Genomic DNA, 49490 nt, shown 5'->3' with positions numbered 1-49490 from the left:
GGGCAGGGCGGTCACTCCTCCCCCGAGGGGGGAGGAGTGACCGCCCTGCCCTCAGCCCCGAAAAGGACCCCGCCCATGCCGCATCCCCGACCGGCCCGTCCGGCCCCTGACCCGGAGGACGAAGGCTCCCCCGAGGAGCTGGAAGCCCTGCGCGCCGAACTGCGTAACCGGATGGCGCATCATCAGGCCGCAGTCGCGCGCCTGCTGGCCCACCGCGCGGCCGGCACCGATCCCTGGCGTTGCACGCCCCCGGCCGACACCTGAGCTGTGCGGGTCAGACAGGGGGCGGGATCAGAGGCCGCCCGTGCCCCGGTCGCCGGGACAGACCACAGCGGGATTGAGGCGTTCCAGATCGGCCGGAGGTCGACCGGTCTCTGTGTCGACGATCGCCAGGCTGCATCGCCGGCCGCCGTACCGCGAGGTCTGTTTCACGCTGTAGACGCGGCCCAGCTCGGGCGTGAACCGGGACACGTTCTGACACACATCGGTGACCGTCCCCAGGTTTCCGCGGCCCGTCGTGAATGTCGTCGACGCGGTGACGACGACCGCTTCGCCGGCCGGGACCCTCAGGGTCCGCATATCGGATGTGATCGCCCCGAGAACCGCAGCAACGCGCAGGGAGTCACAATAGTCGACGCCGGAGAACAGGTAGGTCTGCGACGCCCCCGTGAAAATGCTGTTGCCGGAGTAGCCCTTTTCCAGCCGGATCGCGGCGCCCGGCACGGCCGGGGCGAGGCTTTCATAGGGGGGAACACCCCCCGCACACCCCGTGAGCGACAGCGCCGCCCCCGCAACCAGGGCTATTCCGGCAAGACGGATCATGAGATTTCCTTTCGTCCGGGCCGACATGGCCATCGGGCTCCTTCAGTCGCGACAGGTGTCATAGGGCTGGAACTCGACGTCGGGGGGCGGGGCACCCGTGTCGAGATCGATGAGCGTCAGGGTGCATTCCGTGCTGCCCCGGCGGCCGGACTGGCGGACGCATAGGTGTGGCCGGCGCGGGGGGTGAAGGTCAGATTGTTGCTGCACCCGTTTCGCCCGAAATTGCCGATCGGGTGGCCGTGAGGCACCGCGACGTCGGTGCTCTGGGCATAGACCGTCGCCGCCCAGATGATCAGGGGGCGGTCGGCGGGCACCCGGACCGGGGACTGATCGCCCGTCGTCCAGGTGAAGGCCGCCGCCACCTCGGTCTTCGCGCACCGCGGATCGTGGCCAAAGGCATAGTACTGGTTGACCGCCGACGTATCGCCGGTGCCGGCATAGCTCTTGTTGAGCTGCACCGTCGCGCCCGGCTCGGCCGGATCGAGGCCCTGGTACCCCACGCCGCAGGCTGTCAGCCCCCCGGCCAGGACGGCCAGGACAAGGCATCCGATCTGTCGCATAGCCCCTCCCCGGCCGTCGCACTTACGGCAACGCTAATGAAGCCGGGCCATGGGGGCAATATGCAATGGGCTGTCAGGGCGTTCCCCTCCCCGACGCGACGCTTGACCTGAGGCCGTAACGGTTGCACCCCGGTCGCCCGATCTGACGGAGGCGACCCCATGCGCGCGACCATCCTTTCCGCCGCCCTTTCGGCCCTGTTGCTGGCGGTGCCCGGCGGGGCGCTGGCCCAGGACATGCTGATCCGGGGCGGGCCGGTCTACACGGGCGTGGAGGCAGCGCCCGAGGCCGAGGTGGTGCTGGTGCGGGACGGGCGGATCGCCTTTGTCGGGGCGGCGGCGGACCTGCCCGATCACGCGGGGGTGCCGGTCGTGGACCTTCAGGGCGCGGCGCTGTTTCCCGGCTTTACCGACGGCCATGCGCACCTGGACGGGATCGGCGCGCGCGAGATGACGCTGAACCTCGAGGGCGCAGCCTCGGTGGCCGAGGCCATGGCGCGGCTGGAGGCCTGGGCGGTGGCACACCCCGAGGGGCCGATCATCGGCCGGGGCTGGATCGAGACCCACTGGCCCGAGGGGCGGTTCCTGACGGCCGCCGATCTGGATGCGGCGGCGCCGGGCCGGTTTGTGATGCTGAGGCGCGCCGACGGCCATGCGGCCGTGGTCTCGACCCCGGTGCTGGCGCTGTCGGGCATCGACGCCGGGACGGTGGCCCCGGAGGGCGGCGAGATCCTGAAGGGGCCGGACGGGCAGCCGACCGGCCTGCTGGTCGATGCGGCCATGGGGCTGCTGCGCGCGCCCGAGGGCTATCGGGACTCGCCCGCCGCCCCGCGCGAGGTCTATCGCGCCGGCTTTGCGGTCTATGCCCGCTATGGCTGGACCGGCCTCCATTTCATGAGCGCGCCCTGGGGGGATGTGCCGCTGCTGGAGGAGATGGCCGAGGCGGGCGAGGCGCCGATCCGCGTCTATAACAGCGTGACCCCAGACGGGGCCGCCGCCCTGTTCGCCTCGGGCCCCCGCTCGGTCGCCGACGGGCGGGTAATCACCCGGGCGGTCAAGATGTACGCCGACGGGGCGCTGGGCTCGCGCGGGGCGGCCCTGTTCGCGCCCTATGCCGACCGGCCCGACACCACCGGCCTGATGCAGATGACGCGCGAGGAGGCCGTGCCGGTCTATGAGGCCGCGCTGCGCTCGGGCATCCAGGTGGCGACCCACGCCATCGGCGATCGCGGCAATGCCTCGGTGGCCGAATGGTATGCCGAGGCGCTGGAGGCCGTGCCGGCGTCGGAGCGTCCGAATGGCGCGGATGTGCGCTGGCGGATCGAGCATGCGCAGATCCTGCGGCCCTCGGATTACCGCTGGTTCGTGGACCTGTCGATCATCGCCTCCATGCAGCCCAGCCACGCGATCGGCGACCTGCATTTCGCCCCGGCCCGGCTGGGCGATGCCCGCCTCGACGGCGCCTATGCCTGGCACAGTCTGGTGGACCTGGGCGTCGTGGTGGTCGGGGGCTCGGACGCCCCGGTCGAGCGCGGCGATCCGGCCATCGAATTCTATGCCGCCGTGGCGCGCCGCGACCTGTCGGGCTTTCAGGGCCCTGACTGGCGTCCGGACGAGGCCGTAGACCGGATGACGGCCCTGCACATGTTCACCCTGTGGCCGGCCTATGCGTCCTTCCGTGAGGACGAGCTGGGCACCATCGAGGTCGGCAAGCGCGCCGACTTCACCGCCTTTGACCTCAATCTGATGACCGCGCCCGAGGCCGAGCTGCCGAACGCGAAGGCCGTGCTGACCATCGTCGACGGCGAGGTGGTCTACCGGGCGGGAGAGGACACCAGCAGGCCCTGAGCCTGAAGCGTCGCATCGGCGTTCTCGGTGACGCTGATGGCGACGGCCTCGATGCCGTGCTGGCTTTCCAGCGCGGCCAGCCAGCCGAACAGGGCCGCCGTGGGCGCCTGTTGCGCGCTGAACGCCAGACCGCCGTCCTCGCCGGGGGACAGCTCGACGGCCAGCCCCTGGGCCTCGGCCAGCGGACCGGCCACCTCGGCCAGACGGGCGGGGTCGGAGGTGGCACCGGGCCGCAGGCGCGCCTGCGCCGCCGCGATCAGCCGGGTGGCCTCGGTGGCCTCGGCCCGCCGCTCCGCCGCCGCCGCGCGCCAGTCGTTCAGCGGCTGAACAACGCCGTAGAAAACCAAGATGCCACCCGCCACTACGGCGAGTCCGATCAGCATCCAGCGCTCGCGCGGCGTCCGCCCCGCCAGCCAGTCCGTCAGCGCCTTCATGCCTTCGCTCCCACAAGGATGTCGCTGGCGATGCGGTTGCCCTCCTCCAGCGTGGCCTCCTCGACCATCAACAGGCCCCGCGCCTCGACCGCCTCGCGGATCGCCTGCAGGTCCTGAAACGCTGTGTAGCTGACCGTGGCCCGCACCCCGGCGACGGGATCGGCGGTCAGGCTGTCCAGCTCGGCCCCCGGCACGCCCTCCAGCGCCTGGAACAGGACCGAGGCCACCACCGCCACCCCGCCCGGCGGCGGGGTCAGGGCCAGACGCCGCTGTGCCTCGTCCAGCGGATCGGCATCGGCGGCCATGTCGGGGAACAGGACGCGGGCCCGCTCTGCCGCCGCGGCGTTCAGGCGGCTGGCGGCCAGGTCGTCGCGGAAGGCGGCCGCCGCGGTCAGCACCAGCGGCGAGAGCAACAGGGCCAGCGCCAGACCGGCGGCCAGCCGCCAGGCCTTCCAGCCCTCGCCGGACGCCGCACGGGTCTGGCCTCCGCCAAGGTCGACCGGCGGGGCAAGGGCCGTCGCGACCAGCCGGGCCTCGACCGCGGCCTCATTGTCGATCGGCTCGACGGTGCGACCGGCGGCGATCACCGGCACCAGATCGGGCTGGACCGAAACCGCCAGCCCCTGCCCCCGGACGGCGACCGCCGGACCGAAGGCGAGACTGCTCAGACGGTCGGCCTCATCCGGTGCGTCGGGCACCAGACAGTCGGGCACAAGGGTCGCGCCCTCGACACCGAGCGTCGCCAGACGGCCGGTCCACTCGCCGAGACGGGCGTCGTCGACTGCCGCCACCAGACGCGGCGAGCCTACGGCGTCAGCCCCGAGCGCGACCCGCATCGAGGCGGGATCGACCGCCAGATCCTCGCGCAGGGCCCAGAGGGCGGCGGCCCTCTGCTGGACCGGTCGTCCGGCGGGCAGGGTCAGCCATCGCACCAGCACCTCGGTGCCCGGGACGATGGCCACTGTCCGCACGCGGGCACCGGAGAGGACCGGGCCGTCCACGGACAGGTGGCCGCGCTCCAGCACCCGCCCGTCGGCGTCGAGCATCAGGAAGGGGGCGGCAGCACCGGGGTCGGCAGGCAGCAGCACAAGGCGGGTTCGGCTCATCGGTCGGCAGTCCAGCGATGGACGACCGTTTCGACACGGCCGTCGGGAAGGGTTCGGAACAGGGCGGTGCGCGTGACCCGCGCCCCCGCGAATTCGACGTCACTGCGAAAGGCGAAATAGCGGGTCGTCAGGGTCAGCTGGTCATAGACTTCGGAGGCTGGCGTCGCCTCGGCCATGGCGGGCTGGCTCCAGAAGGCGCCGATGTCGCGCCAGCCGCCGCGCGGGCGGGCGGCGATGGCGGCACGGGCCCGGGCGGGGTTCAGCCGCCCTTCGCTCAACATCACCAGCAGGGGGGCGTCATCGACCGAAAGCGTGTTCGGATTGATCGGCGACAGGTCGGGAGTCGGCAGGGCGCAGACGAAGGGCCGCAGCCGGCCATAGACATCGGCATCCACGCCCCGGATCAGACGCAGCTCGCCGGCCTCGAGCAACAGGGTGCCGGGGGTCCGCAGCGGCTGTTGGCGCCCGGCATAGGCGGCGGTCTCGGCCCCGCGCGGCAAGGGGGTCTGGTCGCTGTCGATCCAGTCGGTCAGGGCATCGGCCACGGCCCGCATCCGGCCTTCATCGACGCCGAGCGCCCGGCCCAGCGCCACCAGCTGTTCGGCCCCGCGCGGACGGGCGATGTACGCCCCCTCGATCCCGGAGACGACACTGTTCAGATTGAAGCAGGCCTGGCCATCGCGGACCACGGCGGTGATCTGACCGGCCTCGACCGGAAAGGCGAAGGGCGTCCCGTTCCAGGCGGGCTGGACCGGGGTGACCGGCCCGGCCTGGCGCAGCAGGCGCTGAATCCGGGTGCGGGCCAGGGCCTCGGCCCCGAGGGCGTACCACTGGGCCTGACCGACCGAGGACAGGTTCGAGGCTCGTCGTGTGCCGAACCGCACATCGTCCAGAAGGGCCACGGCGATGGCGGCCATCACCGTCACCATCAGCAGCACGGTCAGCAGGGCCATACCCCGCCTGTCCGCAGATCGGCGCTCGGTCCGGCGCCTCATCGACCGCTCCCGATCAGCAGCCACTGGTCGAGCGCGCCATAGTCCTCGAGCGCCAGCTCCAGATGCACGGCGTCGGGCATGGGCAGACGCAGGCGCGGCTCGAACACCGGCACCTCGGCGCCATAGACGACAAAGCGCGCCTCGGCCCGGCTGACCCCCGTCGCCAGCACCTGGACCACGCCCGGCCCGGGCGCGTCCGGATGCGGGCGCACCCGCCGCTCAAGCCGGTCACCGACCAGATGGTATTCGATGCCGATCAGGCCCGAACCGTCCTCGTCCAGACCGACACCGGCGCCAGTGCGGGTCAGGGCCAGAACGAGGGTGGGATCGGCCCCCGGCACCGCCCGGGTACGCAGGGGGGCCACGCCATCGCCGCCGGGTAGCGGACGGGCCACGGCCTGGCTGACATCGGCCTTCATCAGGGCACGCATCCGCTGGACCGCAGCCAGCCGGTCGGAGGCCGCCTTGACCGTAAAGCGGCTGTCGATCGACACGCCCATGACCGCCGTCCCTGCGGCCGCGATCAGGGCGAAGATGGTCAGGGCGATCAGCACCTCGGTGAGGGTGAAGCCCGCGCGGGTCCGTCTGCGCATCACGACACCGCCCGGAACAGGACCGCCTCGGCTGCCGTCCAGACCCCATCGTCCGAGACCCGCACCTCGATCCGGGTCAGCGACGGATCGCCTGTGCCGCTGACGATGCGGCGCCACATCCAGCGGCGACCGCCCAGCTCGGTTTCGCCCGCCGTTTCGCCGGGTGCCGGAGGGTCGACCGCCACCAGCGCCTGAACCGCCAGATTGTCGGCGACGATTCCGGCAAGGGTGCGGGTTTCCAGCTCGGCCGCCGTGCGGGTGTTCTCGGTCGTCATGCGCAGCAGGGCGAGCGCCGCCAGGCTGAAGACCGCCAGCGCCACCATCATCTCGATCAGGGTGAAGCCCCCGCGCCCGGCCCGACGTCGCGTCATTCGACCCGCACCTCTCCGGCGAGGTCGACGTGGACCGTGACGCGCGCGCCGTCCCGGCTGAGCGTCAGGGTGGCCGGTTCGGCCAGTCCCACAGGGTCGAACAGCACGGTCGTGTCCGGCGCAGCGCGCGTGCCGTCCTCCCACGCGACACGGTCGAACGGGCCGTCGGTCAGCGGCGTCCAGCCGTCCTCGGCGCGCACCCGAAAGCCATAGCCGGCCGGGCCGATGTCGACGGCCACCGGGCGATTGGTCAGCAGGGATTCCTCGCGGGCCCGCACCAGATGGGCAGCCAGTCGCTCGGCCTCGACCGGCAAGCGCGGCACCGGATCGGGCGCGGCCAGCACCACGGCACTGGCGGCCAGTCCGAGGATGGCCACCGTCACCATCATCTCGACCAAGGTGAAGCCCATCCTCCCCCGTCCTTTACGAGGGAGGGGGATCGCCCGAAGGGGGGTGGTGGGGGCGACCGTCAAGCGTCGGTGTCCGGGTTTTGCCCCCTCCACCACTCCGTGGTCCCCCTCCCCCGCTTCGCAGGGGAGGATATCAGCCCTGCCAGTTGCCGATGTCGGCGTCATTGCCCTCGCCTCCCGGCTTGCCGTCGGCGCCGTATGAGAAGACGTCGAAGGTCTGACCGTGCTCGCTTTCGCGGCGGTACTGATAGGCATTGCCCCACGGGTCTTCCGGCAGGCGCCGAATGTAGCCACCCGGACGATAGCGGTCGGCGCGGGTCGAACCGGACGGCACCGTCGTCAGGGCCGACAGCCCCTCGCCCGTCGTCGGGAAGGCCAGCATGTCCAGCCGGTATTGCTCCAACGCATTCTCGAGCGTGGCCAGATCGGCGCGCGCCTTGCCGATCATCGCCTTGTCCTGGCTGGGCAGCACATTGATGATCACCACCGTGGCCAGCAGGCCGATGATGACGATGGTCACCATCATCTCGACGAGGGTGAAGCCGGCCCTTTTTTCTTTTGCCCTACCGCTCGCGACGCGGTCGCTCGCTGCTTGAGGGCGGGGACGGGTGCGGGTCTTGGTCATGTGAGCCTCATACGGCGGCGAGGGTGTTGATCTGGAGGATGGGCAGCAGGATCGACAGGACGATCAGGGCCACCACACCGCCCATGACGATGATGATGCCGGGCTCGAGCAGGCTGAGCATGACGGCGGTGAAGGTGGCGAACTCGCGGTCCATGTAGTCGGCGGCGCGGTCCAGCAGGGGTTCCAGCCGGCCCGAGCCTTCGCCCGAGGCGGTCATGTGCACCAGCAGGGGCGGAAACACATCGGCGCGGCGCATGGCCCCGGACAGGGAGCCGCCCTCGCGCACCACCTCGGCCATGGTGCGGGTGGCGGCGGCCAGGCGGGTGTTCGAGACCGTCCGGGCCGTCAGGTTCAGCCCCTCCAGCACCGGCAGGCCCGAGGCGATCATGGTCGACAGGGTGCGGGCCATGCGCGCGGCGTGCAGGTCGCGGATCAGCCGTCCGACGACCGGCAGGCGCAGCAGGGCGGTGTCGGCCTTCAACCTGAGGGCCGGGCGGCGCAGGGCAAGGCCGGCCAGCGCCCCCGCACAGACCAGCACAAGGGCCGCCACCCAGCCCCAGTCGCGCATGGCGTGGGAGATGCCGATGATGATTCGCGTCAGCAGGGGCAGCTGCTGGTTCATGCTGGTGAACTGGTCGACCACCCTGGGCACGACAAAGGTCATCAGGGCGGTGATGACGGCCAGCGCCACGACCGCCAGGGCGGCGGGGTAGACCAGGGCGGTGATGACCTTGCCGCGCACTTCCTGCTCGCGCTCCAGCCCGTCGGCCAGCCGTTCGAGGATCGGCTGCAGCGCACCCGAGGACTCGCCCGCCGCGATCATGGCGCGGTAGAGCGGCGGAAAGGCCCGGCCCTGTTCACCCATGGCCTCGGACAGGCGGCGGCCCTCGACCACCCCCTTGTGCACGGCCTCCAGACAGCGCCGGACCTTCGGCTTTTCGGCCTGGAGCGCGAGGGTGCGAACCGCCTCCTCGACCGGCACGACCGCGATCAGGGTGGCCAGCTGGCGGGTGGCGAGCGCCAGCGCCCGGGCATCCAGCCGGCTGCCGCGCGCGGGGCCGGCGGTCCCGGTGCGCGAAACGCCCCGGCCGGGCTGGACCTCCAGCGGCATCAGCTGTTTGCGGCCCAGCTGATCGCGGGCCAGGGCGAGGTCGCGGGCCTCGACACTGCCGGTCACCGTGCGCCCGGCGCCGTCCACGGCCACATAGTCGAAACGGGGCATCAGGCCACCGCCTCGATCGGCGGCAGGTCCTCGGACCGGGTGCGGGTGACGCGCAGCGCCTCCTCGACCGAGGTGGTGCCGTCCAGCACCAGCGCCCGCGCCTGTCCGGCCAGCGTCCGCCCGTCCCCGAGCGCCTCGGCATTGATGGCGGCTTCGTCGGCCCCGGTGGTGATCAGCCGGCGCAGGGTGTCGGTGACGCGGATCGTCTCGTAGAGGCCAACCCGTCCGACATAGCCGGTCTGGCCGCAGGCGTCGCAGCCCGTGGGGCGCCAGACCGTCTCGCCCGCCGCAATGCCGACCAGCCGCGCGGTCGCCGCATCGGCGACCTCGGGCGTATGACAATGGGGGCACAGGCGGCGGACCAGCCGCTGGGCCATGATCAGGCGCAGGGTCGAGGCCAGCAGGAAGGGCTCGACCCCCATGTCGCGCAGGCGGGTGACGGCGCCGGCCGCATCATTGGTGTGCACCGTCGACAGCACCAGGTGACCGGTCAGGGCGGCCTGGACGGCGATCGAGGCGGTCTCGACGTCGCGGATCTCGCCGACCATGACCACGTCGGGGTCCTGACGCAGGATGGCGCGCAGCCCGGCGGCAAAGGTCATGCCGACCTTGGCATTCACCTGGGTCTGGCCGACACCCTCGACCGCATATTCGACCGGGTCCTCGACCGTCAGGATGTTGCGGGTGCCGGTGTTGAGCAGCGACAGGCCCGCATAGAGGGTGGTGGTCTTGCCCGAGCCGGTCGGGCCGGTGACCAGCAGGATGCCGTTCGGTTCGGCCAGGGCGGCGTGATAGGCGTCGAGCGTGGCCTCATCCATGCCGAGATCGCGCAGGCCGAGGCCCGCCTGATCCTTGTCGAGAATGCGCAGCACGACCCGCTCGCCCGCCCGCGACGGCAGGGTCGAGACGCGCACATCGAGGGTCTTGCCGCCCAGCGCCAGCGGAATGCGGCCGTCCTGGGGGATGCGCTTTTCGGCGATGTCGAGGCGGGCCATGACCTTGATGCGCGACACCACGACGGGCGTCAGGCGCGGGTTGAGGGTCAGGGCCTCCTTCAGCACCCCGTCGACGCGCATGCGCACGATCAGCGCCTGCTCATAGGGCTCAAGGTGGATGTCCGAGGCGCCCGCGCGCACGGCCTCGGCGATCAGGCCGTTGATCAGCCGGATGACCGGGGCGTCGTCGGTGGTGTCCAGCAGGTCGGCGGCGGCCGGCATCTCGTCGACCAGACTGTCGAGGCCGCCGGGCAGGGCCAGGTCGTCGCCCGCGTCCGGGCCGGCCAGCGGATCGCCCGCATAGGCCTCGGACAGCAGGCGATCGAAGGCGCTGCGGCTGACCGGTTCGACCTTCAGCGGGCACCCCAGCACGCGCCGGGCCTCGACCAGCGACAGGGGGTCTGCCCCCTCGCGCAGCGCCACCTCGGCCACATCGCCGAGCGCGATCACCGCCACGCCGTGGCGCTTGGCAAAGGCATAGCTGAGGGAGGGAACGGCCGGCGCGGTCATGGGATCAGGGCTGCACCGGCGGCAGGGTGTCGCCGTCGACCGGCGCGACCGGGGCGACCTCAAGGTACTGCGGCGGCACGGGCGGCTGGGTGCGGATGTAGTCGCGCAGCAGTTCGTCGAGGCTGGGCTCCTGATCCGGGGCCACACGCAGCTGCTCCTGACGCATATAGCCCCAGCGGTCGGCGGTCAGGCGCTGGGCGTCGGCCGGGCTGCGGATGATGGTCGGGCGGATGAAGATCATCAGATTGGTGCGGCCCCGCTGGCGGCTCTCCGAGCGGAACAGGCCACCGATCAGCGGCACGTCGGACAGCACCGGGACGCGGTCGACCGACAGCCGGTCGTTCTGGTCCAGCAGGCCACCCGCCACGGCGATGTCACCGTCGTCGACCACGAGGGTGGTCTCCAGCTCGCGCTTGTCGAGGATCAGGTCGTTGGCGTTGCTGCTGAGGATGCCGTTGATGCTCGACACCTCCTGGCGGATGAACAGGGTCACCGAGCCGCCGGCGTTGATCTGGGGCCGGACGATCAGCTTGACGCCGATGTCCTGGCGCTGGGTCGTGCGGAAGGGATTGTCATTGCCGTTCAGCAGGGTCTCGCCGGTCGTGATCGGCACTTCCTGACCGACCAGGATGGTGGCCTCCTCATTGTCGAGGGTCATCAGCGAGGGGGTCTGCAGCAGGTTCGAGCCCGAGTCGGTCTTGGCCGCATTGATGATGAAGCCGAACAGGGCATCGCCGATCCGGCCACCGCCGCCACCGATGAAGCCGTTGGCCCCCAGCAGGCCGTTGACCGCCGCGGTGGCCAGCTGGTCGCGCAGGGGATCGTCCGCATCCAGATCGCGACCGGCCAGCGCCCCACCGACCGACAGCAGGGGCGCAGCCCGGTCGGTGTAGTTGGTGGCCAGGACCGGATTGCCATCCTCGCCGGCCAGCAGCCACTGGACGCCCAGTTCGCGCACGGCATTGTCCGACAGCTCGACCACGATGGCCTCGATCAGGACCTGCTGGCGGCGGCGGTCCAGCTGGGCGATCACATCGCCCAGCATGCGCTGGGTCTCGGGCGGGGCCGAGATGACGAGGGCGTTGGCGCCGGGATAGCGGGCGATGGTGGCGCGCTGGCCGGGCGCGGGCGGCGCTGCCGCGCTGTCGGCCCCCTCGCCGCCCGCCGAAGGCGCCTCGGTCGAGACCGCCTGTCCGACGATCTGTTGCAGCACGGGCAGCAGTTGCTCCGCATCGATATGCTCAAGGAAGACCACGCGGACGTCGTCCGAGGTCAGGGCCCGCTGGTCGAGGTCGAAGATCAGCGACTGGACACGGGTCAGGGCCGCGGGCTCGCCGCGCAGGACGATGGAGTTGGAGCTCTCGACCGCCGTCACCTTGACCAGTCCCTGCCCTGCCTGACCGCCGACGGGGGCCAGAACCTCGTCCAGCACGGCGGCGATCTCGCGCGCTGAGGAGTTTTCGAGGGTGATGACGACGATGTCGGTGCGGTCCACGTCGATGCGCGCGATCAGGGCGCGGACGCGCGCCAGATTGTCGACGAAGTCGGCCACCACCACCGTATTGCTGTTGGGGTTGGCCAGCACCTGACCCTGCGGCCCGACCAGCGGGCGGATGGTTTCGGCCGCCGAGGCCGCGTCGATGTGGTGCAGTTGGAAGACTTCGGTCGAGAAGCGCTCGGTCCCCACGGTCGCCGGGCCCTGGGCCGCGCCCTGGGCGGGGGCGATGCGATAGGCGCCCGAGCCGGTCGGGATGACCACCAGACCGTTGGCGCGCAGGGTCGAGAGGAACACCTCATAGGTCTCGGCCGGCGTCAGGGGCCGGTCGCTGGTGACCGTCACCGTGCCGGTCACTGCCGGATCGACGATGAAGGTCCGGCCGGTCGAGCGGGCGATGTCCTGGATGAAGGCGCGGATGTCGGCACCCTGCACATTCAGGATCTGGCGCTCCTGGGCCCGGGCGGCGGTCGCGGGCAGCCCCGCCTGCACGACCAGGGCCGCGAGCATCAGGGCGGCCAGACGGCCGAAAAGTCGGGAAGACGACCGGATCACGGGCGGGTCCTTACGGTGGTGGTCTGGGGGGTGCCGTCCCGCTCGAAGCGGATCACGGCTTCCGGGGCCTGGGCCAGGTCGGTGCGCAGGCGATTGAGGGCGGAGGGGCCGTCCAGCGCGATGCCGTTGACCGACAGGATGACATCGCCGGCCCGCAGTCCCGCGGCGGCCAGCTGGGGACTGTCGCCCCGGGCGGTGACGGTCAGGCCGTTGACCGACAGGCCCTGCATGCGGGGGCGCAGGCCGGCCTCGGCCATCAGACGCTCTGGGTCGACAACCGCGGCCCCGGTCGCAGCCGGAGCGGTCGGCGTCGGGCGCGGCGGAGCCACAACCTGCGGCGTGGTCGGCGGTGGGGGCACGGACGCCGCCCCGACCGGCACCTCGCCGAAATCGATCCGGCTGACCGAGGTGCCGCGCGCGACCGTCACATGGTCTTCGGCCACGGCGCGCAGGATCAGGCCCGGCTGGATCTCCTCGCCCACCCCGACCGACAGCTGGGTGCCGTCGGGCAGGCCGAGGATGGCCGAGCCGCCCCCGCCGGCACCGGCCCGCACACCGAACAGGCGCAGCTGCTCGCTGCCCGCCTGGGTGATGCCCGCAAGACTGCTGGGCTCGCCCGTGTGGAAGAAGGCATCGAAGCGCGACAGGACGCCGGTGTCGGCGGCCGGCGCCTCGGCGGATGGAGCGGTCGGAGCGGGCGCCACCAGAAGGGCCCCCAGCCGCACCAGCTGAATGAGGATCAGGAGGGCGAGCGCGATCTCGGCCCAGCGACGTGGCGCGGGCAGACGCAGGCCCGTCCCGGCCGCCGTCTCACGACGGGCGGGCCAGGCGATCGGCCAGACCTGGGAGATGGATACGCTGCGGATCACCGACACTCGCCCCGCCGACCCGAACCGGGCCCCTGAAATCTTCAGGAGACGGACAAGTGACGTCCGCTCCGATTGCGGACGGTCTTACCCCGGACCCGATCACCCGAGCCCGCGTGGCTTGATGACATTGCGGCGTCTGAATCGCGAAGATTGCTCCGGATGCGGAGCCAGTTTCGTGGCGGCGTCACCGTCGGGCTGATTGCGGCACAGGAGAGTGGGTCCGTCCGAGGTCTGCCCCAAACCTCCCCTTCGCATCGACAGCCACCCTCTGGCAGTGCTCCACTATGGCCTGGAATCCAGCGCCACCATCCCTCTCGCTCGCTACATCCTCGGCAACCCGGATCAAGCCCGTCGTGTGGGCCCGCACGAGGATGATCCAGTTGATGGTCTGCGGGTTTCGAAAGCGGGCAAGGTCAAATTGTTCGAGTGCCTTGATCGACGACTGGTGGACCGACGTCCTCATGAGCGTGACGGCCACAGTGCGAACGTCCGCCCCCTCGCGCAGCCTGTCCAGCGCCATCTGGCAGGCGTCGTTGATGGATTCCATGATGGCCGCCAGGGCTCGCAACGTGGCCCGATGCCGCTGCCGCTCATCCCTCGCTGCCCGCCGCCAAGACCCGAAGGCCAATCCCAGTGCGACGACAGTGGCTGCGCACGTGCCAATAGCTTCCAGAGCCGGCCAGTGTACCGTGTCCACCCAACTGCTGAACATCGCGATCTCCCCCTGCGGCCCAGACTGGCACGAGGACGCCCCCATGACCAAGTGCAGCCGCGCGACCGTCACGCTGGGCGTACCCCGCTCGGCCGCGTTCCTGCACCTGACACAGCGGACATCCTGATCTTGCCGGAGTGAGGCGCGACCGCCGCAGTCAGTCTCGAGTCCGCCTGAGCGCCGAATCTGGAGCGGGTGAAGGGAATCGAACCCTCGTCGTCAGCTTGGGAAGCTGCTGCTCTACCATTGAGCTACACCCGCGGGACCGTGCGGTCGGGGGGAGCATAGTGTGGCGGCGGGCGGCGCGCTAGACTGTCGGGATGATCCGTATCGGCGAGGACGAGCTTGAATTCCGGTTCTTTCGGGCCGGGGGGCCGGGGGGCCAGAACGTCAACAAGGTGGCGACGGCGGTCGAGCTGCGCTTTGACGCCCGGGGCTCGCCCAGCCTGCCCGAGGGCGTGCGCGCGCGGCTGCTGAAGGCGGCCGGGCGGCGGCTGACCCTGGAGGGGATTCTGGTGCTGACGGCGACGCGCTTTCGCACACAGGAGCGCAATCGTCAGGACGCCATCGACCGGCTGCATACCCTGATCGATTCGGTGGCCGCGCCGCCGCGGCCGCGGATTGCGACCCGGCCCACGCGGGCGTCAAAGGAACGGCGGCTCAAGGCCAAGACCCGCCGGTCGCAGATCAAAAGCGGCCGGGGACGGCCGGACGCGGACTAGTTGGCGGTCGGGGCAGCCGCGGGAGTGGCTTCGGCCGGCGCCTCGCGGAACAGCAGCACGGCGATGTGGTCGTCGGCATCGAAGCCGATCACCCACTGGGTCAGCAGTTCCGAGAAGCGCACCTCGAACATGTCGGCCCCGTCCTGGCGCCCCACATAGGTGATGTCCTCGAGGTCGCCGAAGCTCTGGATGGCGCCGGTCAGCTCGGCCTCGACCGGGCGCAGGCGACCGGCCACATCCTCGCTGAAGGCGGTGAAGTCGAGCGCACCGTCCTGGGCGTCCTCGATGACGGCCATCAGGGTCTCGCGGCTACGGGCGACGTCGGGAGCCTCGTCCGTCGGAGCGGCCTGGACCGGCACGGGGGCCGCCGCGCGAGGCGGGGTCTCGAAGGCGTTCGGCAGGCTGGCCGCAGCCGTGTCCTGGGCCAAGGCGGTGCCGGACGTCAGGCCGAGGACGAGGCCGCAGGCCAGTGCGGCGCCCGCGACGGTGAGCGGCTTTCCAGTGATACGCATGCCTTGCCTCCGGGTGTGGCGGTACGGAACTGCCCCTACATTTGCGCTGTCAAAGCGACAGAACAAGGGCAGCCGTTGCGGCGCCCAGCGCCACAATTGACAGAACCGTGGGCCACCAGGAGGGGCGCGGCACCATGACCACCGGGGCGACCGGGGCGCCGTCGGTCTCGCGATGCAGGCGCTGGGACAGGGCGCGGAGGCCGGTGACGACCTCCTCGAGCGCATCGCGCACCTGGGCCTGGGGGCCGAGTTCACGCCGGATCCAGCGCTCGACCACCGGGCGGGCGGCCGCCCACAGGTCGTGGTCGGGATTGAGACGGCGGGCCACGCCCTCGACCGAGACCATGGTCTTTTGCAACAGGATCAGCTCGGGCCGCAGCCGCATGTCGAACAGGGCGGTGATCTCGAACAGCTGGCCCAGCAGACGGCCCATGGAGACCTGACTGGCCTGTTTGCCGATCACCGGCTCGCCCACCGCGCGCAGGGCCTGGGCGAAGGCCTGGACCGAATGGCTGGGGGGGACATAGCCGGCCTCGAAATGGACCCGGGCGATGCGGTCATAGTCGCGGCTGAGGAAGCCCCACAGGATCTCGGCGAGGTAGCGGCGCTCTTCCTTGCCCAGCCGGCCGACGATGCCGAAGTCGACCGCCACCAGCCGCGCGGGCGGGTAGGCGAACAGGTTGCCCTCGTGCAGGTCGGCGTGGAAGGTGCCGTGGTCCAGCGCCTGGATCAGGAAAGCGCGCACCACATTGTCGGCCAGGGCGTCGGTATCCAGCCCCGGCTGTTCGCGACAGGCGGGATCGGTCATGGGCAGGCCCTCGGCCCATTCCAGTGTCAGCACCCGCTTGCCGACCCCGTCCCAGACCACGCCCGGCGCGGTCATCAGGGCGCCGTCCCCGGCCTCGCCCTTCTGCATGACCTCGCCCATTTCGGAGGCGGCGGCGGCCTCGAGCCGCATGTCCAGCTCCAGCTCCATCGAGCGGGCGATGGTCTCGACGAAGGCGCGGGGCTCCAGACGGCGGGCGGGGGCGACGAAACGCTCGGCCCATCCGGCCGCGAGGCGCAGGGCGTCCAGCCCCTCGGCCACGCGCCCCTCCACGCCCGGGCGCAGCACCTTGACCGCCACCTTGCGGCCGTCCTGCAGATGGGCCGCGTGGGCCTGGGCCAGGGAGGCGGCGGCGATCGCGGGCTGCAGGTCGATGAACAGGCTTTCGACCGGGCGGCCGAGGGCCCGCTCGATCTCGATGCGGGCCTGCTCCAGCGGGAAGGGCGGCAGGCGATCCTTGAGACGGCCGAGATCGAGGGCGAACCGGGTGCCAAAGATGTCGGCGCGGGTGGCCAGCACCTGACCCAGTTTGATGGCGGCGGGACCCAGCTTTTCAAGCGCCCGCCCGACCCGCTCGCCGGGGCGGCCGGTCCGGGCCTCACGCCCCGAGAACAGGTGCAGGAGGGCCGCCACGGGGCGCAGCCAGGCGGGCAGCAGCGGGGTGATCTCGCGCGGCAACAGGGCGTCGTGGCGCACCAGGATCCAGCCCCAGCCGATCAGGCGCAGGGCCGCGGCCACCGGGTGGCGCACCGGCAGGGTCCGGGGCGGAGGCGGAGGCTGTCGGAACAGACGGGCCAGGGTCAGATCGCCCAGGCGTGGTGCAGCGCGGCGATGCCGCCGGACAGATTGGTCACGCTGACATTCGAGAAGCCGGCCTGTTCGATCATGGCCTTGAAGGTCTGCTGGTTGGGGAAGCGGCGAATGCTCTCGACAAGATACTGGTAGCTGTCGCGGTCGCCGGCGACCCAGCCGCCGATGCGCGGGATCATCCGGAACGACCAGGCGTCATAGGCCCTGGCCAGCGCCTCGCTGGTGGGATGGGAGAATTCGAGACAGAGGAAGCGACCGCCCGGCTTGAGGACCCGTCGCGCCTCGGCCAGGGCTTCCTCGATCCGGGCCACATTGCGGATGCCGAAGCCGATGGAATAGGCGTCGACCGAAGCATCGGGCAGCGGCAGGGACAGGGCGTCGCCGACCATCCAGGTCACTTCGGGCGAGGCTTCGCGGGCGCCGGCCTCGCGGGCCCGGCCTGCGGCGATCATCTCGGCATTGTAGTCGAGCACCAGCACGGTGGCCGGCTCGCCTCCACTGCGGGCGGCGGCCTTGCGGGCCAGCTTGGCATAGCGCAGGGCCAGATCGCCGGTACCGCCGGCCACGTCCAGAATGACCTCGCCCGGACGGGGGTTGAGACGGGCGGCCGCGGCGTCCTTCCACAGTCGGTGTACGCCGCCGCTCATCAGGTCGTTCATCCGGTCATAGGACGGGGCGACGCTGTCGAACACGCCGCGCACCCGGCGCACCTTCTCGTCGCGCGGCATGTCGCGGTAGCCGAAGGGCGAGAGGGACGGATCGGGGGAGGAAGCGCTCATGGCGGGCGGTTTAGCCTGTCGGTGCGGCGGCGTCACCGGTCCGTGTGGTCGCGGGCGTCAGGCACATACTCCGGATCAGGCGGCGACACGTCGCGGCTGGCCCAGATCGGCCATCACCCCGCGCACCAGGCCATAGCAGCCGCAGGCCGCCCCCTCGAGCGCGTCGCGGTCCAGAACCTCGACCCAGCCGCGGCCCCGCCGGATCAGGCCGCGGCCCTCCAGCTCGGCGCCGACCTCGCTGACGGTCGCGCGACGCACGCCGAGCATGCCGGCCACATCGGCCTGGGTCAGCTCGAGGCGGGCACTGTCGGTGCGGTCCTGGGTCGCCAGCAGCCAGCGGGCGAGGCGCTGGTCCAGCCGGTGCTGGGCGTTGCAGGCGGCCGATTGCTGGACCTGGGCCATCAGGCCCTCGGTAAAGCGGGACAGGGCGGCACGCATGGGCGCACTCTCGGACAGCAGTTCGGCGAAGGTATCGGCGTCGCAGCAGGCGGCCACGCCCTCGATCTGGCCGATGGCGCGCGTCGCGGCGCGCCCGTTCAGCGGGCCACAGGTGACGCCGACCAGGCCCTCGCGCCCGATGGCGGCGGTTTCCACGGCATGGCCCTCGTCCAGCACGGTCATCAGGGAGACTACCCCGTGCAGGGGGAACCAGATGCAGTCGACCGCCTCGCCGATGTCGTACAGCATGAGGCCCGTGTCGAACGGGCGCTCGGTCAAATGCGGGGCCAGCCGCTTGCGATCGACGGGTCGGAGCGTCGCCAGCCACAGATTGTCGGTGAACGCATCCATCAGAACCTCCCTCGAACTGACGGAGCAACGACAAGCTTGACCATTCGGTTCCCGCCTTTCGGAAGCGGCGAAGGGCGGTCTATAGAGGGCGGAACAGCAAGGGAGTGACGCCATGGGCGAGACGATCGGGGCCGAAAAGGCCGTCCAGACGCTGACGGACTGGTCGGTCGATCCGGGCGAGGGTGACGCCATCCAGCGGACCTTCCGCTTTGCCGACTTCAATGCGGCGTTCGGCTTCATGACCCGCGTGGCCCTGATGGCGGACAAGCGCGACCACCATCCCGAATGGTTCAATGTGTACGACCGGGTCGAGGTGCGGCTGACCACCCACGATGCCGGGGGCGTGACCGACAAGGATGTCGAGCTGGCCCGCTTCATGGACACGGTCGCCGCCGCCATGGGAGCCCGCGCATGACCGATCGCGTCAAGGACAAGACCATCCTGATCACCGGGGCCGCCGGGGGACTGGGGCAGGCCATGGCCCTGCGCCTGCTGGAGGAAGGGGCCAGGGTCGCCCTGACCGATCTGGAGCTCGGTGCGGTCGAGGCCCTGCGGGACCGGCTGGCGGCGGATCACCCGGGCCGGGTGTTCGCCTTCGCCCAGGACGTCACCCGCGAGGAGGACTGGGTGCGGGTGGTGGCCGATGCGGTCGCGGCCATGGGCGGCCTGTCGGTGCTGATCAACAATGCCGGGATCGGCGGCGAGCTGCGCTATGCCGAGGCCGACAGCCTTGAGAACTGGCGCAAGGTCCAGGCCGTCAACATCGAAAGCATCATGCTGGGCTGCAAGCACGCCATGCCGCATCTGCGGGCCTCGGCGCCGGCCTCGATCATCAATCTGTCGTCGGTGGCGGGACTGGCCGCCGCCCCGGGCATGGGCGCCTATAACGCCACCAAGGCCGCCGTCTGGATGTACACCAAGACCATCGCGCTGGAGGCCGCCAAGCAGGACTGGAACGTGCGCTGCAACTCGGTGCACCCGGTCTTCATCAAGACGCCGATCCTCGATCCCTTCATCGCCATGGCCGGCGGCGACGAGGCCAAGGCCCACGAGCGGCTGACGCGCGGCATTCCGATGAAGCGCATCGGCGAGCCCGACGATGTGGCCTGGTGCGTGGTCTATCTGGCCTCGGACGAGTCCAAATTCGTGACCGGCAGCGAGTTCAAGATCGACGGCGGCATGCTGGCGCAGTGACGCTTTCACGGTTCTCCTGACGAGCCTGAGCGCCTCTCGCCGCGCGCGGCAGAGGGTGGAGGGCAGGCGGAGCGCCGGGCCTTCGCCCGGAGAAGATGTGTTTTACCGTTTCGACGAAGTCTGACGCTCCGCGCGGTGGTTTTCCGGAAGCTTGCGTCGGGTGGCGGTGTTATCGCCTTACCGCAGCGCCTCCGGCGGGCGGGCTGAACCTGCGTTCAGTCCCGGAACGGCCGAGTTTCCCCCTCGACCCTTGCCCCCACCACACACCCGGAGGCGGTGATGAGGGTGCTCGGGCCATGCGGCCCGACCCCGCTCCATCGCTCCCGCCGCTCACAAGGTCGCAGGCCTTACGAGCCCTCCGTGCGACGGGACGGGGGGAGGTTCGCACAGGCCCGGGGTGAGGCGGGAAGAACGGTGCGGGAAACGGCAGGGGTGTTGGAAAGGCGGGGGAATTCGGGCGCTGTCTTTATAGCTGCGTCCTTCAATCCACCCTTACGAGGAGGCCATCGCGGGTGGCACCGATCCTCGGGTCAAGCCCGAGGATGACGGCTTTCTTTGTCTCCTCCCTAACGAAGTTGGGGAGGTGGATCGGGGGCGATAGCCACCGAGACGGAGGGGCTCTGGAGGGGTGTGCATCCGGTGAGGAGCCCCTCCACCGCTACGCGGTCCCCCTCCCCATCAGGATGGGGAGGAGACGCGGCGTCAGAGCAGGTCGGTCGGCAGGATCTGGCTGCCCAGCAGGCGTTCCATGGTCGACCAGTGGTCGGGGCCCTGGGACTCGACCCAGTCCTGCACCATGTCCCGGCCGAGGCCGTAGTTGATGATGTAGCTGCGGTAGGTATCGATGAAGCGGATGCGGCGTTCGGCCGAGCCGCGGCTATGCAGGCCGTATTTGATCAGGTGCTGGATGGTGGTCTCGCGGTCGGCGCGGCCGGAAAGATAGTCGTCGGCGATGGTGTATTCGGCGCGGGCCAGTTCGCGGGTGATGTCGAGGATGGCGGTCTGAAGCTCGACCTTCTGGGGGTTGAGGCCGGCCAGCGGATACAGGACCGCGCGCTCCCAGTCGCCGCGCGTTTCGCCCGGGAAGGCCAGGTCGATGCCGTAGTTGGCGCTGCCCTCGGCGATCAGGCTCATCGGGCTGTAGAGCGGATAGACGCTCATCTCGACCCAGCCCTTTTCGCGGACAAAGGTCTTTTCCAGCAGCATGTTGTAGACGTGGTGGCCGGGGTAGCCCTCGTGGCAGCCCAGATCGATGGCGCGCTCGATCGAGATCGGCTGGTCGACATTGATCTGGATCAGGCTCTGCGACTGGCCCTGGTACCAGTTGTAGCCCGACCAGGGCTTGTCGGTGACGAATTCGAGGGTGAAGTTCTCGCCTGCGGGCAGGTCGATATGGGCCTCGGTGCGGGCCTTGCACTCGGCAATGGCGGCCGCGATCACCACTTCCTGACGGTCGCGCGGAATGGCGGTGCCGCCCCGGAAGGCGCCGAGGCGGGCGTTGATCGACCCTTCGCCCGGCAGCAGGGCATCCAGCCGCGCCAGCACCGGATCGAAGCTTTCCAGCGGGCGCAATTCCGGACGGATGCCGAACAGGGCCTCGGCCTCGTCGGCAAAGCCCATTGTCTCGCCGGCGATCATGCGGAGGCGGGCGTGGGCGGCCGAGACGTGGGCGCGCAGATAGGCGCGACGCTGGCGCAGCTCGGGGGTCAGCCCCGCCTCGGGCACCGCCTCGATCCCGGCCAGCAGGGTGGTGGCCGCCGCGGTCAGCTCAGGCACGGAGCGCAGTTCGGCCCTGGCCTCTGCCGGCCATTCCTCGGGACCGTAATAGGCGTCGACATAGCCGGGCTCATGCTCGCCGATCTCGAGGATCAGGTGGACGTAGTCCTCGGCTATGACGTTCAGCGCGGCCTCGCGATCCGCAGCGGGCGGCGCGACACTGGCACAGGCCGCGACCAGCAGGACGACCACGGCGGCCACAAGACCGGGGACCACAAGACCGGGGAACGGTGAACGCATGAGACTGAACCTCCCGTAGCAGAGACCCAAGGCTTAAGGCCGGGACGGCGTGGCGCCAAGGCCGGACTTTCGGCCCGCACGATCGGGCCGCACCTTTTGCGCTTTGGGATTGAGGCCCGCCCCGCGATACGATAAGCACCGCCTCCTTGACCCGCACCCGTAGCTCAGCTGGATAGAGTGTTGCCCTCCGAAGGCAAAGGTCACAGGTTCGAATCCTGTCGGGTGCGCCAATCGTCTCCTTAAACTGTTGATTTACAATCACTTTATCTGGACCGCTTCATACCACCCCAACACCCGCCCCAGCACAGAGCACCGCTGCCCGGCCGCGTCCTTGGTGTTCACGCCGCGCGGTCGTGCTCAGCGAGCGCGATAGCGTCGCCCCCATCCCTGCGAATCAGAAGCCCTCGGAACGATTCTTAGTTCGGTGACCCAGCGGAGGTGCACGGGCTCCGGCTCACAGAAGACCATCCATGTGTCGGGCTGCCTTTCGGGCACCGTTAGAGCCGCTATCTTATGCTCTAAATTGCCTCAGGTTGATCGGAGCGTGGGGCCATCTCTCAACTGGCTTGCGGTTTCAAATGTGCCATCTGAACGAACCTTGACGGAAAACTCCATATCGCGGCCCGCCCCGGAGTCAGTCATGTCCACCGCCCCCCAGTCTGTCGTGATGTCAGTCCAGCAATTCTGCGAATGGTCCTCGATCGGGAGGACCAAGGTCTATGAAGAGATCGCCACCCACAGGCTCAAAACGCTGAAGGTTGGCCGGCGCAGGCTGATCAAGCGAGACGAGGCTCAGCGTTGGCTGGACTCCCACGCAAGCAAGGCCGAAGCGTGAAGGAACACCGCCCTTGGTAGTCGGACCCGGCTCTCAGGGCTTTGGCCTTGCGCCGCCCCCCTGCCCGGCGGCTAGGTCGCGTCCTCATAAGTGACGCGCGATGGCCCCCCAAAAGCGGACTCTCGAAATGTCTGCTAAGGGTGGGAAGCGGACATTGGCTGAGAATGGGACGTCGCTACCGGAGCGGCGGTCGCCCGGGCTTCAAACTGCGCGGTCATGGACCGGGGCGCAGCAGCTCGCGAACCGACTGCCACATCATGCTCATCTCGGAGTCTATGGTTAAGATGGACTCAGAGAACCGCTCTTCTGCGCTGGCAGTCCAGATGCGCTCAATGGTGATCTGCTGAGCATGCTCACCATCCTGGAGGCGGATGGTGGCTGGGGGCACTGTCAGCCCAAACTGATTGCGAGGTCAAACACGGGACCGTAGCGTCTCATGATGGCCAAATCGACGAACCCGTTCCGGTACTTTGACAGCTCGCCCGAGGTCATCCGCCTCGTGGTGATGATGTACGTGAAGTACCCGCTGTCGCTGCGCAACGTGGAGGACCTACTAGCCGAGCGCGGCATCGACATCTGCCACGAGACGGTGCGGCTGTGGTGGAACCGGTTCGGTCCAATGTTCGCCGCTGAGATCCGCAGGAAGCGGGTTCAGAAGATGCGCGCCTACACCCACTGGCGGTGGCACCTGGATGAGGTCTACGTGAAGATCAATGGCGAGATGCACTACCTCTGGCGCGCCGTCGACCACGAAGGCGAGGTGCTGGAATCCTTTGCCACCAAGACCAGGGACAAGCCCGCCGCACTGAAGTTCATGAAGAAACTCATGAAGCGGCACGGTCGCGCGCGGGCCATCACGACCGACGGTCTACGCTCCTACAAGGCTGCGATGAAGGAGCTCGGAAACGCCGATAAGCAGGAGGTTGGACGGTGGGCCAACAACAGGGTTGAGAACTCGCACCTGCCGTTTCGACGACGAGAACGGGCCATGCTCCGCTTCCGGCAGATGAAGACGTTGCAGAAATTCAGCTCCGTCCACGCCGCCTTCCACAACCACTTCAACCAGGACCGCCACCTCATCAGCAGAGAGACATACAAGGCCCAACGCTCAGCCGCCCTGGCTGAGTGGCAGACGCTCGCCGGGTAGGCTCTGCGTCCCCTGCCCTACCTGTGCTCAGTGGAGACGAGTTGTCGTTGGACTGACAGCACCCGCCAGAGCCCTCAGGGGCGACGCAGCCACCAGCGCAGCTGCGCCGACCAGAAGCGTGCGGCGGGAAAAAGTGTCTTGGTTCATCTCATCTTCCTTTCGAGATTGCATGGGTGGACTTGCCGGTCAGAGATCGACCCGCCTGAGCCGCAGGGCGTTGGTGATCACCGAGACCGACGACAGGCTCATCGCCGCCGCCGCGATCATCGGCGAGAGCAGAAGTCCGGTGACAGGGTAAAGCAGCCCGGCGGCGATGGGGACGCCAAGCGCGTTGTAGGCGAAGGCGAAGAACAGGTTCTGCTTGATGTTGCGCAAGGTGGCGCGGGCGAGCTTGCGCGCCCGCACGATGCCCATCAGGTCGCCGCCCAACAGGGTGATGCCTGCGCTTTCCATCGCCACATCGGCCCCGGTGCCCATGGCGATGCCGACATCGGCGGCGGCCAGTGCGGGCGCGTCGTTCACCCCGTCGCCCGCCATCGCGATCTTGTGGCCGTCGCGGCGCAACTGGTCGATCAGGTCTTTCTTTGCCTCGGGCAGGATGCCCGCACGCACTTCGTCGATCCCGAGCTTGCCTGCCACGGCTTGCGCCGTGCGCTCGTTGTCGCCCGTCGCCATGATCACCCGCAGTCCCTGGGCATGAAGTTCTCTGATGGCCTGTGCGGTGCTGTCCTTTATCGGGTCGGCGACTGCCACGATGCCGACGAGCGCGCCGTCGAGAGCGACGAACACTGCCGTCTTGCCCTCGGCGCGCAGGGTGTCGGCCTTTGACTCGGCCTGCGCGGTGTCGAGCCCCATCTCCCGCATCATCGCCGCGTTGCCGAGCGCCACCGCGCGCCCACCGACGCGGCCCTGCACGCCCTTGCCTGTGACGGCGTCAAAGTCCGTGGCCTCCTGACGCGGCGCACCCCGTGCCTCGGCTCCCTCGACGATGGCCTCGGCCAGAGGATGCTCGGAACCGCGCTCCAGCGCTGCGGCCAGCGACAGCAGGTCGGTTTCGGCAATGTCGCCAAGCGCCACAACGTCCGTCAGCTTCGGCTTGCCCATGGTCAGCGTGCCGGTCTTGTCCACGATGAGCGTATCGACACCCGCCATACGCTCCAGCGCCTCGGCGTCCTTGATCAGCACGCCCGCCTGTGCGCCGCGCCCGGCCGCCGTGGTGATGGAGATCGGTGTCGCCAGCCCCAGCGCACAGGGGCAGGCGATGATGAGGACCGACACTGCCGAGGCGATGGCGAAGATCAGCGCGGGCTCGGGCCCGAAGATCGTCCAGACGATGAAAGCTGCGATTGCGATGACCACGACCGTCGGCACGAATACCGCCGACACCCGGTCGGCCAGCCCCTGGATCGGCGCGCGGGACCGCCGCGCGTTCGACACCATCGCCACGATCTGCGCCAGCACGGTGTCGGACCCGACCTTGCCCGCCTCCATCACCAAGGAACCGTTCTTGTTAATCGTTGCACCGGTCACCGCATCGCCCGGGCCCTTTTCGACAGGCATCGACTCGCCGGTCAGCATGCTTTCGTCCAGGGATGATCGGCCCTCGATCACGACACCATCGACCGGAACCGCGTCGCCGGGGCGCACGCGCAGCCGGTCGCCCTCCATGATGTTCTCCAGCGGCGCATCGTATTCGGTGCCGTCCGGCAGGATGCGCCGTGCGGTCTTTGGCGCCAGATCCAGAAGTGCGCGGATCGCATCCCCGGTGCGTTCGCGCGCCCGCAGCTCGAGCACCTGGCCCACGAAGACCAGCGCGACGATCACCACCGCCGCCTCGAAGTAGGTACCGACGCCGTGGCCCATCCGGTACTGTTCCGGAAACACACCCGGCAGGAACGTCGCGACGAGCGAGTAAAGGTAGGCCGCCGCCACGCCGATGCTGATCAGCGTCCACATGTTGGGGCTGCGGTTCACGATGGAGTCCCAGCCGCGCCGGAAGAAGGGCAAGGCGGCCCAGAGGATGATCGGCGTGGCCAGCAAAAACTCCAGATAGCTGGCCGTCTGGTGCCCGATCCAGTCGCGCACCGGCAGCGCCACCAGTTCGCCCATGGTCAGGATGATGAGCGGCACCGCCGCCGCGGCGGAGATCCACATCCGGCGGGTGAAGTCGGTAAGCTCCTCGCTCGGCTCGTCAGAGGGGACCATCGGCTCCAGCGCCATGCCGCAGATCGGGCAGGAACCTGGCGCATCGCGAACGATTTCGGGGTGCATCGGACAGGTGTAGTGGACGTTGGCCGGCGCCGCCTTCTTCTGCCCGGCCGCCCGGCCCGAGGCGTAGAACCAGGGATCGGCATTGAATTTCGTCTGGCACTTCTCCGAGCAGAAATGGAAGGTCTCGCCCTGGAACTCCGCGTGTCGGCCATCCGGCTTCACCGCGACCGTCATCCCGCAGACCGGGTCCTTCGTCGTCTCTGTCCCCGCCGGAATGTCGGGCGCCGCGTGTTGGTGATCATGCTCCATGTTTTGCCAGCCTTTCAGTATTTCATTTCAGCTTGCAGCCTCCAGCCGTTGGAAGCTCAAGCTCTTTCATTGGGGGTCGTGAGCACCTTCCGGGGCGGGATTGCGTGCGAGGAAGATCCCGACAAACAGGAACACCAGCGCCATGCCGATCGCGCCCAGCACGACGATGAGAGGGTCGGACTGCCATTTCATCGCGGCGAATGCGGCCAGCACCACGGCATCAAGTGCGATGGCCGTCAGCAACACCCAGCCCCGCGCGCCGATGTCCTCACGCAGATGCCGGAACACGCCGAAATGGATGATCATGTCCATCACTAGATAGAAGAAGGCCCCGAGCGAGGCGATGCGGCTGAGGTCGAAGAAGACCGTTAGGAAGCCCGCGATCACGACCGTGTAGACGAGCGTGTGGTCCTTGATCGTGCCCGGCATCCCGAAATGGCTGTGCGGGATCATTTTCATGTCGGTCAGCATCGCCAGCATCCGCGAGACCGCGAACACGCTGGCGATCAGACCTGACGCCGTGGCCACCAGCGCCAGCGCCACCGTCAGGTAGAAGCCGGTCTGACCGAGGGAGGGCTGGGCCGCTTCGGCCAACGCGTAGTCCTTCGCCGCCACGATACGGTCGAGCGGCAGGCTGGAGCCGACCGCGAAGGCCACCAGCAGATAGACGACGACGCAGATGGCAATCGACCAGATGATGGCCCGGCCCACATTGCGGTGCGGGTCGGTCACCTCTGCGCCGCTGTTGGTGATGGTCGTGAAGCCCTTGAAGGCCAGGATCGACAGTGCAACCGACGCCACGAAGCCTGTGGCGCCCATGTCTCCCCCCGTCGCCTCGAACGAGATGCCGCTCGCCCAGAGGCCTGCTGCCCCGAAAAGCGCGATGCCGCCCACCTTGAGAACGGCCATGACGATGGAGAACAGCCCGACCGACCGGTTGCCCGATACATTCACGAGCCAGGCGAAGACGATCAGCCCGACGCCGAGGATTGGCACCAGCACGCTGTCCGGATCGCCGCCAAACGCCCGCAGCGTGTAGGTGCCGAAAGTGCGCGCGACGAGGCTTTCGTTGATCACCATCGACAGCGCCATCAGGAGTGCAGCACCCGCCGCGACCGTCGTCGGGCCGTAGGCCTTCTTCAGGATCATCCCGATGCCGCCCGCTGACGGATACGCGTTCGACATCTTGATGTAGGTGTAGGCGCTGAACGCGGTTACGATGGCACCCACGATGAACGAGAGCGGGAAGAGCGGTCCGGCGAGTTCGGCGATCTGTCCGGTCAGCGCGAAGATGCCCGCGCCGATCATCACGCCGGTTCCCATGGCCACAGCACCTGGGAGGGTAATACTGTTCTTCTCGTAATCGCTTTTCGTCATGGATTTTCCTTTTCAGGCTTTTGCCGCAGCGCCAACCAGAGCAGCGGCAGCCCCGTCACAAGCCCGAGTCCCAGCACCGCCCATGTCGCGCGGCCGAGGTCTCCGCTAACCGCCTCACCGCCGAAATGGGCCAGCAGGAAGCTTGCCGGTATGATCCCCGCCAGAGTTGCCAAGGCGAAACGCCAGGCGTGTAATCGGCTCAGTCCGGCCGCGTAGCTGATCATGTCGAAGGACACGAAGGGCATCAGGCGGCTGGCAAAAACCGTCGCCGTCAACGCGGTCTGCGAGCCGAGAAGCCCGGCATCGACGCGATCACCGAACACCCGCCGCAAGACATCATGCCCCAGAACCCGTGCTAGACCGAAGGCGATCAGCGCCCCGAGCTCGGCGCCGATGACGACCTGCACGGTCCCCCAGACATGCCCGTAAGCAGCCCCGGCCGCGAGTGCGATGGGGGCGCTCGGGATCGGGCTGGCGACGACGGCGATCGTCATCAGCGCGACGATCAGCGCCGGCCCCCAGAGACCCGCGCGCGCCACCAGCATTTCCAGACTCTCGACGTTCAACAGTTCGCGCCCCTCGGAGAATACCAAAGGCGCGAACTGCCAGACAGCGAGCAGTCCGATCCCGAGGATCGCAAGGCCCGTGAGGATGGCGGCGCGCAGGCTCATCTCAGATCGCCTCGACGGCTTTCGCCAGGAGGTCGCGCACCTCGCCCGCCACGGACGTCAGTTCGGCGTTCTGGATGGCTTGCATCGACGCCACCGGGTCGATGGCGCTGACCTCCACGCCGCCCCCGACCTCGCGCAGGATGACGTTGCAGGGCAGCATCGCACCCACGCGCGGTTCGATCCCCATGGCCTGATGCGCCATCTTCGGGTTGCAGGCGCCGAGGATGCGATAGGCCGGCATCTCGACATCGAGCTTCTTCTTCATCGTCGCCTTGACGTCGATCTCGGTCAGGACACCAAAGCCATGATCCGCCAGCGCCTTTCGCGCGCGAACGTCGACGTCGTCGATTCCCGCGTCCGAGATCATGCGATTGATCGTGTAGGTCATTGCGAAGTCCTTTCTCCTATTTCCGAAGATACTTGATCAACGCTGCTATGGCCAAAACCAGCAGCACAAGGATCAGCAGGCCGAACAGCCAGCCAAATCCCATTCCGTGACCCATTTCGTTCCAGTTCATCATGCCATCCTCCTGCTTTCTTGCTTGTGGCGTACGCATCTCGATCGGCTCTTGCGAGAAGATCGGGTAGCGCACCAGCGCAGCGGTCGGGGCGGCACTGTCAGCCCAAACTGATTGCGAGGTCAAACACGGGACCGTAGCGTCTCATGATGGCCAAATCGACGAACCCGTTCCGGTACTTTGACAGCTCGCCCGAGGTCATCCGCCTCGTGGTGATGATGTACGTGAAGTACCCGCTGTCGCTGCGCAACGTGGAGGACCTACTAGCCGAGCGCGGCATCGACATCTGCCACGAGACGGTGCGGCTGTGGTGGAACCGGTTCGGTCCAATGTTCGCCGCTGAGATCCGCAGGAAGCGGGTTCAGAAGATGCGCGCCTACACCCACTGGCGGTGGCACCTGGATGAGGTCTACGTGAAGATCAATGGCGAGATGCACTACCTCTGGCGCGCCGTCGACCACGAAGGCGAGGTGCTGGAATCCTTTGCCACCAAGACCAGGGACAAGCCCGCCGCACTGAAGTTCATGAAGAAACTCATGAAGCGGCACGGTCGCGCGCGGGCCATCACGACCGACGGTCTACGCTCCTACAAGGCTGCGATGAAGGAGCTCGGAAACGCCGATAAGCAGGAGGTTGGACGGTGGGCCAACAACAGGGTTGAGAACTCGCACCTGCCGTTTCGACGACGAGAACGGGCCATGCTCCGCTTCCGGCAGATGAAGACGTTGCAGAAATTCAGCTCCGTCCACGCCGCCTTCCACAACCACTTCAACCAGGACCGCCACCTCATCAGCAGAGAGACATACAAGGCCCAACGCTCAGCCGCCCTGGCTGAGTGGCAGACGCTCGCCGGGTAGGCTCTGCGTCCCCTGCCCTACCTGTGCTCAGTGGAGACGAGTTGTCGTTGGACTGACAGCACCCTTCAGCAGGTTCCGACTAGCCTAGGTTCGAATGTCTGCTTCGCAGCAATGAACCAACTTCCTTCACTGGCGCGAAGCGGCAGTCCCCTGCCCCGCCCCGGTTGCGAAATGCGCATAAGGTGGGTTGCCGGAAAGCGGACCATCCGGACGTCCGCTATGGGGGGCTTGCGGACGTTGAAGGGGCCGACCGGCTTCTGTAGCCTAGGCTGAGAGGAACTGTGCTCAAATGTACGACCAAATCTTTATTTCAAGCCAGGCTGAGGACCCCGTTTCAACGCTGGTCGTCGAAGGGCTCGCCCAGTTCAACCATGCTGAAGTCGGGGACGCAGGGAAAACAGCTCTAATCGCAAAGCCGGTTGGGGGTGATGGGCAGCCACTTGCTGCAGGCCTTGTGGGATACACCGTTTGGGGGTGGCTCTTTGTTGAGAAGCTTTGGGTGGGAGAACCTCTTCGGGGTAGAGGCCTTGCCGCAAAGCTCTTAGCTGCGGCTGAAGGCGAGGCTGTTAGCCGGGGCTGCAATCGGGCATGGCTCGACACGTTCAACCCAAATGCAAAGCGACTCTACGAGCGGCTAGGCTATGAGGTCTTTGGGGAGTTGCCTGAGTTTGTGGGATCGAACACCCGGTTCTTCATGAAGAAGCAGCTCGTCACCTGAGGTCCGCGCACCGACCGAGGCAGGGGAATGTCCGCTATGGGTCGAAAGCGGACATGGACATGCCGCTTGTAAGCGGACACGTGGCACCGCCGATTTTATGGGTACACACCCTAGGCGCCCCACCACCCCTTCCACCGCCTCGGCCGGGCCCGGGGGTCAACCGGCCATGACATTTGCATAGCGCGGCCAACGTTGTGGGCATGGGCAACCTCGAGCGCGGTCCCACCCTCAGCACCGACGCGCACGACCTCCAGAGCCTCCCTGCGACGGGCCCGCTCTTCCTGTCGATGGGAGTATTCCTCGGCCTCCCAGCCCTGATCGAGGGCTTCCCATGCGCCGTCGGCGAATGCGGAGAGCATGCCCAGTCCATGATCTTCACGGGCGGCCTTTTGAGCCGCAGGTCCAAGCGAGGTCGACGTGCTCCATGCCCGGCCGGTCTGCATAAGGGACGTCGAGCCTTCTTCAGCGCGCAGCAGATCTTTCAGTCGGTGCGTTCGCCGGTTTGCATCCTTCATTGCAACTTGCGGATCCACAGCAGCCCACATTCGCCGGATCCACCGCCACTGTCTCCCGGCCCGCGCCCGGGCCGTTCGTGCGGGTCGGGCACCTTCGCCGAACTCCGGGGCCTCGATGCAGACCGGCTCACCGAAGACCTGCTTGGTTTTCAACCAGGCCATCAACTCTGGGCCTAACTGGTCCGGGGCACATAGCACTGCATCGCAGGTCAGCTTGCCGTCACGCACCAGCCAAACGGCCAAGCGCGGAGCCTGTTCCTGCTGCCGTCGCTTCGTGAACTGGTCGACTTGGTGGAGGAACGCCGAGGTTTGGCGAACGAAGATCTCAACGCCCGTCACCGGGTCCGCGCTTATCGACACCCGCATGTTGAAGAAAACGCCATACTGCTGCGGAAGAAATGACGCCGCATCATAGATCGCCTCGGCCTGGCTGGCCGTCATCCATTGCTTTGGCCCCTCGCTTGGGCGAGCGCTGGCCCTCAGACGACGGGATCGAGACCGTGCCGGCGTCACCAGCACATCCCCGGCCGGCTTAAATTGTTCGGCCGGAGTCTGGCATAGAAGCAAACGAAACCGTGTGAGCTGGGACCTCAATGAGAGTTCAGTGGCCGCGCGGTGGTCGGATGCCTCCCAGAATTGGAGCAGGCTTGACCAAAAGGTCTGCTCGTCTAGCGCAGACGCGGAAACCTTGGCCCGGATGAGGTCGGCGAGACGCGCGCGCTCGCTTGGCGAAACGAAGTGGAAGGCGGCGTCCTCTACCGTCTGAACCCGCGGCACCGAGACTTCCCGATTAAACATGTGCAGAAGAAACGCATGCACAGCCGCCGCCTTGGCGGCAGGTTCCGCGCTCCATGCGGCCAGAGCCTCCTCAACCGCCTGAGGGTCATTGGTGAGCGTCGCCTCGACCACCGACACCAGATGGTCCGTCCACCGCATACCCAAACGCTGGCGAAGAGAGGTGAGCTCCAGGCGCCCATTCTCCTGCGCCTGTTCGAGTGTCTTGATGGCGTCTCGCACTGAACCTCGGGCGCGGTCGGCCACGACTTCGAGAGCGCGGGGATCCGCCTTGATCCCTTCCCTGCCGCAGATATCCCTCAACACCCCAATGATGGCCGGGCGAGGCACAGGGTTCAGCTGCACAATCGTGCACCGAGACCGAACAGCAGCGCGCAGCTTTTCAGGGTCTGTCGTTGCCAGAACGACGGCAGCTCCCGAAAAGGGTTCCTCGAGCGCGCCGAGAATGGCGTCCTGTGCCCCAGGCTCCAACGCGTGCGCCTCGTCGATGAAAATCGTATAACGGCCAAACGGAGGGTGTGACGTGTAATCCTGCACTCGGTCCATGACTTGGCGAGAGCCGTGCACGCCAGCATTCTGATCGAGATAATGGAAATCGGAACGACCGGCCTGAAACTCTTCGCAGACACTGCATTCGCCACAAGGCCCAGCGGCGTCGCCTTCGCATTTTCGAGCGTTCGCGTAGATGCGCGCAAGTGTCGTTTTTCCCGTTCCGGGAGGTCCGACGAGCAAGATTGTGGCGTTGTGGTCGGCCGCCACCCGCTCCCTGACGAGCTTAACAGCCTCATCCTGGCCAACTAACTCATCGAAGCGCCAGGGGCGGTATTTCCGGTCAAAACCAACGGGCATCGGTGGGACTCAGCTTGCGCTACCGTCCCGGGACTCTCCGGCTTCGCCATCGTCAACGTCGCCCTCCTCCTCTCCGACGATCGCACGGTTCAGCGAGGCTTGCGGCCCGCTACCGGACGTGAACATCTGGTCGTCAAGGTCGATTCCAAACTCACGCGCCATACGAGCCCGCGTTTCGGGACATTCGATCTCGCGGAGTTGCTCGCGCACATCGACTTCGGGGAGTTCCATTGGCGCTTCTCCATAGGCGTCAGTCGCAATTTGGCCTTTTGGGCGCAGCCTTCAAGCTTAACCTTGAGGCGGCCGCCGTGATTATGGCGGGGAATAGCGGCAAAGTAAGCAATTTGCCCTCGCGCCTTTTGCAGACGCGAGGTCCGAGCCGCCGATGAAGCTCCCGCTCTGGCAGGGCACGAGGGTGCAGCTCAGATGATGTCACTTACCGCAGAGAACCACTTGAGGACCTGCGATGGCGGAGCCGATCTTTGAGCTCGAGTTCGTACGAGAAATCCGGATCGAGGAGCTTGCCTGGATCGAAGGCGAGGACGCCGCGGATGATTCCGGCCTCGGTTGCAATCGCCACTACAGAGACCTTCGCGCCACTACATGGTCGGAGGTGGACGAGGTAATTGCGGTCGAACGGCAGAGATTTGAGCAGTCCCAGACGCGAGGCTTCATGGACTCTCACGAGATTCAGGAACTCGATGTGGGCGTAGCCGGCGCGACTTTCGCATTGGCGGCGGCCGGTTGCGTTCCGTTCGCGAGCTGCAACGGAGGGGGGCTGCGAGCGCGACTGCGAGCGCATCAGGCAGTGCTACACGGCGGCGGACACGCCCCGGAAAGCCGCCTTGGATGACATATTCATTAGCCTCACCGGCTACGCCCTCGGCACGCTGATCGACAAAGCGGGCTGGTGAGCGCCACCGCGGGCATAGGCAGATGTGGGTCACAACCGACGTGCATCCAACCCGGAGGTTGCGCATGTCAGCAAAGCGCTTGGATCAGACATCCGGCTATGGGTAGCAAACACACCTAAGCTCGAATAAGTCCTTGGCTCGTCATTCTGAGGGGCTCGCGTGGCGCTGGGGCGAAAGAACAGCGGAAAGCAACTGACCAGCCATCTGAAGCGCCTCTATGGCCGGCTGGGTGGCGAACTGCGTTGGATAGAGAACCCGCCCAAACTGAGGCAGAAGAAGTGGCGCGGCGGAGAGGCGTTCGCAGCCGAAGCCGCCGAGCGTGAAACGAGGGCTGAAGAAATCAGGGAGGCGCTTCCGCACATCGTCTACGTTATCCAGATGTTCGATCCGGAATGGGCTCCCGAACAAGAAAAGCTGATCAGGCCGCTCCGCCGGGGGCCTAACCGTCCGCCGCACGGATGGGCGGACGCGGCCTTCGACGTGTTGCGAGAGGACGGAGACTGGTTGACGGTTCGAGAGATGCTGGATCGCGTCGTCGAGCGCCACGATCTGAGCGTCGATGACGGTCCCGCCTACGTTCAGGCATACGGAGCCATCAACGCGGCGTTGAAGCGCGCTCAGCGGGGTTTGGTAAAAGATGGGGGACAGCCGCCTCGATGGGCGCTTAAGTCGCGACAGCGCGGGAACGGGACGACTAGCGCCGCTGGCGAGGACGGCTGGTAGGCGGCGGCGGCTCCCACGCGGCGACCACCGCCTCGCGGAAGCGTTGGCGCAGGCTGGAAAGCAGGCGACCGAACGGCGATGGATCGCGATCTCGGATGTTCAACGGCGCGGCGGTGCGCTTCAGCATCTCCTTCTCCACCGTCTTGTGATAGCCGCAGACCTTGTATCCGATCACGACTTCGCGGCGCAGCCATTCGCTCAAGGCCGCTTCGCTTGCGGAACGGCTCTTGAGGTCGCCGAGTTCGCCGGTCCCCGCGACCCAGTGGATGGCGAAGACCGATTGACGGAACGGCGAGCCCCCAATGCTTCCGAGGAGATGCGCGGTCACCCTCTCGCGCAGAGAGTAGCCTTCGCCAACGTATCCGTTACGCCACACCCCGTAGTCCCACGCCGGAAGTTCCGGATCAGGGAAATAACCAGCGAGGTTGAAGAGCCGTTCGCCGTTCCGAAGGAACAAGCCGTAAACGCCTGGGCTCAGGGGCATTCGCTTGGGATCGTCCATGAACTCGCCCGCCGATACGAACTCGAATCCGTCGCGCCAACGCTTCGCGGATCGGGCATCAGCGACGCGGGGGGTTTCGATTTCTCCGCTGGCGCGCTTGGCCTCCTTGCGCTCCCGCCGCCGCTCCTCGGCGCTCGGTGAACTCCACTCGATCGGCGCGCCGTCCTCGTTGATGATCTTGCAACGGCGCTTGGAACCGCCCGCCTTCTTCTTGAGGAAATAGCCAGCCATTGGCGAGCGGCCTGGTGTCATCATCGTTCCCAGGAGCGCGGCGAAGGCGTCGTCCGGACCGACGCCCGTGTGGCTTAAGCGCCACGTAAGCTGAGCCGTGTAGAGGTCGAGGCAATTGCCGAGGATGCGACGATAGATCAGCCGCATGCCCTCAAGGACGCGGAAGCCGCTTTCGGCCCAGTTAGTGCAGGCCTCCGGCGTATAGAAGTGGTGGTCGTGGATCACCCGCTTCAGCGCGCAATGATCACGAATCTGACCCCAGGGGCCGCCGTCGGCGAACACGACGGCGTTTGGGTCCACCACGTCGATGAACGGCGGGATGGGGTGATGCTCCTGCTTCGCGATCCATGCGCGGGCAGGACCACCCCGCTGGCGAGCCAGCGTCACATGAAACGTTCTGTCGGGCGCGCCATATGGAAAACGGTAGTGATCCTTCTCGTTGCGCACGTTCTTGGGGCGGATGTATCCTTTCAACTCCTTGCCGTCGATCTCGATCTCTTCGCGCAGGATCGTGCGCCGCTCGAAGGCCTGCATTGCGCATCTGATCTTGTGCAGCCAGACGAAGATCGTCTTGTAGTTTTTCACCTTGGCCCGCAGGTCGCGTTTGATCTCAAGGGCGCTGCGGCCCTGATAGGCCACGTTGAACTGCGCCAGGATCAGCAGGATCGTCTTGAACGGCAGCTTGCGGTAGGCGAACGGCGTGTTGGTGGTCAGGGTGAACTGCCTCAGGCACTGCTTACACTTGTAGAGCTTCCCATCTTGATAGGTCCAGGCCGCCGGGCATCCACAGCGATTGCAGGACGGCTCCCCGCCATTCTCGGCGAATCGATACCGACGAAACAGCGCACGCGCGTCATCCTCCGAGAGTTCGGCAATCTCGGTCGGCGTCACGGCGTCAAGAAGTGTGTCGCATATGTGCGCGTTTTATCGCGTTGACGAGCGATAAGTCGCATTGGTTGATCGGTCCGAGGAGTGATGGCATGAACGGTCATGGCTAAGCGCGCTGGAAACCCCGCCGACGTTGATGATCCCGAGGACGCTTGGCGGGAAAAGGCGCGAACGCTATTGCGGGTTGAGCAGCGGCGCCAGAATCTCACCTATGGCGACATTGCGGAGCGCATGCGGGCGATAGGGATCGAAGAGACCGAGGTCAGCGTTCGCAACAAGATCAGCCGGGGGACTTTCCCGGCGACCTTCATGCTGCAATTCATGCACGTGCTTGGGATCGACCTGATCCCCTTCAAGCCTCAGTTCACAGGGGAATTCACATTGCCACCAGAGCTGGTTGGCAATGTTCCGCAGGTTCGGCTGACGCCAGAGCTGATCGCAGCCTTGGTGGAAGCTCCGAAGAAGGATTGATCCATGTTCCGGTGGTTTCCGCCGGAGATTTGGGCAGCTCGGCCAACGCACCGACCGATGGGCACTCGCCAGACCCGGTGACCGGCTTCGACTCAATTGGCTGCGGGCTCGGTGGCCTAGCCCCCCTTCATGTCGGGCGGTGCGATAGCAGGATAATTCCTGAACCGATCAGGCACACGACCGCACCCAGCAGGTCCCAGCGATCGGGCGGTTGACGTTCGACCAGCCATAGCCAAAGCAGCGACGCCGCGATGTAGACGCCGCCGTATATGGCGTAGGTGCGGCCGGCGGCATCAACTTCCACCCGAGTGAGGAAGAAGGCGAAAGCCACGAGGCAGAGAATTCCCGGCACGATCCACCAGACCGAGCGATCCTGCCGCAGCCACATCCAGAAAGTGAAGCAACCAGCGATCTCGGCAATGGCCGCGAGACTGTAGTAGAGCCCGACCTTGATCGTCACTGCGAGGGGCCCTTGTCCTTGTCCGACGCGCTGCGCAGAATTCCGATGCCGCCTTTCACGGCGATCGCCGCGACCAGCATGCCGACGACCAGATCGGGCCAGGCCTGATCCAGCCACATGACCAGACCACCGGCGACGAGGATGCCGCCGTTCGAGGCGAAGTCGTTCAGGCTGAAGGTCTCGGCCGCTTCCATGTTGACGTCGCCGGACTGGTCCCGTCGCAGGAGCACCAGGCAGATCAAGTTCACGATCGCAGCGACGAGTGCCAGACCCATCATCGTCCAGCCGACCGGCTCTGTGCCGAACCACCAGCGCCGGCCGACGTCGATCAGCACGCCGGCGGCGAAGACCAGCAACAGGATACCGGACAGGCGTGCCGCGCCCTGTTTCCAGGACGCGGCGCGTCCGATCGCCACAAAGCTGATCAGGTAAACGATCGAGTCCGAGGCGTTGTCGACGGCGTTGGCCAGCAGCGCGCTGGAGTCGGCCATGATGCCGCCGATGCCGAGACCCAGGAACAGCAGGGCGTTGAGGATCAGGACGATCAGCAACGTGCGCCGCTGTTGATGGTCCGCCGAGGTCAGTTTGCTCAATCTTCCAGTCCTTCCGAAGCACGATGCCGAACCGCCTTGGCGGCGAACGTCGGCAGCACGAGCAGGGTCAACGCCGTCGCCGTCAAAAGGCCCCCGATCACGACCGTTGCGAGCGGCTTCTGCACCTCGGCTCCGGCTCCGTGCGCCAGAGCCATCGGGATGAAGCCGACGATCGCAACCAAAGCGGTCGTCAGCACCGCGCGCAGTCGGCTGGCGGCTCCTTCGATCGCCGCCACCTTGGCAGGCAGGCCCTCGTTCAGGCGTTGGCGGATGGCCTGCATAAGCACCAGTCCGTTCAGGGTGGCGACCCCTGACACGGCGATGAAGCCGACCGCCGCCGAGACCGAGAACGGCATTCCGCGCAGCAGCAGCGCGAGGGCGCCGCCCACCAAAGCCAGGGGGACGCAGGCGAAGACCAGACCGGCCTCCGCGAACGATCCCAAGGCGAGGAACAGCAGCACCCCGATCAGGACGAACACGATCGGAATGACGAGGCCGAAGCGTTGCTCGGCTCGCTTTAGGTTCTCGAACTGCCCGCCCCAATCCAGATAGACCCCGGCCGGAAGGTCGATCTCCGCGACCTGGCTCTGGGCGTCGGTGACGAAGCCCCCCAGGTCGCGACCGCGCACGTTGGCCTGGACCACCATACGGCGGCTGCCGTTCTCGCGGCTGATCTGGTTCGGACCCTCCGCCGTCTGAATCCGCGCGACCGAAGACAGGGGCACGATCACGCCGGTGTCGGATACGATGGGAAGCGCCGCCAGGGCCGCCGGGTCGTTGCGGGCGTCGTCGGGCAGGCGGACGACGACGTCGAACCGCCGGTCGCCCTCGAAGATGCGTCCGGCCTCGGCGCCGCCGATGCCGGCCGAGACCGCTTCGCTGACGTCTGCGGCCGACAGGCCGTAGCTGGCGGCGGCGGTTCGATCTACGCTGACGGTCAGGGTGGGCAGGCCGGACGCCTGCTCGACACGAACGTCGGCTGACCCGGTCGTCTCCCGCAGCGCGGTCGCGACCTGGTCCGCCACCCGCTGAAGGGTGTCGAAGTCGTCGCCATAGACCATGACGGCGAGGTCGGTGCGGACGCCGGAGATCAGTTCATTGAAGCGCAGTTCGATCGGCTGGCTGAACTCGAAATTGTTGCCGATCTGCTGGGCGGCCACGCCTTCGATCCGCTCGATCAGTTCGTCCTTCTCCAGGCCCGGATCGGGCCAATCCTTGCGGTCCTTCAGCACGATGACGCTGTCGGAGATGTTGGGCGGCATAGGGTCCACGGCGGCCTCGGCCGTGCCGGTGCGCGAAAACATGGTCTCCACCTCGGGCTGGGCCTTGATGGCGCGCTCCAACGCCATCTGCATCGCCAAGGATTGCTCCAAGGACGCGGACGGCACGCGCAACGCCTGCATGGCGATGTCGCCCTCGTCGAGCGTCGGGATGAATTCCCGGCCCAGCGCCATGAAGGAGGTGAGCCCGACGGCGAGGGCCGCCACGGCGGAGATCAGCACGATCTTCGGCCGTGACACAGCCGCCTGGATCGCTGGTTGGAGGAACCGCCGGGCGAAGCGGAGAAGCCAGGTCTCGTGCTCCTCGACCTGACCGTCGCCGCCGAGGTGAACGGACTTCGGATCGCGCACCAGCAAGGCAGTCATGGCGGGCACGAAGGTAAAGGAGAAGATGAAGGCTCCGACGAGGGCGAGCATGACGGTGGCGCCCATCGGTTGGAACGTCTTGCCTTCGACCCCCTCCAGAAGCAGCAGCGGCGCGAACACCAGCAGGATGATCAATTGACCGAAGGCGGCCGGCTTCACCATCTGGCGCGCGGACTGAACCGCCACGTCCAGCCGCTCGTGTCGGGTCAGCATCCGGCCGAGTTGAGCCCGTCGCTGCGTCAGCATCAGCAGGGTGTTCTCGATCACCACGACGGCGCCATCGACCATCAGGCCGAAGTCCAGCGCGCCCAGGCTCATCAAGTTGCCGCTGATGCCGAACCTATTCATGCCGATGACGGCGAACAGGAACGACAGCGGGATCATCAGGGCCGTGATGGTGGCCGCCCGGATGTTGCCCAGCAGCAGGAACAGGACGACGATGACCAGCAGCGCGCCCTCGGTCAGGTTCCGAGCGACGGTCGAGATGGTCGAGTTCACCAGTTCACTGCGGTTCAGGACCGGCAGGGCGACGATGCCAGGAGGCAGGCTGTCGTCCACCACCGCCAGCCGCTCGGCCGCCGCCTGGGCCACCGTGCGGCTGTTGCCGCCGGCGATCATCAAGGCGGTGCCAAGGACCGCTTCATGTCCGTCGCGGCTGGCGCCGCCCAAACGTGGAGCCTGCCCGATCTCGACCGTCGCGACGTCGGCGACCCGGACGACCAGACCGCCGCGATTGACCACGGGGGCCTGGGCCAGATCGTCGATGGTCAGCGCCAAGGCGTCCGTGCGGACGACCAAAGCCTCGCCCGCACGCTGGATATAGCCTGCGCCTGCTTGGGTGTTGGCGCGTTCGACCGCCTCGACCAGATCGCCGAGGCCAAGACCATAGGCGGACAACCGAGCGGCATCGGGCCTGACGGCATACTCCTTGACGTAGCCGCCGATGGTATCGACGCCGGCCAGGCCGGCGGTCGTGCGCATCTGCGGCGCGATGATCCAATCCTGGACGGTGCGGAGATAGGTCGCGCGCTCCTCGGGCGTCGTCAGTCGCTCGCCCTCGGGTGTCAGATAGACGCCGCCCGCCTGCCAGCCCGGCTGGCCGGGGCTGGCAAGATTCTCGGTGTTGAAGGGGATGTAATCGACCGTCCACATCAACACTTCGCCGAGGCCGGTGGTGATCGGCGACAACCCCGGCTCCACGCCTTCAGGAAGTCCCTCGGACGCGGCGGCGAGCCGTTCGGCCACCTGCTGACGCGCGAAATAGATGTCGGTCTGGTCGGTGAAGATCGCGGTAATCTGGCTAAAGCCGTTGCGCGACAGCGATCGCGTGCTGGTCAGGCCGGGGATGCCGGCGAGAGCAGTTTCCAACGGATAGGTGACCTGCCGCTCGATCTGCTCGGGCGCCAGGGCGGGAGCGACCGTGGTGATCTGGACCTGTCTATTGGTGATGTCGGGAACGGCGTCGATGGGCAGTTTGGTCAGTTCGAACAGACCCAGGGCCGCCACGAGGCTGACCGCCAGGATGACGAACCAACGGAAGCGGACGGATGCCGCGATGATTGCGCTGAACATGCTCTCGCTCCCTAGTGGCCGTGCTCGGCCTCGCCCTTGGCGAGTTCGGCTTTCAGGAGGAAGGCGTTGGTTCCGGCGATGCGCTCGGTGCCGGTGAGGCCGCTCAGGATTTCGGTCCGGCCGCCGGCCTGCCTGCCGACCAGGACGGGAGCGGCGCGAAAGCCCGTCGCGGTGCGCACGAACACCACGTTCGCGCCCTCCACCGTCTGAACGGCGTCGGACGGGACCGTGAGGCCGCCTACGGACTGGCCCGTGACCACAATGCCGGAGACGGCCGATCCTGCCGGCGGCAGACCCCCGCCCGCCGGTCGGGCGCGGATGATCGTGGCTCCGCTTTCCTCGCCTGCGTCGGCGGCGACGCCGGTGACGACGGCGTCGAACTCGCCCGCCGGTCCCTGCACGCGCATGGTCGAACCCGCGCGAACCTGCGCGGCGAGTGCGGGAGGCGCCGTGAAGACGATCTCGACCCGCGCAGGATTGGTGACCTCCGCGATGACGCCACCTTGGGCGGCGAAGCCACCCGGCCCGACCTGAACGCTGGTCACGATCCCGCTGATGGGGCTGACGACGCTGAGTCGACCCGAGGAATTGGGAGAGCCGGCGGCCGAGGCGCGCGCGCGGGCGGCGCGGGCCGCCGCCTGGGCGCTGAGCGCCTGGGCATGAGCGACCTCGGCGTCCCGGCGGGCCACGACACCCTGATCGGCCAGGCTCTCTTCGCGACTATGCGCTTGTTCGGCGGCTATCGCATTGGCCTCCGCAGCGTCGGCGTCGGCCCGAAGGCTGGCGGCATCGCCACTGACCAGAATGGCCAAGGGCTGTCCCGCGCGCACGGATTGACCCGGTGCCACCAGCACGCGCTCGACCCGGCCGCCGACGGACGCCGCCACGACGGCCCTCGCGTCGATCATCGGTTCCACCCGGCCCGACAGTCGGGTTTCGCCGCCCCCGCCGCCGGTCACGGCGACGATAGCGATGTTGGCGGCGGTGATCTGGGCCGCCGTCAGGACGACGACGCCTTCTTCGCCGCCCGCTTCCTCGGCGTGCTCGCCTTCCGCTTCGGAATGTTCGGCTTCCCCCTCCGCTGCTGGAGCCTCGGCGGGTGAGCGGACCATGGCATAGAGCCCCGCGCCACTCAGGACGACGACGGCGGCGACCCCGGCCATCAGCCAGGTCTTGTTGATCTTGGGCGTGCTTTTCATAGCGATGTTCCAAACGGGGCGCGTCCTTGCAGGAGCGCTAGATCGACTTCCGCCCGAACGCGCGCGAGGCGAGCGTCCACGGCGGCGTTGCGGGCGGCGATGAGCGCCGCGCGAGATGAACTGAGTTCGAGTTGCGAGATGCGACCGGCGTCAAATCCGATCCGTGAGAGGCGATACGCCTCCTCAGCGGCGGTCACCCCTGCGTCGGTGGCCCACACGCGACTGCTGGCCGACCGAAGCCTGGCTTCGGCGCCGGCTAGGTCCGCCTGAGTCGTCTGCCGCGCGGCCATCACGCGGGCGTCGGCGGCGCGGAACTCGGCCTGTGCGGCATCGTAGTTGCCCCGGTTCCGGTCGAAGAGGGGCAAGGGCATGCTGAGGCCAAACGTGAGAGCGGTCGCGTCTTCAGCCTCGTAGCGGCGGACGCCGACCGAGACCCGAACGTCCGGTCGTGCTCGCACCCGCTCCACCTCGATCCGGCTTTCAGCGGCGTCGCGTTCGGCCTCCGCCACCCTCACCTCCGGTGACGCCGAGGATGTCGGGACGACGGCAGGGGGCTCGCGGTCCAGCAGGCTATATTCGATCGAAGTCGCCGGGTTCGGCAGCATCGCCACGGCGGTCAGTCTTGCGAAGGCGGCGTCCCGTTCAGCCTCGGCTTCGTCAAGCGCTGCCCTCGCCGCCGCTGCCTCGCTCTGGGCCTGAATGCCGCGAAACAAGGGCTCGCGCCCCTCTTCCACCAGGATCATCAATGCGCGAGCGTCCGCGATCGTCAGGTCGAGGGCTTCCTGAGCGAGGACGAAACGCCGGTCGGCGGCTTCGGCCTCGGCATAGGCCAGCGCGAGCCTGCCAGCGGCATCCAGGGTGGCGAGATCGCGCCGGAGAAGGGACGTTCTGCCTTCAGCTTGGGCCACCCCGACCCTTGCGCCCCGCCGTCCCCAGAGTTCCAAGTCCTGGCTGACGGACAAGGTCGTCTCGGCGTTCCCGTAACCCGAGAAGGGGCCGGTTCCGAGAGCGTTTTCAGCTTCGAGACTGAGTTCCGGGTTCGGCCTCACGCCGGCCTGACGAGCGCGGGCTTCGGCCGCATCCACCAAGGCCTCCGCCTCTAGCGCGCCCGGTGTGAGCCCGATGCGCTCAAGCAATTTTTCATATGAGGGCACAGGATCGGCCCAGGCGGGGCCGATCGCGGCGGTCGCCATCGCGACCACGGCGCAGCCGATCGCGAGACGCGATCGGCCAGATTTCAGGGGTGACATGTTCCATATCCCAGAAGTTCCAGACGATTGACGCGCGCCGAAAGGCGCAGGACATCGTCAGGCTCTGGGAGGGCGTTCCAGGCCGCCGGGCTCGCGAGACGCCAAGGGCTCGTCAGTCGGGCGCAGCAGGTTCGGAGCGACTATCGCCGTCACCGCGACGGATTGGGTCGATGACGGCATCGCGGTGCCGCTGTGATGACAGTGGCCGTGTGAGCAGATGGCATGGTCGTCGGAATCAGACGGCAGATCACCACCGTCGTCGGCGACCGACGCCGCCGCATGAGCGGGTTCCAGTTCCACGGCGCAGGCCGCAGCATCGACGGTCGGGATCAGAACGAACACGGCGACGAACAGCGCAAAGAGCGCCGCGATGATGCTGTGCCTGTTCTCCGACCGGACCATGCCGTCGTTTAGCACGGTTGGCGGCGACAGCAACGAATAATCGGTTGCGCCGCGAGCGCGGACTTCAGCGGATGGCGTTCAAGATGTGGTCGTTCCGCGTTTGGCGATTCAGGTGCCTGGCGCGCCCGCCGCCTCATCTCTCAGGCCCTTTCGCCAGCACGTCGCCTTGATCAACGCCCGAGCCACGCTGGCTCGGTCAGCCGCGGTCGCGACGACTCGTCCGTTCCGGAGTCCGATGAACCCCCGACCATCGCGCTCTGGCGCGATCTGGCAGAGCTGGTTTCCGTGGAAGAAGGAGATGCTGTTCATCGAGTCAGCTCCAGCGGGACGGTAACCGGCTGCTCGAACTGCTTGGTCGCCAAAACCCAGCCCTGCGGTCCCGACGCCATAGGCACGGCGCGAACTCGTCCGGCTAGCCGCAAGGGCCTCAGACAGGCTCGAACACGTCTGGCCATCGTGACTTCCAGAGTCCTGTCTTCGGGGTCGAGTTCCCGCACTTCAACGACGGCGCGAGCCAACTCTCTCGACGTCACCGGTCCGTCAGCTTCTCGCAGACAATCGACGACTATGCCGGTGATCTCTCCCGGCGCAGCAGCGTGAACTGGCCGGGCTCGCTTCGGGGCGATTTCACCGATGTCGATGTCCGGCTTGAGCAGGACAAGGACCGCGTCCAGGTTCTGGATCGTCTTCTGAAGGTCGCGGACGAGTCCCTGATGTTGCTCCAACTCCCCGTCCAGCTCGGCGCGTTTACGGACGAGGGTGTGAAGGGCGACAGAGTGCTCGGTGCCGAAAGGGATGATCGAACTTGCCATGCCCTCAACATAAAGACACGGCTTCTCACGGTCTCGTCCGTCAAGGTGTGTTTGCTACCCATAGCCGCAGACATCGACGCACCTCCCGGGAACCCTTGCTCAACAGCGGCGGTCGCCGTGCAGCGTCGATGGCGTAGCGGGGCGGGTGCATTTGGATGGCGCACAACACACTGAAACCTGCTGGTGGACGGGGCATGGCTGGAACAGCGGCGCTCCCGCATTAGCCGGCGCGCCGGACTGCTGATCGTGGGTCTCCGCCGCACCGGACCGGTCAGGGATGACCGGCGCCGTTGCAGCGGGGCCTCTGACGGCTGCGGCGGCTTGGCGATCGTGTGAAAGGCTCTTATCGGGGACCGGGTCGCCACCGCGATGGGAGGTCTTTAACCTGCGCAACATCACCAGCCCGTGCAGCTTCGAGGACGGCGTCCTCGTGCCGTTCGTCTTCGGTCCATTCTTGCCCGTATCCGAGCAGGACGCGGATGCATTCAACGACGCCTTCTCGGACGAACTAGACTCGGCCTTCACGTCCAGCATCGGCTGCTGTGACTTCTGTTACGCCGATTTCCAAGAAAAATGGCCAGACGTGAGCTTCCGGCGCGACGGCGGCGACATGCTGTCAATTGACGCCCTGTGGGCCGTAGACGAAGCCCGTCTGGCCGGGGCCTGGTGGCCGCTGGAGTATTCGACGCTCCGGCGCCTGGTCCGATGTCCGAGGTGTCAGCGCTACGGCCCGGCGAACATCTATCTATTCGAGCACCGTATCAGCGATGTCGAAGCGATGGAGGAAGACATCGCCACCCTCTCTGCGCTGGGCGCAGCAACACCGTTCCTCATCCTCGAGCATCCCTTCGCACAGACGGTTCTGGCGGAGATCCGGGCCGAAGCCTTGCGGGTAAGCGCTAGTGTGCAGGATCGCCCAATGTACCGCGCGAGGCGAACTCTGGATGTCGCAAAGCAGGGTCAGGATCCAACCAATCCGGCAACCTACGGCCCCGCTCCCGCGCCCCACACTGGCGAAGGCCGCTTCAACCACGCCGGCGCCCCCATGCTCTATCTGGCCAATTCGGAAGCCGTCGCGGCGGCAGAACTCGGCGTACCCGGAGAGGACTGTCTGGTCGGCCGAGTGACCATTCTTCCTCCGCTGAAGATCCTCGACCTCATCGACGCAGATGGCGATGCAGTCGACTCCGAGCTGTTCAATGCCTTGGCGAACTCCGCCTTGCTCATGGCGCCGCGCACTGGTGAGGGATGGGTGAAACGTCAGTACTTGTTCTCCAGATTTGTCGCCGACTGCGCCAGGTCGGCCGGGTTCGATGCAATCAGGTACGGCTCGACCAAGGATCGGAACGGCGTAAACTACGTCATCCTCAGTCCGCCCGAAGACCTCGCCACCCTCATGAGACTCGATGGCGTATCGCAGATCGCTTGCCCGGACCCCGCGCCTCGGTACTGACCGCGCCGCCGCAGCCAGCGAGGAGCATCCAGAGCTATCCGCGGGGCGGGGTGCAGACGAAAGATATCGCTTCCGAGGACCCGGACGGGGTATCATGGGCCATGACAGTGACATCTCCTTCCCTCACAGCCAGCGACGAAATTCTCGTGCGCTTGGCCATGGACGACAAAGATATCGAGACGGCCGGAATGGCCGGAGAGTTCGCGGCCAGCAAGGTTTTCGACCGGGCTGGCGTCGCCTGGATCGACCTCGGCCAGTCGCCAGACCATCACAGCACGTCCCTGAAGCTTCTCGCGGCCCATCGCCCGGATTACCTGGTGCTACACGGCGGCGGCAGCCTTTTAATCGACGTCAAGACATACACACCCCGCCGCCAGGCTGGCGACGCTCACCGGTTTGGCGTCACCGACATCGAATGGGCCGCCCTCAAAGCGACCCAAGACATCGGAGGGGTCCCGGTCGCGCTTCTCTTCTGGAACAGACGGGCCCCTGGACGATTCAGCTACGTCATCTGCCTTCTGGATGAACTGCAAGTTCCTCACGCTGACGACGCCGGGAGCTGGCGGTGCCGAGATTTCGCTGCCGATGAGTTCTCAACGATCCGGCTGGCCGCCGCCTGAAGCCGGGGCCTCACCCTTACCTGACCCGGTCGTTGCCGCCTCAACCGCAAAGGCCCCCAGACCAAGCCTCGCGCCGTCCCATTGAGGTCAGAACGGAACGAGATGAGCGCCGCTATCTTGGCTTCTATGAGAACATAACTTGCACAAATGGGGGCACTGTTTTGCGTGCCTTTTGGCCAACGGATTCCCCTGTGGGATGGACGTTACCGCTCAACAAGGATGAGGCCCTCTGCCTACGCCGGACCTTTGCCTCGGCTCTATATGACCCCAACAACTTACGAGGGTCATATGCCGAAGTCCGATCGCTACTACCTCCCCCTACACCGTCCCGGCGATACGCCTCGGATGACGGAAGCCGTAACCTGGGCTGAGAAGGCGGGTCTGGACCCACTCTATCGCCCCCATCCTGCTCAGTTGAAGTTCGGGCCGATTAACTTCTGGCCGAACACGGGCAAGATTTATATCGACGGGGAGAAGCGGTCCACGGATCGCGGACTTGATGCTTTCAAAGCCGCTGTCTTGCGCGTTCATCGCCACCCCGATGCCCTTCCCGATTGCGACCACCTCAGACGCTGACCGAGACAATCCCTCGCGGAGTGAGGCCCTAATCGCGTCGCAACCGTCTTGACCCTGTGCTATTTTAAAGACCCCCGCCGACGCTGCATCTAACCTAACCTCTAACTGCCTGGATCTGCCTAGGGCCCTATAAGAAGGGCCCCGCCTTTCAGGGAACAATTCGACCCGAGATCAAGGTGGGGTGCTCGGTGTGGTTCTGGGCGGGTGCAGATGAATCCGCTTCCTCAGCAACGACGAGGAAGCCATGGACCTCTTTCCCCCTGACCGCCTGCCCCTCGTGCCGGAAGCCTACCTGAAGGCGCACAAGGTCAATCATCCCGCAGACAGCCGCTTTCGCACCTGCGCCCGCCTTCTGCAGGCACTTCATCGTGAGGCCGCAGGCTGGGGGATCGGGACCTACACCACCGCCTCCGGCCGCCGTCGCAAGATGGGCCATCTCGTCAGCGTCTTCGACGGCGCAGCGGGCGCCAACTTCCTCAACCGTGACATCCAACGCCTGGCCCGGCGTGAGCTCGCATACCGCGAGCCGGGGGCGATGTTCGAAGAGCGGCGGCTCTACGAAAACCTCCTTTCCTCCACGCCCCTCGCCCTGAACCTGCTCGGGCCGATCAAACTGGACCGGAACCTCGCCGAGGCATTCGTCCGCGAAGCCCTGCCGGACCTGGCCGGCCGTGTCTGCTCTGTTTCCTTCGAACATTCCCCGGGACGGGGCGACCCGACCTTCACCGACGACGCCACCGCCTTTGACGGCTTCATCACCCTGCGACTGGACGACGGACGCAAGGCCTTCATCGCCATCGAGATCAAATACTCGGAAAGCTGCGGCGAACCCGAACCGCGCATGCGCGAGCGCTACGACTCCCTGAGCGCCTCGAGCGAGCTCTTCATCGATCCGGACGACCCGGCCCTGCGCCGCAACCCCATCCAGCAGATGTGGCGGCTTCATATGCTCGGACAGTCGATGATCGACGCGGGCCTCTATGACGCCGGCGCGGTGGTGGTGATCGCACCCCGACTGAACGACCAGGTCCAGCGGGCCGTGAGCCAGTACCGGACCCACCTCGCACCCACGACTACCGGCAAGGCCAGCTTCATCAACCTGCCGCTGGAAGATGCCATCGCGGCCCTGGCCCTGGCCGGCGCCCCCGACATGGCCCGCGCCATCACGACCCGGTACGTCGACTTCTCCCCCATCCACGACCTGATCTGATGGGGGCGCTTCCTCTCTTCCCGCAAGGCGACCCGGGGCGTGACCGCGCCCTGGGAGCGCTCCTCGGCGCAGCCCGGGGAGCGCGGGAGGCACGACGCTTCATGGGCTGCACCACAGCAGCCGACTGGCCCGACGCACAGGCGGTGATGATCCACACCGCCCACACCCTGCTCGAGACCGGGACCCTGGCACCCGCTGACCTCCTTCGTCGCCTCCTGACCGACTGGGCGCAGGGCATGGGCCGCCCGCGGCTTATTCGCGTCACGGACGGGTACCGTCCCCAGCGAACCGGCCACGGCTTCATCGCCGGGCTCGCCGTCATCAGCATCCTCCGCAAAACCGACCGCAGAACCGCCCAACAGGAAGCCATTCATCTGGCCGCCCTCCTCAATGCCTCACCGGCCGAGACCGAAGCCCTCGAGGTCGCCAGCATCTTCATCCGCCGAGCCCTGCTGAGCGGAGACCCCGCCCACACCTTCGAGCCTATGGAGTGGGAGGGCGATGACCGCGTCGCCGCCGTGTCCAAGGGTCTATCCCTGCCAACGGACGAGCCACGCGACCTCGTCTCTGCGCTGGATCAGGCGCGGACCCTGGTTCTCAACACGGACAGCCTCACCATCGCCTTCGACGCTCTGGTCAGAGTAGGGGCCAGCCCCGCCGCCTTCATCATGACTGGCATGTTCGCGGGCGCCGTCCGGGGAGCCGCCGACCTCGGCTTTATCGCCAATCACCCTGACCGCCACCCAACGACCACCGCGCGTTTGGAAGCGCTCGGCGGGCAACTCATGGCCCGAGCCCACGACGCCCGGGCATCCACCTGTTCCTAGCCGAGGCCCCCTCGATGACCTTCCGCTTCACCAAACTCCAAAAAACCATACTGGTCGCTGCGTGGGACCGCCTCGAGCAGGCCCTCGCCCATGGCGAGGCCTTCGATCCCGTGCCGGTGGTCAAGCTGTTCACCCCGGACGCGGGCGCCACATGGCTACTCGCCGCCATCAGCCCGGACGAGACCACCGCCTGGGGTGTGGCCGACCTCGGCCTCGGCTTCGTCGAGATGGGCGACGTAGATCTCGCCGAACTTCGTCAACTGCGCGGCAAACTGGGGCTACCCGTTGAGATCGACCGGTGGTTCAAACCCGACAAATCGCTCTGGGGCTATCAGCGCGACGGCCAACTGAGGGGCAGATTGGTGACCTAGGCAGGCCGCCCCGCCTCACGCGTCTCGGAGTTAGGTAGCCAGCAGCATTTCCGACAATCCGTCCAACTCCTCCTTAGCCTCTCGCCAGCCAGGCATGTGTCGGTCCAGCAGCCCATAGAAGCGGGGGCTGTGGTTGTGCTCGGAGAGGTGGCAAAGCTCGTGAAGAAGGACGTACTCCACACAATGAACGGGGGCCTTGAT

Annotated in this window: 52 protein-coding genes and 2 tRNA genes (1 of these 54 only partly in view); 18 read left to right on the top strand and 36 right to left on the bottom strand. The window is 67.2% G+C overall.

The genetic code is table 11. The features are described from left to right. Positions 1–264 (top strand): hypothetical protein (locus J7346_RS07550; RefSeq protein ID WP_209119284.1); only part of this gene is annotated, 264 nt, incomplete at its 5' end. Positions 265–291: 27 nt separating this feature from the next. Here the strand turns inward: J7346_RS07550 and J7346_RS07545 are convergent. Continuing rightward, entirely contained in the window at positions 292–822 is a 531-nt protein-coding gene (locus J7346_RS07545; RefSeq protein ID WP_209119283.1) for a hypothetical protein, read from the bottom strand. A 116-nt stretch (positions 823–938) separates the two neighbouring features. Further along, positions 939–1382 (bottom strand): hypothetical protein, encoded by a 444-nt coding sequence (locus J7346_RS07540; RefSeq protein ID WP_209119282.1) that lies wholly within the window; start codon positions 1380–1382, stop codon positions 939–941. Positions 1383–1541: 159 nt separating this feature from the next. Between J7346_RS07540 and J7346_RS07535 the strand changes: the two genes are divergently transcribed. Further along, positions 1542–3227: an amidohydrolase gene (locus J7346_RS07535; protein WP_209119281.1), complete on the top strand. Its 1686-nt coding sequence runs from the start codon at positions 1542–1544 to the stop codon at positions 3225–3227. Here the strand turns inward: J7346_RS07535 and gspM are convergent. From gspM to J7346_RS07470, 13 genes are all read right to left on the bottom strand, one after another. Then, positions 3194–3661, bottom strand: a complete 468-nt coding sequence (gene gspM / locus J7346_RS07530; RefSeq protein ID WP_209119280.1) for a type II secretion system protein GspM — start codon at positions 3659–3661, stop codon at positions 3194–3196. The genes J7346_RS07535 and gspM overlap by 34 nt on opposite strands. Continuing rightward, positions 3658–4767 (bottom strand): type II secretion system protein GspL, encoded by a 1110-nt coding sequence (gene gspL, locus J7346_RS07525; RefSeq protein ID WP_209119279.1) that lies wholly within the window; start codon positions 4765–4767, stop codon positions 3658–3660. Before gspL ends, gspM begins: the two co-directional genes overlap by 4 nt. Next, complete coding sequence (gene gspK / locus J7346_RS07520) at positions 4764–5720, bottom strand: type II secretion system minor pseudopilin GspK (RefSeq protein WP_209119278.1); 957 nt, start codon at positions 5718–5720, stop codon at positions 4764–4766. Before gspK ends, gspL begins: the two co-directional genes overlap by 4 nt. A 38-nt stretch (positions 5721–5758) precedes the next feature. Beyond that, a complete protein-coding gene (gene gspJ / locus J7346_RS07515; protein ID WP_209119277.1) occupies positions 5759–6355 on the bottom strand; it encodes a type II secretion system minor pseudopilin GspJ in 597 nt (198 codons plus the stop codon). Then, positions 6355–6726, bottom strand: a complete 372-nt coding sequence (gspI, locus tag J7346_RS07510; RefSeq protein WP_209119276.1) for a type II secretion system minor pseudopilin GspI — start codon at positions 6724–6726, stop codon at positions 6355–6357. The genes gspJ and gspI overlap by 1 nt, the downstream gene beginning before the upstream one ends. Then, positions 6723–7136, bottom strand: coding sequence for a GspH/FimT family pseudopilin (locus J7346_RS07505; RefSeq protein ID WP_209119275.1), 414 nt, complete (start codon positions 7134–7136; stop codon positions 6723–6725). The genes gspI and J7346_RS07505 overlap by 4 nt, the downstream gene beginning before the upstream one ends. 133 nt (positions 7137–7269) lie before the next feature. Next, entirely contained in the window at positions 7270–7761 is a 492-nt protein-coding gene (gene gspG / locus J7346_RS07500; protein ID WP_209119274.1) for a type II secretion system major pseudopilin GspG, read from the bottom strand. A 7-nt stretch (positions 7762–7768) separates the two neighbouring features. Next, entirely contained in the window at positions 7769–8983 is a 1215-nt protein-coding gene (gspF, locus tag J7346_RS07495) for a type II secretion system inner membrane protein GspF (protein ID WP_209119273.1), read from the bottom strand. Continuing rightward, a complete protein-coding gene (gene gspE / locus J7346_RS07490) occupies positions 8983–10488 on the bottom strand; it encodes a type II secretion system ATPase GspE (protein ID WP_209119272.1) in 1506 nt (501 codons plus the stop codon). Before gspE ends, gspF begins: the two co-directional genes overlap by 1 nt. Positions 10489–10492: 4 nt before the next feature. Further along, on the bottom strand, positions 10493–12538 hold the full coding sequence (gene gspD, locus J7346_RS07485) for a type II secretion system secretin GspD (RefSeq protein WP_348521471.1): 2046 nt from the start codon (positions 12536–12538) through the stop codon (positions 10493–10495). After that, a complete protein-coding gene (locus J7346_RS07480; protein WP_348521470.1) occupies positions 12535–13407 on the bottom strand; it encodes a type II secretion system protein N in 873 nt (290 codons plus the stop codon). The genes gspD and J7346_RS07480 overlap by 4 nt, the downstream gene beginning before the upstream one ends. A gap of 184 nt (positions 13408–13591) precedes the next feature. Next, a complete protein-coding gene (locus J7346_RS07475; protein WP_209119271.1) occupies positions 13592–13954 on the bottom strand; it encodes a hypothetical protein in 363 nt (120 codons plus the stop codon). A gap of 352 nt (positions 13955–14306) precedes the next feature. Further along, positions 14307–14380 (bottom strand) — tRNA-Gly (locus J7346_RS07470). Between the two features lie 59 nt (positions 14381–14439). On the opposite strand from J7346_RS07470, the gene arfB reads away from it, so the two are divergent. Further along, positions 14440–14841, top strand: a complete 402-nt coding sequence (gene arfB / locus J7346_RS07465) for an alternative ribosome rescue aminoacyl-tRNA hydrolase ArfB (protein WP_209119270.1) — start codon at positions 14440–14442, stop codon at positions 14839–14841. Here the strand turns inward: arfB and J7346_RS07460 are convergent. From J7346_RS07460 to J7346_RS07445, 4 genes are all read right to left on the bottom strand, one after another. Beyond that, positions 14838–15353 (bottom strand): hypothetical protein, encoded by a 516-nt coding sequence (locus J7346_RS07460; protein WP_209119269.1) that lies wholly within the window; start codon positions 15351–15353, stop codon positions 14838–14840. The two genes, arfB and J7346_RS07460, sit on opposite strands and share 4 nt — an antisense overlap. Positions 15354–15402: 49 nt before the next feature. Then, complete coding sequence (gene ubiB, locus J7346_RS07455) at positions 15403–16935, bottom strand: 2-polyprenylphenol 6-hydroxylase (protein ID WP_245157723.1); 1533 nt, start codon at positions 16933–16935, stop codon at positions 15403–15405. Between the two features lie 44 nt (positions 16936–16979). Continuing rightward, entirely contained in the window at positions 16980–17768 is a 789-nt protein-coding gene (locus tag J7346_RS07450) for a class I SAM-dependent methyltransferase (RefSeq protein WP_209119268.1), read from the bottom strand. 75 nt (positions 17769–17843) lie between these two features. Further along, positions 17844–18557 carry a Crp/Fnr family transcriptional regulator gene (locus J7346_RS07445; protein WP_209119267.1) on the bottom strand — a complete coding sequence of 238 codons (714 nt, stop codon included), beginning with the start codon at positions 18555–18557 and terminating at the stop codon, positions 17844–17846. A 112-nt stretch (positions 18558–18669) separates the two neighbouring features. Here J7346_RS07445 and J7346_RS07440 point away from each other — a divergent pair, with 112 nt between their 5' ends. After that, positions 18670–18972 (top strand): 4a-hydroxytetrahydrobiopterin dehydratase, encoded by a 303-nt coding sequence (locus tag J7346_RS07440; RefSeq protein ID WP_209119266.1) that lies wholly within the window; start codon positions 18670–18672, stop codon positions 18970–18972. Beyond that, positions 18969–19751: an SDR family oxidoreductase gene (locus J7346_RS07435; protein WP_209119265.1), complete on the top strand. Its 783-nt coding sequence runs from the start codon at positions 18969–18971 to the stop codon at positions 19749–19751. Before J7346_RS07440 ends, J7346_RS07435 begins: the two co-directional genes overlap by 4 nt. 702 nt (positions 19752–20453) lie before the next feature. Here the strand turns inward: J7346_RS07435 and J7346_RS07430 are convergent. Further along, positions 20454–21767 (bottom strand): hypothetical protein, encoded by a 1314-nt coding sequence (locus J7346_RS07430; RefSeq protein ID WP_209119264.1) that lies wholly within the window; start codon positions 21765–21767, stop codon positions 20454–20456. A gap of 153 nt (positions 21768–21920) precedes the next feature. Between J7346_RS07430 and J7346_RS07425 the strand changes: the two genes are divergently transcribed. From J7346_RS07425 to J7346_RS07415, 3 genes are all read left to right on the top strand, one after another. After that, a tRNA-Arg gene (locus J7346_RS07425) sits at positions 21921–21997 on the top strand. Positions 21998–22407: 410 nt separating this feature from the next. Continuing rightward, positions 22408–22602 (top strand): excisionase family DNA-binding protein, encoded by a 195-nt coding sequence (locus tag J7346_RS07420; RefSeq protein WP_209119263.1) that lies wholly within the window; start codon positions 22408–22410, stop codon positions 22600–22602. A 439-nt stretch (positions 22603–23041) separates the two neighbouring features. Continuing rightward, positions 23042–23749, top strand: a complete 708-nt coding sequence (locus J7346_RS07415) for an IS6 family transposase (protein WP_209119295.1) — start codon at positions 23042–23044, stop codon at positions 23747–23749. A gap of 186 nt (positions 23750–23935) precedes the next feature. Here the strand turns inward: J7346_RS07415 and J7346_RS07410 are convergent, their stop codons facing one another. The 5 genes from J7346_RS07410 to J7346_RS07390 form a co-directional block, all read right to left on the bottom strand. Beyond that, positions 23936–26269, bottom strand: a complete 2334-nt coding sequence (locus J7346_RS07410) for a heavy metal translocating P-type ATPase (RefSeq protein WP_209119262.1) — start codon at positions 26267–26269, stop codon at positions 23936–23938. 66 nt (positions 26270–26335) lie between these two features. Then, the gene (locus J7346_RS07405) at positions 26336–27646 is read right to left on the bottom strand and encodes an APC family permease (protein WP_209119261.1); all 1311 of its coding nucleotides are present in this window, start codon (positions 27644–27646) and stop codon (positions 26336–26338) included. After that, the gene (locus J7346_RS07400) at positions 27643–28317 is read right to left on the bottom strand and encodes a VTT domain-containing protein (RefSeq protein WP_209119260.1); all 675 of its coding nucleotides are present in this window, start codon (positions 28315–28317) and stop codon (positions 27643–27645) included. The genes J7346_RS07405 and J7346_RS07400 overlap by 4 nt, the downstream gene beginning before the upstream one ends. Position 28318: 1 nt before the next feature. Continuing rightward, entirely contained in the window at positions 28319–28705 is a 387-nt protein-coding gene (locus J7346_RS07395) for a DUF302 domain-containing protein (protein WP_209119259.1), read from the bottom strand. Between the two features lie 16 nt (positions 28706–28721). After that, positions 28722–28961, bottom strand: coding sequence for a hypothetical protein (locus tag J7346_RS07390; protein ID WP_209119258.1), 240 nt, complete (start codon positions 28959–28961; stop codon positions 28722–28724). Positions 28962–28984: 23 nt separating this feature from the next. Between J7346_RS07390 and J7346_RS07385 the strand changes: the two genes are divergently transcribed. Further along, positions 28985–29692, top strand: coding sequence for an IS6 family transposase (locus J7346_RS07385; RefSeq protein WP_209119295.1), 708 nt, complete (start codon positions 28985–28987; stop codon positions 29690–29692). Positions 29693–29981: 289 nt separating this feature from the next. Beyond that, positions 29982–30410 carry a GNAT family N-acetyltransferase gene (locus J7346_RS07380; protein WP_123288421.1) on the top strand — a complete coding sequence of 143 codons (429 nt, stop codon included), beginning with the start codon at positions 29982–29984 and terminating at the stop codon, positions 30408–30410. A gap of 110 nt (positions 30411–30520) precedes the next feature. Here the strand turns inward: J7346_RS07380 and J7346_RS07375 are convergent, their stop codons facing one another. Then, positions 30521–32569, bottom strand: coding sequence for an AAA family ATPase (locus J7346_RS07375; protein WP_209119257.1), 2049 nt, complete (start codon positions 32567–32569; stop codon positions 30521–30523). Between the two features lie 9 nt (positions 32570–32578). Next, positions 32579–32800 (bottom strand): hypothetical protein, encoded by a 222-nt coding sequence (locus tag J7346_RS07370; protein WP_209119256.1) that lies wholly within the window; start codon positions 32798–32800, stop codon positions 32579–32581. An 842-nt stretch (positions 32801–33642) separates the two neighbouring features. Here J7346_RS07370 and J7346_RS07365 point away from each other — a divergent pair. Continuing rightward, on the top strand, positions 33643–34206 hold the full coding sequence (locus J7346_RS07365) for a hypothetical protein (protein WP_209119255.1): 564 nt from the start codon (positions 33643–33645) through the stop codon (positions 34204–34206). On the opposite strand, the gene J7346_RS07360 is transcribed toward J7346_RS07365, so the two are convergent. Next, positions 34178–35830 carry a GIY-YIG nuclease family protein gene (locus tag J7346_RS07360; RefSeq protein WP_209119254.1) on the bottom strand — a complete coding sequence of 551 codons (1653 nt, stop codon included), beginning with the start codon at positions 35828–35830 and terminating at the stop codon, positions 34178–34180. The two genes, J7346_RS07365 and J7346_RS07360, sit on opposite strands and share 29 nt — an antisense overlap. Positions 35831–35929: 99 nt before the next feature. On the opposite strand from J7346_RS07360, the gene J7346_RS07355 reads away from it, so the two are divergent. After that, positions 35930–36298 carry a DUF6471 domain-containing protein gene (locus J7346_RS07355; protein ID WP_209119253.1) on the top strand — a complete coding sequence of 123 codons (369 nt, stop codon included), beginning with the start codon at positions 35930–35932 and terminating at the stop codon, positions 36296–36298. Between the two features lie 127 nt (positions 36299–36425). Here J7346_RS07355 and J7346_RS07350 read toward each other — a convergent pair whose 3' ends face one another. From J7346_RS07350 to J7346_RS07320, 7 genes are all read right to left on the bottom strand, one after another. After that, positions 36426–36752 carry a YnfA family protein gene (locus J7346_RS07350; protein WP_209119293.1) on the bottom strand — a complete coding sequence of 109 codons (327 nt, stop codon included), beginning with the start codon at positions 36750–36752 and terminating at the stop codon, positions 36426–36428. A 2-nt stretch (positions 36753–36754) separates the two neighbouring features. Continuing rightward, positions 36755–37351, bottom strand: coding sequence for a cation transporter (locus tag J7346_RS07345; protein ID WP_245157709.1), 597 nt, complete (start codon positions 37349–37351; stop codon positions 36755–36757). Then, positions 37348–40569, bottom strand: coding sequence for a CusA/CzcA family heavy metal efflux RND transporter (locus J7346_RS07340; RefSeq protein WP_209119251.1), 3222 nt, complete (start codon positions 40567–40569; stop codon positions 37348–37350). The genes J7346_RS07345 and J7346_RS07340 overlap by 4 nt, the downstream gene beginning before the upstream one ends. Before the next feature lie 11 nt (positions 40570–40580). Further along, on the bottom strand, positions 40581–41768 hold the full coding sequence (locus J7346_RS07335) for an efflux RND transporter periplasmic adaptor subunit (protein ID WP_209119249.1): 1188 nt from the start codon (positions 41766–41768) through the stop codon (positions 40581–40583). Continuing rightward, a complete protein-coding gene (locus J7346_RS07330) occupies positions 41765–43018 on the bottom strand; it encodes a TolC family protein (RefSeq protein WP_209119247.1) in 1254 nt (417 codons plus the stop codon). The genes J7346_RS07335 and J7346_RS07330 overlap by 4 nt, the downstream gene beginning before the upstream one ends. Positions 43019–43075: 57 nt before the next feature. Then, positions 43076–43420 (bottom strand): hypothetical protein, encoded by a 345-nt coding sequence (locus tag J7346_RS07325; protein ID WP_209119245.1) that lies wholly within the window; start codon positions 43418–43420, stop codon positions 43076–43078. A gap of 305 nt (positions 43421–43725) precedes the next feature. Next, a complete protein-coding gene (locus J7346_RS07320; protein ID WP_209119243.1) occupies positions 43726–44232 on the bottom strand; it encodes a hypothetical protein in 507 nt (168 codons plus the stop codon). Between the two features lie 277 nt (positions 44233–44509). On the opposite strand from J7346_RS07320, the gene J7346_RS07315 reads away from it, so the two are divergent. The 6 genes from J7346_RS07315 (at position 44510) to J7346_RS07290 (ending at position 49289) form a co-directional block, all read left to right on the top strand. Continuing rightward, a complete protein-coding gene (locus J7346_RS07315; protein ID WP_209119241.1) occupies positions 44510–45685 on the top strand; it encodes an RES family NAD+ phosphorylase in 1176 nt (391 codons plus the stop codon). A gap of 101 nt (positions 45686–45786) precedes the next feature. Beyond that, the gene (locus J7346_RS07310; RefSeq protein WP_209119239.1) at positions 45787–46305 is read left to right on the top strand and encodes a hypothetical protein; all 519 of its coding nucleotides are present in this window, start codon (positions 45787–45789) and stop codon (positions 46303–46305) included. 288 nt (positions 46306–46593) lie between these two features. Then, on the top strand, positions 46594–46881 hold the full coding sequence (locus J7346_RS07305) for a hypothetical protein (RefSeq protein WP_209119237.1): 288 nt from the start codon (positions 46594–46596) through the stop codon (positions 46879–46881). Between the two features lie 244 nt (positions 46882–47125). Then, the gene (locus tag J7346_RS07300; protein ID WP_209119235.1) at positions 47126–48091 is read left to right on the top strand and encodes a hypothetical protein; all 966 of its coding nucleotides are present in this window, start codon (positions 47126–47128) and stop codon (positions 48089–48091) included. A 101-nt stretch (positions 48092–48192) separates the two neighbouring features. Then, on the top strand, positions 48193–48918 hold the full coding sequence (locus tag J7346_RS07295; protein WP_209119233.1) for a hypothetical protein: 726 nt from the start codon (positions 48193–48195) through the stop codon (positions 48916–48918). A 14-nt stretch (positions 48919–48932) separates the two neighbouring features. Beyond that, positions 48933–49289: a DUF2958 domain-containing protein gene (locus J7346_RS07290; protein ID WP_209119231.1), complete on the top strand. Its 357-nt coding sequence runs from the start codon at positions 48933–48935 to the stop codon at positions 49287–49289. 30 nt (positions 49290–49319) lie between these two features. On the opposite strand, the gene J7346_RS07285 is transcribed toward J7346_RS07290, so the two are convergent. Next, positions 49320–49490, bottom strand: the final stretch of a protein-coding gene (locus J7346_RS07285; RefSeq protein WP_209119229.1) for a SprT family zinc-dependent metalloprotease. 555 nt of this gene lie beyond the right edge of the window; 171 of the gene's 726 nt are visible here — the last part of the coding sequence; its start codon lies beyond the right edge, outside the window — the gene reads right to left on this strand; its stop codon occupies positions 49320–49322.

The sequence above is a fragment of the Brevundimonas sp. A19_0 genome, assembly GCF_017744255.1.
Lineage (GTDB): Bacteria > Pseudomonadota > Alphaproteobacteria > Caulobacterales > Caulobacteraceae > Brevundimonas.
The sequence above is the reverse complement of the archived record's forward strand: the minus strand, read 5'-3'. Positions and strand labels throughout refer to the sequence as shown.

What these genes read in the sequence shown, in the direction of transcription:
- J7346_RS07330 (WP_209119247.1), bottom strand. Translation starts at nt 43,018, where the DNA reads ATGTCACCCCTGAAATCTGGCCGATCGCGTCTCGCGATCGGCTGCGCC.
- J7346_RS07320 (WP_209119243.1), bottom strand. Translation starts at nt 44,232, where the DNA reads ATGGCAAGTTCGATCATCCCTTTCGGCACCGAGCACTCTGTCGCCCTT.
- gspE (WP_209119272.1), bottom strand. Translation starts at nt 10,488, where the DNA reads ATGACCGCGCCGGCCGTTCCCTCCCTCAGCTATGCCTTTGCCAAGCGC.
- gspJ (WP_209119277.1), bottom strand. Translation starts at nt 6,355, where the DNA reads ATGCGCAGACGGACCCGCGCGGGCTTCACCCTCACCGAGGTGCTGATC.
- gspI (WP_209119276.1), bottom strand. Translation starts at nt 6,726, where the DNA reads ATGACGCGACGTCGGGCCGGGCGCGGGGGCTTCACCCTGATCGAGATG.
- J7346_RS07410 (WP_209119262.1), bottom strand. Translation starts at nt 26,269, where the DNA reads ATGGAGCATGATCACCAACACGCGGCGCCCGACATTCCGGCGGGGACA.
- J7346_RS07325 (WP_209119245.1), bottom strand. Translation starts at nt 43,420, where the DNA reads ATGGTCCGGTCGGAGAACAGGCACAGCATCATCGCGGCGCTCTTTGCG.
- gspL (WP_209119279.1), bottom strand. Translation starts at nt 4,767, where the DNA reads ATGAGCCGAACCCGCCTTGTGCTGCTGCCTGCCGACCCCGGTGCTGCC.
- J7346_RS07340 (WP_209119251.1), bottom strand. Translation starts at nt 40,569, where the DNA reads ATGTTCAGCGCAATCATCGCGGCATCCGTCCGCTTCCGTTGGTTCGTC.
- J7346_RS07380 (WP_123288421.1), top strand. Translation starts at nt 29,982, where the DNA reads ATGTACGACCAAATCTTTATTTCAAGCCAGGCTGAGGACCCCGTTTCA.
- J7346_RS07395 (WP_209119259.1), bottom strand. Translation starts at nt 28,705, where the DNA reads ATGACCTACACGATCAATCGCATGATCTCGGACGCGGGAATCGACGAC.
- gspF (WP_209119273.1), bottom strand. Translation starts at nt 8,983, where the DNA reads ATGCCCCGTTTCGACTATGTGGCCGTGGACGGCGCCGGGCGCACGGTG.
- J7346_RS07295 (WP_209119233.1), top strand. Translation starts at nt 48,193, where the DNA reads ATGGGCTGCACCACAGCAGCCGACTGGCCCGACGCACAGGCGGTGATG.
- gspK (WP_209119278.1), bottom strand. Translation starts at nt 5,720, where the DNA reads ATGGCCCTGCTGACCGTGCTGCTGATGGTGACGGTGATGGCCGCCATC.
- J7346_RS07440 (WP_209119266.1), top strand. Translation starts at nt 18,670, where the DNA reads ATGGGCGAGACGATCGGGGCCGAAAAGGCCGTCCAGACGCTGACGGAC.
- J7346_RS07430 (WP_209119264.1), bottom strand. Translation starts at nt 21,767, where the DNA reads ATGCGTTCACCGTTCCCCGGTCTTGTGGTCCCCGGTCTTGTGGCCGCC.
- J7346_RS07505 (WP_209119275.1), bottom strand. Translation starts at nt 7,136, where the DNA reads ATGGGCTTCACCTTGGTCGAGATGATGGTGACGGTGGCCATCCTCGGA.
- J7346_RS07305 (WP_209119237.1), top strand. Translation starts at nt 46,594, where the DNA reads ATGCCGAAGTCCGATCGCTACTACCTCCCCCTACACCGTCCCGGCGAT.
- J7346_RS07535 (WP_209119281.1), top strand. Translation starts at nt 1,542, where the DNA reads ATGCGCGCGACCATCCTTTCCGCCGCCCTTTCGGCCCTGTTGCTGGCG.
- J7346_RS07460 (WP_209119269.1), bottom strand. Translation starts at nt 15,353, where the DNA reads ATGCGTATCACTGGAAAGCCGCTCACCGTCGCGGGCGCCGCACTGGCC.
- J7346_RS07475 (WP_209119271.1), bottom strand. Translation starts at nt 13,954, where the DNA reads ATGGAATCCATCAACGACGCCTGCCAGATGGCGCTGGACAGGCTGCGC.
- J7346_RS07450 (WP_209119268.1), bottom strand. Translation starts at nt 17,768, where the DNA reads ATGAGCGCTTCCTCCCCCGATCCGTCCCTCTCGCCCTTCGGCTACCGC.
- J7346_RS07290 (WP_209119231.1), top strand. Translation starts at nt 48,933, where the DNA reads ATGACCTTCCGCTTCACCAAACTCCAAAAAACCATACTGGTCGCTGCG.
- J7346_RS07445 (WP_209119267.1), bottom strand. Translation starts at nt 18,557, where the DNA reads ATGGATGCGTTCACCGACAATCTGTGGCTGGCGACGCTCCGACCCGTC.
- J7346_RS07420 (WP_209119263.1), top strand. Translation starts at nt 22,408, where the DNA reads ATGTCCACCGCCCCCCAGTCTGTCGTGATGTCAGTCCAGCAATTCTGC.
- J7346_RS07385 (WP_209119295.1), top strand. Translation starts at nt 28,985, where the DNA reads ATGGCCAAATCGACGAACCCGTTCCGGTACTTTGACAGCTCGCCCGAG.
- J7346_RS07310 (WP_209119239.1), top strand. Translation starts at nt 45,787, where the DNA reads ATGACAGTGACATCTCCTTCCCTCACAGCCAGCGACGAAATTCTCGTG.
- J7346_RS07415 (WP_209119295.1), top strand. Translation starts at nt 23,042, where the DNA reads ATGGCCAAATCGACGAACCCGTTCCGGTACTTTGACAGCTCGCCCGAG.
- J7346_RS07540 (WP_209119282.1), bottom strand. Translation starts at nt 1,382, where the DNA reads ATGCGACAGATCGGATGCCTTGTCCTGGCCGTCCTGGCCGGGGGGCTG.
- J7346_RS07545 (WP_209119283.1), bottom strand. Translation starts at nt 822, where the DNA reads ATGATCCGTCTTGCCGGAATAGCCCTGGTTGCGGGGGCGGCGCTGTCG.
- J7346_RS07300 (WP_209119235.1), top strand. Translation starts at nt 47,126, where the DNA reads ATGGACCTCTTTCCCCCTGACCGCCTGCCCCTCGTGCCGGAAGCCTAC.
- J7346_RS07315 (WP_209119241.1), top strand. Translation starts at nt 44,510, where the DNA reads ATGACCGGCGCCGTTGCAGCGGGGCCTCTGACGGCTGCGGCGGCTTGG.
- J7346_RS07405 (WP_209119261.1), bottom strand. Translation starts at nt 27,646, where the DNA reads ATGACGAAAAGCGATTACGAGAAGAACAGTATTACCCTCCCAGGTGCT.
- J7346_RS07375 (WP_209119257.1), bottom strand. Translation starts at nt 32,569, where the DNA reads ATGCCCGTTGGTTTTGACCGGAAATACCGCCCCTGGCGCTTCGATGAG.
- J7346_RS07335 (WP_209119249.1), bottom strand. Translation starts at nt 41,768, where the DNA reads ATGAAAAGCACGCCCAAGATCAACAAGACCTGGCTGATGGCCGGGGTC.
- J7346_RS07370 (WP_209119256.1), bottom strand. Translation starts at nt 32,800, where the DNA reads ATGGAACTCCCCGAAGTCGATGTGCGCGAGCAACTCCGCGAGATCGAA.
- gspM (WP_209119280.1), bottom strand. Translation starts at nt 3,661, where the DNA reads ATGAAGGCGCTGACGGACTGGCTGGCGGGGCGGACGCCGCGCGAGCGC.
- gspG (WP_209119274.1), bottom strand. Translation starts at nt 7,761, where the DNA reads ATGACCAAGACCCGCACCCGTCCCCGCCCTCAAGCAGCGAGCGACCGC.
- J7346_RS07355 (WP_209119253.1), top strand. Translation starts at nt 35,930, where the DNA reads ATGGCTAAGCGCGCTGGAAACCCCGCCGACGTTGATGATCCCGAGGAC.
- J7346_RS07400 (WP_209119260.1), bottom strand. Translation starts at nt 28,317, where the DNA reads ATGAGCCTGCGCGCCGCCATCCTCACGGGCCTTGCGATCCTCGGGATC.
- J7346_RS07435 (WP_209119265.1), top strand. Translation starts at nt 18,969, where the DNA reads ATGACCGATCGCGTCAAGGACAAGACCATCCTGATCACCGGGGCCGCC.
- arfB (WP_209119270.1), top strand. Translation starts at nt 14,440, where the DNA reads ATGATCCGTATCGGCGAGGACGAGCTTGAATTCCGGTTCTTTCGGGCC.